Source organism: Streptomyces sp. NBC_00989, from assembly GCF_045162655.1.
Lineage (GTDB): Bacteria > Actinomycetota > Actinomycetes > Streptomycetales > Streptomycetaceae > Streptomyces.
In genome coordinates, this window is sequence record NZ_CP108728.1 from 10,681,864 (window position 1) to 10,736,459 (window position 54,596).

Genomic DNA, 54,596 nt, shown 5'->3' on the forward strand with positions numbered 1-54,596 from the left:
CGTCCAGGCACTGGCCCAGATCATCGCCCTGACGGTCCTGCGCAAACGCCAGCCGGCCCTGCGCCGCCCCTACCGCATGTGGCTCTACCCCGTGCCGAGCATCGTCGCTTTCGTCGGCTGGTGCGTGATCTACGGCTACGCGGACAAGAACTCCCCGGGCCGCCACCCCATCGAGTGGTCCCTCGCCTGGCTGGCCCTGGGCTGCGTCGCGTTCGTCGTCTGGGCCCGCTTCGAGAAGGTGTGGCCCTTCGGCCCCAAGGAGATCACGGAGGAGTACCTCACGGAGACGACCCCGGACCCGGAACCCGCCGGTGCCTAGCGGCAGTTGACCCACCCGGTCGCGGCCAGCACGTCCGCCGCGATGTCGACGACGGAGCGCCCATCGGTCACCACCCGCACGGTGTCCATGGGCGCCCGCTCGTCCAACATCCGTGCTTTCCGGGCGCTGTTGGTCAGCTCGTGCTCCAACTCGCCGCCGATCTCCCGCCCGTTGAGCCGCACGGCCGCGGTCGCGTCGGAGGCGGTCAGCAGCACCCGTACGATCCGCACGTCCGCCCCCATCGCGCGGCGGAACTGCCCGGCCACCTCGTCGAGCACACTCACCGTGTTCGTGTACACGAGCCGCCGATACCCCAGCGCCGCGTAATTCCCCCACACGGCGGTCAAGTTGGCCGCACTGATCGCCGCCCGGTGCGGATCGCCGTCCGGCGCCGGATGCACCTGCCCCATGAAGTCCCCGTCGATCACGGCGTGGGCGACCTCCGCCGCCCGCAGCCGCGCCGACACCTCCCAGCCGACGGTCGTCCTTCCGACCCCGGCGCGTCCCCCGATGAGCAGCGCCTCCGCATGATCCATACGAGCAGCGTGCCAAGCGATACTCGTCCGGTCGAACGATTTCGGAAGGCGGGCCACGTGGAGGAGACAGCGCTCGGTGGAGGCGCGATCAACGCGGTCGTACGGGTGGGGGAGACAGTGCGACGAACTCCGGCCCCACGGGATCAGTCGGCCTTCGTGACGGGACTACTCGCGCTGTTCGAGCGGTGTGGATGGCCAGGGGCACCGCGCTTCCTCGGCACGGACGAACGAGGGCGGGAGGCGTTCCGGTACATCGCGGGCCGGGCGGCCGTCAGCTCCGAGGAACGGTCCGCCGTCCGTACCGACGACAGCCTCGCGCAGGTCGCACGGCTCGTGCGTGCCTTCCACGACCTGACGCACGGCACACCGCAGGCCGGTGACCAGGACGTCGTCTGCCACAACGACCTGGCGCCCAAGAACACCGTCTACGACAGCGCGTGGCACCCACGGGCCTTCGTCGACTGGGATCTCGCCGCTCCCGGCGAGCGCGTCCACGACGTCGCCCACATCTGCTGGCAGTACCTGGACCTCGGCCCGGGGATCACCGACGTACCCGAGACGGCCCGCCGGATCGCGCTGATCCGTGAGGCGTACGGCCTCGATGAACTCGGCGACACCGACCGGCTTCTCGACACGGTCCTGTGGTGGCAGGACCGGTGTTGGCGGGGCATCGAGGCCGGTGCCGAGCGTGGTGAGCGGGGCATGGCCGGCCTGCGGGCGAGCGGGGTCGTGGACGAGATCCGAGACGCGCACGACTGGGTGGCCGCGCACCGCCGCGAGCTGGGCGCGTTCCCGCGCTGAGGCGTCGTAGACCGGAATGAAAGACCCGAGTGAATCGGACGAAGCCGCTCACCTTGACATGCAGGTAACTGCCTGCATAACGTTGAGTGTGCGATCCGAACACGACTCAGGGATGGACGCGGTCTTCAAGGCCCTGGCCGACGAGACCCGCAGGCGCCTGCTGGACCGGCTGCACGAGGAGAACGGGCAGACGCTCGGCGAGTTGTGCGGGCACATCGACATGACCCGCCAGTCGGTGACGCAGCATCTGGCCGTCCTGGAGGCCGCGAACCTGGTCAGTACGGTGCGGCGCGGGCGGGAGAAGCTGCACTACCTCAATCCGGTCCCGCTGCATGAGATGCAGGAGCGCTGGATCGACAAGTTCGAGCGCCCGCGCCTGCGCGCGCTCGGCGCACTGAAGCGACGAGCCGAGGAAGCCATGACCGACAAACCGACATTCGTCTACGTCACCTACATCGCGAGCACCCCCGAGAAGGTCTGGGACGCCCTCACCGACGCCGACCTGACCGCCGCCTACTGGGGTCACAGCAACGTGTCCGACTGGCAGCCGGGCTCCCGCTGGGAACACGTGCGCACGGACGGTTCCGGCGTCGCCGACGTCGTCGGCACGGTGGTGGAGAGCGAGCGCCCGACGCGCCTCGTGACCACGTGGATCTCACCGGAGAACGAGGGTCAGGACGACAAGTACTCCCGCGTCACCTACGACATCCGGCGCCATGAGGACATCGTGCGCCTCACCGTCACCCACGAGGACCTCGCCGACGAGGGCGAGCTGTCCGACGTGTCCGGCGGCTGGCCGGCGGTGCTGTCCAACCTGAAGACCGTCCTCGAAACCGGCAGCCCCCTCTCGCAGGCGCCGTGGATGGTGCCGAAGCACTGAAGGGACACGCGCAAACGCCGGTACCGGTCCGTGGACCGGTACCGGCGTGCCTTCCCTTCGCGGGCTCCTATGGCTTGGGGGTGCTCTTCGCCGCGGTACCGGCACACACCAGGCCCAGCAGTACGGCCAGTCCGCCGATGATGACGTTGTTGAGGATGACGCCCGTGTCGGGGCTGCTGCCGACGATCCACGGCGAGACGATCATCCAGACACCCAGGGCGCTCATCGCCCAGCTGAGGCCGTACATGCGTTCCGGCGCCCTGGTGAACCCGAGGGCCAGCAGGCCGATCGCGATGCCGACGATCAGGTTGTGCGGCACGAGCGCGGGCTGGCTCGTCGTGTAGTGGAGTATCCACGGGGATACGGCGCAGTACAGACCGAGCAGGAACACCGGTCCGTCCACGAGCGCCACATCGCGTCCACCGAGCATGCGGGCGTAGCGTGCCTGCATTTCGGAGACATCGGGGTGGCTCGCTATGTCTCCTCTGGTGTGCGAGACGTTGGCCATGACTCGTCTCCTTTGACTTGCTGGCCTGACCGCGCCTGGTGCGGTATGCGGCAAAAGCCGCTTATCCCTATAGTGCTCTTATTTCTCCTTTATGTGTAGTGGTCAGGGTGTTCGTCGTCCTGGAGACGGCGTCGCAACTGGTGGAGCCCACGTCGTGCGTGGCTCTTGACCGTGCCCAGCGGCCAGCCGGTGCGCCGCGCGATCTGGGTCTGGGTGAGGTCCTCGTAGTACGTCAGCCGCAGCACGCGCTGCTGGGGCGCGGGCAGCCGGGCCAGCTCGTGCAGGACCAGGACGCGGTCGAGAGCCGCGTCGGGCTTGCCGGCGGAGGGCTCGACGAGGGCCGGCGACGAGCCGGCGGCGGCCACGAGGTGCAGGCGACGGGTGCGGGCGGACAGTGCGTCGGCGATCCTGCGCCTGGTGATGCCGACGATCCAGCCGCCGACCGTGCCGCGCTCGGGACGGAAACCCCGCCGCCCGCGCCACACCCCGAGGAACACCTGCTGGGTCACGTCCTCGGCCTCCTTGGCGTCCCCCAGCGAACGCCACGCCAGGCCGTGCACCATAGGCGACCAGCGGTGATACGCGGCGGCCAGGCAGTCCTCGTCGCCCGCCACCAGCCCCCTGGCCAGCTCCTCGTCCGTGAGCGACCCCGCGGCCGGGCTCGGGCGGACGGCGCTGCGCTGCGGGCTCATGGCGACGGCTCCTCACGTCGGACGGCGACAGTTCCGGTCGAAGACCTCGGGCTACGGCGGTCGGGGACGCCTGCTGGGGCCCCGGTGCGGTCATCGTGGGAGCCGGGGATCAAGGTCATCAACTCGCATCGATTGTGCGTCGTATAGTCGCCGGATGAGTGAATTGCCCGCCCACGGGGACGCGCCGGATCCGGTTACGGCCGAAGTGCCCCTGACGACCGGTGCGTTGGCCCGTCGGCTGGGCGTGGCGCCGACCACGCTGCGGTCCTGGGAGCGGCGCTACGGCATCGGGCCCGCGGTCCGCGCCGAGGGACGGCACCGGCGCTGGACCCCACGGGACGTGGCAGTGCTGGAGGAGATGTGCCGGCTGACCTCGTCGGGCGTGCCGCCCGCCGAGGCGGCGAAGGCGGCCATCGACCCAGGCGCGGAGAGCATGCCCGCACGGAACCGGAAGTCGCAGGCCCCCGGCGCGCTGCCCCTCGGGGACGTGCGCCAGGAGTGCCGCGGTCTGGCACGCGCCGCCGTACGGCTCGACGCACCGGCCGTCGAGCGCCAACTGGCCGATGCCGTCGGCCGGTACGGCGTCGTCGTCGCCTGGCAGGAGGTGATGGTGCCGACCCTGCACGCGGTGGGGCGCAAGTGGGCGTCGTCCGGGGACCGTTACGTCGAGGTGGAGCACCTGCTGTCCTGGCACGTGTCCACCGCCCTGCGCCGCCGCACCCCGCCTTCAGGCCGGCGGACGGACGCCTCGCTCGCCGGGCCCGTCGTGCTGGCCTGCGTACCCGGCGAACAACACACCCTCCCCATCGAGGCGCTCAATGCCGCACTGGGTGAACTCGGCCTGCCCACAAGGATGTTCGGCGGCGCCGTACCCGCGGAGGCACTCACTGCGGCGGTGCGTCGGCTGGGCCCGGCGGCCGTCGTCCTGTGGGCACAGGCACGCTCCACGGCGAGCCCGGCGCTGGCCCGGCACCTCGCCGACCTCCACTGGGGAGTGAAAGGCGCCCGGCGACAGCCCTCGGTGGTGCTGGCCGGTCCCGGCTGGTCCGGCACCTCGGCGCGGGGCGCGCTGCGGCCGACCACCCTGGCGGACGCCGTGGGCATCCTGTCCGGGACGTACGGGGAACGGCACTGACAGCGGCCTCACTCACCTGCCCGACCCTGCCTGAACCGCGCCAAGCCGTCCGCGAGTTCGACGATCGGATCCGGGTAGTCGCCGAGCGCGGCACGGTCGAGTCCCCTGAGTTTCCACGGCTCGTGCACCAACGGGCCGTCCAGCTCGGCGAGTTCGGGCACCCAACGGCGGACGTACGCGCCGTCCGCATCGTGCCGCTTGGCCTGCGTGACGGGGTTGAGGACCCGGTTGGGGCGCGAGTCGGTGCCGGTGCCCGCCATCCACTGCCAGTTGAGCTGGTTGTTGGCCACGTCGCCGTCGACCAGCAGGTCCAGGAAGTGCCGGGCGCCCACGCGCCAGTCGACGTAGAGCGTCTTGCAGAGGAAGCTCGCCGTCAGCAGCCGGCCCCGGTTGTGCATCCAGCCCTCGTGGCGCAGTTGGCGCATCGCCGCGTCGATCAGCGGATAGCCGGTACGGCCCTCCTTCCAGGCCGCGATGTCCTCGCGGGCCGTGCGGTCGGACCGCCAACGGTCGTGTTTCGTACGGTAGTCGGCGGCCGCGACCCAAGGCCTGGCCGCCAGCACCTGACGATGGAAGTCCCGCCACGCGAGCTGCCGTACGAACGCCTCGGCGCCCGGGCCGTCCGACTGCCGTGCCCGATGGACCAGTTCGGTGGGGGAGAGGGTGCCGAAGTGGAGATGGGGCGAGAGGCGGGAGGTGGCGTCGGCGGCCAGGGCGTCGTGCAGGTTCTCGTACTCGGCGATGCCGTTGCGCAGCCAGCGGCCCAGCAGCCTGCGGCCCTCGGTCTCCCCGCCGGTCGCCAGGCCCGGCGACAGCCCGACGACGCCGGTACGCGAGGGCAGTTCCTCGGAACCGACACCGTCCGGGACCCGCACGGTGCGCGGTGCGGTCAGCGGGGTGCGCAGGTGCTCCCCGGACCACTGGCGGAAGTACGGTGTGAAGACCGCGAAGTGGTCCGAGGAGGCCGGCGTCACCGCGCCGGGGGCGACGGCCGTGGTCACGGTGTCGTGGACGTGCAGCCGCCGCCCCTCCGCCTCCAGCGCCCGCCGCAGCCGCTGTTCGCGCCGCCGCGCGTAGTCGCTGACGTCGGCCGCCATGTGCACCTCGTCGGCATCCGTCTCGGCGGCCACCTTGCACACCTCGCCGACGACGTCACCGGACCGGACCACCAGCCGGCCGCCCCGCTCCCGCAGCCCCGCGTCGAGATCGCGCAGACAGTCGGCGAGGAACGCCAGCCGGTTGGGCGCGGCGAACCCGGCGTCCGTCACACCCCGGTCGCGCACGAACAGGGGGACCACCGGGCGGGCCTCGGCGGCGGCGCGCAGCGCCGGATGGTCGTGCAGGCGCAGGTCGGCGGTGAACAGGACGACCGAGACGTTCATGGTGCGCGCTCCGGAAGACGGGAAAGGGGGTCGTGCGGTGCTTCCGGTCCGGCGCGCCCGGCGGATGCGGCTGTCACCCGACGGGCGTACGCGCTCCCGGCGCCGTCCCACCGCCGGAGGAACTTGGCATGTCGGCGTCGATCGGGGGCAGGTGAACAGGTACGACGGTCCCCGTGGGGAACCGAGGAACGATGCTGGAGGTGTCTGAGGACATGGGCGCGAAGGTGTTGAAGCGGTTTTCGGCGGGGGCTCCGCGCGGATCATGGCCTGCCGAGGAGTTCGCGGCCCGGCGCCGCGCCGAGGGTCAGCCCGCCAGTGTCGTCATGGACCTGAAGTCCGACGCGTTCCTCGTGGTCGTTCCGATGGGCGACGAGGACTGACCGTACGACCACCGTCCCGGGCGATGCCCACCGGCTCAGGCCCTCAGGCGCGTGCTCCGCTCAGCTCCCGTGCCCGTCGCACGAACGCCTCGTGCAGATCCCCGGCCGCCTGCGGTACGGAATCAGCGCGGCGGCGGCGCAGCATCAGCAGGACGCGGGCCGTGTCGCCGGCGATCGGCCGGTAGGTGATCGCGCCGAGCCGCTCCAGCGGGTCCCCGACCACACTGAAGTCGGGCAGGACCGTCACCCCGAGCCCCTCCGCGACCATGAGCTTGCCCATCTCGGCACCGTCGGTCGAGTACGCGAAGGCGGGACCTCGCCCATCGAGCAGCCGGTGGACATAGCGGTGCATCACATAGCCGGAACGCATACCGATCAGCGGCTCGGTAAGCAGGTCGTCCACAGTGACGGTCGTCCGGGACGCCAGCGGGCTGTCGGGGCGCATACACACCACCGGCAGACCGGACAGCAGCTCGGTGGACTCGAACTCGGCCGGCATGTCGTCGCCGTCCAGGTGATTGACCAGACCGAGATCGAACCCGCCCTCCGTCAGCGCCCGGTGGATGTCCGTCTGCTGCGCACCGACCACCTCGACCTGGGTCAGCGGATGCGAGGCACGGAACTCGCGTACGACGGGAAGCAGCAGCGGCACGGTCGCCGCGTTGACCGTGCCGACACGCACCATGCGACTGATCCGGTGCTGCTCGCCCGCCGCCGCCCGCAGCCGGTCCACCGCGTCCAGCACGTCGACGATCTTCGGCAGCAGCTCCCGGCCTTCCGCGCTCATCGTCGCGCCCGAGCGTTTGCGCTCCAGGAGATCGACGCCGAGTTCGCGTTCGAGGTTCCGTACGGTCTCGCTCAACGCGGGCTGCGACAGGCGCAGTTCCTCGGCGGCGCGGCGCAGGGAGCCGAGCCGGGTGACGGCCGCTATGTATTCCAGCTGTTCCGTCCGCATGCCCGCAGAATGCGGCCTATTCCCCGGGCTGTTCAAGGGTTTCCCTGTCACACGTTCGTGAAATTCAATGGTCCGCGATACGAGACCGGTCGGGTTTTCCTTGACGGTCCGCGCCGACGGCTGCCACGATCGACGGCATGATGATGCGACTGGACCTCACGCGGCGACGCCATGTCGACCTCGCGCGCGTCTCCAGCGCCTCCTGTTGTACCGCGGCCTGATCCCCGTCACCTCCGTCCTGTGATCCGCCGCTTTCTTTTCGCCCTCGCCTGACATTCGCCGGATATCGCTCCGGCCGGATTCGGCGTGCCCGAAAACGCATTCCGCAACAGGAGTTCCGCATGCCCGCAGAGCCCGTGAAATTCGCCTACTGGGTCCCCAACGTCAGCGGGGGACTCGTCACCAGCAAGATCGAGCAACGCACCGACTGGGGCTACGAGTACAACCGCGAACTCGCCGTCCTCGCCGAGAACAACGGCTTCGAGTACGCGCTCAGCCAGGTCCGCTACATGGCCAGCTACGGCGCCGAGTTCCAGCACGAGTCGACCAGCTTCAGCCTCGCCCTCCTCCTCGCCACCCAGCGCCTGAAGGTCATCGCCGCCGTCCACCCCGGCCTGTGGCACCCGGGCGTCCTCGCCAAACTCGGTGCCACCGCCGACCACTTGTCGAACGGCCGCTTCGCCGTCAACGTCGTGTCCGGCTGGTTCAAGGGCGAGTTCACCGCGCTCGGCGAACCCTGGCTGGAGCACGACGAGCGCTACCGCCGCTCCGAGGAGTTCATCCAGGCCCTGCGCCAGATCTGGACCGAGGACCACACCGAACTCGCCGGAGACTTCTACCGGTTGCGCGACTTCTCCCTCAAGCCCAAGCCCCTCAACACCCCCGAACGACCGCACCCGGAGATCTTCCAGGGCGGCAACTCCACCGCCGCCCGCGCGATGGCGGGCCGCGTCTCCGACTGGTACTTCTCCAATGGCAAGGACTTCGACGGCGTCACCGAACAGCTCGCCGACGTACGCCGCTCCGCCGCCCAAGTCGGCCGCACCGCACCGAAGTTCGGCCTCAACGGCTTCCTCATCGCCCGCGACACCGAGGCCGAGGCCCGCGACACCCTCCGCGAGATCGTCGCCAAGGCCGACCGCGAGGCCGTAGAAGGCTTCGGGGCCGCGGTGAAGCAGGCCGGACAGTCCTCGGCCGACGGCAAGGGCATGTGGCAGGACTCCGCGTTCGAAGACCTCGTGCAGTACAACGACGGCTTCCGTACGGGACTCATCGGCACCCCGGAGCAGATCGCCGAACGGATCGTCGCCTACAAGAAGTTGGGCGTCGACCTTCTCCTGCTGGGCTTTCTGCACTACCACGAGGAGGTGGAGTACTTCGGCAAGCGGGTGCTGCCGCTCGTGCGTGAACTGGAAGCCCAACTCCCCGACGGCGAGACCGAGTCCGTCTCCGTGCACGCCTGATCGCACCCCACTGCGAAAGAGGACACCCGCATGAGCACCGTCACGCCCACCGACTGGCAGACCCGCCCGGCCCCGCGGTCCGCCCAGGACTGGATCGCCCGCGCCGCCGAGGTCGCCGCCCTCCTCGACACCGACGCCGCCGCCCGCGACCGGGCCGGCGCCACCCCCAACGCCGAGGTCCGACTCCTCAAGGACTCCGGCCTCGTCACCCTGCTCGGCCCCGCGGAGCACGGCGGCGGAGGCCAGGACTGGCCCACCGCCTACCGCGTCGTCCGCGAGATCGCCAAGGCCGACGGCTCCATCGGCCAACTCCTCGGCTACCACTACCTGTGGAACTGGGCCGCCCGCCTCGTCGGCACCCGCGAACAGTGGGAGCACGTCGAGGCCGAAGCCGCCCGCAACCAGTGGTTCTTCGGCGGCGCCGTCAACCCGCGCGACAAGGACGTCACCGTCACCGAGGACGGCGACGACCTCGTCTTCACCGGCCGCAAGTCCTTCTCCACCGGCAGCAAGGTCTCCGACGTCACCGTCCTCGAAGGCGTCCTGGAAGGCACCGACCAGCACGTCTTCGCGATCGTGCCCTCCGACAGCGAGGGCCTGACCTTCCTCGACGACTGGGACAACATCGGCCAACGTCTCACCGAGAGCGGCGGCGTCATCCTCGACGGCGTGCGCACCCCGTGGTCCTCGGCGGCGGGCTACGTCGACAAGGAATTCCGGCCGCGCACCTACAACACGCTCAACGTCCCCACCATCCAACTGGTCTTCGTGAACTTCTACTTGGGCATCGCCGCCGGCGCCCTGGAGACCGCCGCCACCTACACCCGCACCAAGACCCGCTCCTGGCTGCACGGCGGCTACGAGCGCGCGGTCGACGAGCCCCACGTCATCGACACCTACGGCGACCTCACCGCGAAGCTCTGGGCGGTCGAGGCCCTCGCCGACACCGTCGCCGCCGAGGGACAGACACTGCACGACGACCCCGACGCCGTCACCGAGAAGACGCGCGGCGACTTCGAAGTACGAGTCGCCGCCGTCAAGGCACGTGCCACCGATGTCGCCCTGGAGATCGGCAACCGGATCTTCGAGGTGACCGGCGCCCGCTCCACCGCCACCTCGGAGGGCCTGGACCGGTTCTGGCGCAACGTCCGCACCCACACCCTGCACGACCCCGTCGCCTACAAGCGACGCGAGGTCGGCCGCTGGGTCCTCGAGGGCGAACTGCCCGAACCCACCTGGTACTCCTGACCCGCCAGCCCTGGGGCGTCCGCACATGTGCGGACGCCCCACCTCCCCGAAAGAGGACCCATGGCCACCGTCCTGTCCGTCTCCGGCAGCCCCTCCGTCTCCTCCCGCACCAATCGCCTGCTACGGCACCTGGACCAACGGCTGATCGCCCAGGGCCACGAGGTGATCCCGCTCGACGTCCGCACCATCCCCGCCGAGGCCCTGCTCGGCGCGGACTTCCGCCACCCGGCCATCGTCGAGGCCACCGAACTCTTCGCCCGCGCCGACGGAGTGGTCGTGGGCACCCCCGTCTACAAGGCCTCCTACTCCGGAGTCCTCAAGGCACTGCTCGACCTGCTCCCGCAGTACGCCCTCACCGGCAAGACCGTGCTGCCGCTCGCCACCGGTGGGTCCACCGCACATGTGCTCGCCATCGACTACGCGCTCCGCCCGGTGCTGAACTCCATGGGCGCGGCCCATATAGTCCAGGGCTGGTTCACCCTCGACAAGGACATCACCGCCCACGAGGACGGCTCGCTCACCGTCGCCCCGGCCACCACCGAGGCGCTCACCCAGGTGGTGGACCAGTTCTCGGCGGCCCTCGGCCGCACCCCGCTCCTGGCCGCGGCGAGCTGACCACCATGACCGCTCATGAGCCCGCCCGTGCGACCGCCCACGTGATCGCCGACGACGCCGAGGCCCTCGCCCTCGCGACCGCTCTCGCCGACGAGTTCCGCGCCGGGGCCTCCGCGCGCGACACCGAACGCAGGCTCCCGCGCGCCGAGTTGGACCGGCTCTCGGACTCCGGACTGCTCGCCGTCACCGTGCCCGCCGAGCACGGCGGCGCCGACGTCGGCGCGGAGACCCTCGCCGAGATCTTTCGCCTGCTCGGCTCGGCCGACGGCAGCCTCGCCCAGATCCCGCAGAGCCACTTCGCCTACGTCAACGTGATCCGCCGTCAGGGCACCCCGGACCAGCAGAAGTTCTTCTTCGGCGAACTGCTCGCCGGCCGCCGCTTCGGCAACGCCCAGTCGGAGGCCGGCACCAAACACGTCCAGGACATCCGCACCCGCCTGACAGGGCAGCCCGACGGCTCGTACCGGCTGACCGGCGTCAAGCACTACTCCACCGGCGCCCTCTTCGCCGACTGGATCCCCGTCCTGGCCCGCACCGAGGACGACAACCTCCATGTCGCGTACGTCCCGAGCGACGCCGAGGGCGTTACGGTCGTCGACGACTGGGACGGAATGGGCCAGCGCACGACGGCCAGCGGCACGGTCCGCCTGGAGGCCGTCGCTGTCCCCGCCGACCTGGTCCTGCCGCACCACCTCACCTTCGAAGGACCCCAACTCCACGGCGCCGTCGCACAGTTGCTGCACGCGGCCATCGACGCCGGGATCGCCGGGGGAGCGCTGGCCGAGGCGGCCGAGTTCGTCCGGACGAAGAGCCGCCCCTGGTTCGAGAGCGGGGTCGAGACCGCCGCCGAGGACCCGCTGCTGATCCAGCGGTTCGGTGAACTCGCCATCCAGGTAAGGGCGTCCGAGGCCCTGCTGATCCAGGCGGCCCGGGCCGTGGACGCGGCACGCGCCGACCTGAACGACGAGTCGGCGGCGGAGGCCTCGATCGCGGTGGCGGCGGCCAAGGTGCACGCGGCGCAGACCGCCGTGGAGGTGGCGGGCGCCCTGTTCGAGGTGTCGGGAACGCGTTCGGCCCTCAACTCGCTGAACCTGCACCGGCATTGGCGTGACGCCCGCACCCACACCCTGCACGACCCGGCCCGCTGGAAGATCCAGCACATCGGCCGCTACGTGCTGAACGGCACCAGGCCGCCCCGCCACGGCCTCCTCTAACTCCCCTACAGGACAGACCGGATCGGAGACCCCACGTGTCCCTCACCTTCCACTGGTTCCTCCCCACCAACGGGGACAGCCGCCATGTCGTGGGCGGCGGTCACGGCACCCCCGCCACCGCCTCCGGCCGGGACCGGCCGCCGACGGTCGCCTACCTGAGCCAGATCGCCCGCGCGGCGGAGGACCTCGGCTTCGTGGGCGCCCTCACGCCCACCGGCGCCTGGTGCGAGGACGCGTGGCTCACCACCGCGATGGTCAGCCAGAACACCGAACGCCTGAAGTTCCTGGTCGCCTTCCGGCCCGGCTTCGTCTCACCGACGCTCGCCGCGCAGATGGCGTCCACGTTCCAGCGGCAGACCGGCGGACGGCTGCTCCTCAACGTCGTCACCGGCGGCGAGAGCCACGAGCAGCGGGCCTACGGGGACTTCCTCGACAAGGACGACCGGTACCGTCGTACCGGCGAATTCCTGGAGATCGTACGGCAGTTGTGGGACGGGAAGACCGTCGATGTGGCCGGCGAGCACCTGCGCGTCGAGGACGCGAAGCTGGCGCGGCTGCCCGACCCGGTGCCCGAGGTGTACTTCGGGGGATCGTCGCCGATCGCGGGGGAGATCGCCGCCAAGTACGTGGACGTGTACCTCACTTGGGGCGAGCCGCCTGCCCAGGTCGCCGAGAAGATCGCCTGGATCAGGGGGCTGGCGGCGAAGGAGGGACGGACGCTCCGGTTCGGTATCCGGCTGCACGTGATCACGCGTGACACATCCGCGGAGGCCTGGGCCGAGGCGAACCGGCTGCTCGAAGGGTTCGACTCCGAGACCGTGAAGTCCGTACAGGCCGGGCTGGCGCGGAGCGAGTCCGAGGGGCAGCAGCGGATGCTGGCGCTGCACGGCGGGAGCCGGGACGGGCTGGAGATCCATCCCAACCTGTGGGCCGGGATCGGGCTCGTGCGGGGTGGGGCGGGGACGGCGTTGGTCGGCAGCCACGACGAGGTCGCCGAGCGGATCAAGGAGTACGCGGCGCTGGGGATCGAGGAGTTCGTGCTGTCCGGGTATCCGCACCTGGAGGAGGCCTACTGGTTCGGGGAAGGGGTGCTGCCGAGGCTGGCGGCGGAGGGAGTGTGGCAGCACCCTGCCGGCGAGCAGCGGGCCTCCGCGGCACAGGTGCCGTTCGCCGGGTGATCTGGGTGGGGCCGCGTTGCCTGCTGGCGTGTGGTCAGAACCAGTGCAGGCAGTGCGGGGAGCGGTCGGTGCGGAAGAGGGCGTCGGCGCGGGTGGCCGCGTCCGGGCGGTGGGCCCGGATGTGTCCGGCCCGCACGAGTGTGCTCGGGGAGGTACCGCCGAGGTAGAGCGAGCCCAGGTCGCGCACGTCCAGGGACAGGTCGGGCTCCCGGCCCGTCGGGACGCACTCGGCCTTGCCGTCCCGGACGGTCAGCAGGTAGCGGCCGTGCTCGTCGAGGAACGGGTCGTCGACGGCGAGGACGAGTTCGCCGTCCGTGAACCAGCCGCGCGTGGTCAGCGCACGCGGTACGTCCAGCAGCCGTACCCAGAGCCAGTCGGTGTCGCCGCCCACCTCGCCGGCGCGGAAGTCCGTGAGCTGCCAGCGCAGCGGGTGCTGGGGCGGGACGTGTTTGAACACGACCTGATCGACCAGGTCGTGTTCGAGTGCGAAGCGGGCCAGGGCGGTGAAGACGGCGTCGTCGGTGGCGATGGTCTCGTCGACCGTCAGGGTCTTGCCCTCACCGATCGAGTAGCTGGCGTACCCGTCCGGGACGCCGTCGGCGTTCCGGTGGACGGCCACGTAACGCGGCGCCGGCGAGATCGGGGGCTGACCCGCGCGCAGGGCCCACCATCGGTGCGGCCGGGACAGGGCGCCGGGCTGGGCGCGGCGGTACCCGTCGTAGACCTCTTCCAGGATTTCGCCGCACTCGGCACGGCGCAGCACCTCGACCGAGCCGGTGTCCGGACCGGTCCCCGGTGCGTCGGCCGTTCCGTGCGCCCGGGGAACGGTGAGGGCGCCCTTGTGGCGCGGCACCGTCAGCCGCGCCGTGTAGGTCGCCGGTCCGTAGCCGAACCTGCCGTAGATCGCGGCCTCGGAGGCCAGCAGCACGGAGAGGACCTCCCCGCGAGCCCGCAGCTCGGTGAGCTGATGCCGCATCATCGCGCTGAGCACGCCCCGGCGCCGGTGCGAGGGCAGGACGCCGACGGCGGTCACCCCGGAGGCCGGGACGAGGGTCTCACCGGGCAGGGTCAGTTCGAAGGGGTACGTGGCCGCCGTACCGACGGGCCGCCCGTCCGCCGTCAGGGCGAGCAGGCAGCGGTCCATTTCGAGCGCCGACCACCAGAGCCCGCCGCCCTCGACCGGGGTCTCCGGGAAGAGCCCGAACGCCGCATGGACCGTGTCGACGAAGACGTCATGGTCCTCGTCGGTCGTGGGACGGATCTCCATCGCTGCCGCTGCCTCCCCGATACCGGCACCACCTCCCGTGGTGTCCCGCCACAGTGCAGCGTCGCTCCGTGGCCAGGTCAACCGAATTACGGCCCGACACGACACAGCTCCTGAGGACAGGGCGGCCGACCGCTCGCCCGCCCTACGTGGCGGAGTCGGCCAGTGTCCTCAGGTGGGCCCTTCTCGACTCCGTCGTCTGGCCCTGCACCAGCAGGAACAGGGCCTCCCTCGCGAGGCGTTGGGCCCGGCTCGACAACGACAGCGCCCTGCCGCCGCCGGCCACCACCGCCGCCGTGGTCGCCGTCATCAGCACCTCGTACGCCTGCGTCCTGAGCGCCAGCCGTTCCGCCAAGTGCTCGTGCGGTACCGGGTGGTCGGCCAGGTCGTAGGCCTGCGTGCGCACCTTGTCGAGACGCGTGCGCAGCGGGCCGGACGTGTCGTCGTCCAGCAGGGCGAGGGCCGCCTCCGCGACGCCGAAGACCGCCGGTGACGCGTTCGTCGGCTTCGGGCGGTCGGTCCTCGCCCACTCCGCGTACGGCACGCGCAGGGCTACGGCGTCCTCCGGCAGCCACAGGCCGTCCAGTTCCAGCGACACCGTCCGGGACGCCGTGAGTGCCGCCAGCCGCATCGGGGCGGACGGCCGCAGCCCCTCCTGCTCCCGGGCCTCCGTGAACGCGAACAGTGCCTCGTCCGCGTCCGTCACCCCCGCGAGCAGCATGACGTCGTTGAGGCCCCAGCCCGTGTACCAGGGCACCGTCCCGTCGAAGCGCCAGCCGCCCCGCTCCCGGGTGACGCGTACCGGAGTTCGCGGATACGCCCGCAGGTGCGCGTACGCCACCCCGGACATCAGCTCCCCTCGCGCGAGCGGGCCCAACAGGCCCTCCCGCACGGGGAGTTCACTCTTCTCCAGGGTCATCACCGGCGTGTGGTGCTGCGTCTGCACGAACCATGTCGAGCAGCACGCCCCGGCCAGGATCTCCGCCGTCTCCCGCACCACCGCGGTCGGCGCCGCCGAGCCGCCGTAGGCCACGGGGGCGCTCACGCCCAGCAGACCGGACCGTTTGATCGCCTTGATGTGGTTCGCCGGGACGCCCTCCTGGTCGACCTGTTCGGCGTGCGGGGCGAGGAGGTCGTCCGCGAGTCGGCGGGCGCGGGTGACGAGGGAGTGGGAGGTCATGCGGGAGATTCTGCCGATCGGGCGGGCGGCCACGCGCGACGCTCCGGCCCGTGTCGTGGGACACGGGCCGGAGCGGTGGGAACGCGGGGGTCAGTCCGCCGAGCGGACGGCGGGCATCGCCAGGTCGACCGGGCCCGTGGCGCCGGGTGCACTCTTGCAGGAGTCGTGGCAGTCCTTCTCCAGGCTGCAGCACAGGGAGCAGATCGGGCCGGAGTGGAAGGGGCAGTTCGCCACGTCGGGGCGCTCGAAGTCCGTTGTGCAGACAGTGCAGTTGAGGATGACGGCCGAGGGGAGTCCGTCCGCGTCGAGCAGCGGCTCCGCCAGGTCGTCGAGGCGGGCGATGTAGTACTTGCCCTTGGTGAGGTACGCGAACAGCGGCGAGAGGACCATCGCCAGGAACAGGGCGATGAAGGGGGAGTACGCCTTGCCGTAGTCGCCGAACGCCTCGAAGTACGCGGCGATCGAGACCGCCGACGCGATGAGCATCGAGCCGAAGCCGACCGGGTTGAAGTTGTACAGGTGGGCGCGCTTGAACTCGATGTAGGACGGGCTGAGTTTGAGCGGCTTGTTGATGACCAGGTCGGCGACGACCGCGCCGATCCAGGCGATCGCCACGTTGGAGTAGAAGCCGAGGACCGTGTTGAGGAAGCCGAAGACGCCGCCCTCCATCAGGGCCAGGGCGATGCCGACGTTGAGGAAGATGTAGACCACACGGCCCGGGTGACGGTGTGTCAGGCGGGAGAAGAAGTTCGACCAGGACAGCGAACCGGAGTACGCGTTCGTCGAGTTGATCTTCACCTGGGACAGGATCACGAAGAACGTGGCGAGGCCCAGGGCGACGGGAGCGGCGAAGGTCTTGAAGCCGTGCACGTACTGCTGGATGGGCTCGTTGGCCTTGGCCAGGCCCACGCTGCCGGCGATGTAGAAGGCGAGGAACGCGCCGCCCATCTGCTTGGCCGCGCCGAGGACGACCCAGCCCGGGCCGGCGGAAAGCACGGCGCCCCACCACTTCTTGGCGTTCTCGGGCGTCTTGTCGGGCATGAAGCGCAGGTAGTCGACCTGCTCACCGATCTGCGCGATGAGCGAGAGGGCCACACCGGCACCCGCGCCGACACCGAGCATGCTGATGCTGGAACCGGTGGGGGAGTTGCCCGCGAAGTGCGTGAACTGCGAGAACTTGCCCGGCTCCTGGATCGCGATGGACACGAACGGCGCGACCATCAGCACCAGCCACACCGGCTGGGTCCACACCTGCATCTTGGAGAGCGCGGTCATGCCGTAGATCACCAGCGGCAGGATGATCAGCGAGCAGATCAAGTAGCCGACGGCGAGGGGGATGTGGAGGCCCAGGTCCAGCGCCTGCGCCATGATCGAGCCCTCTAGGGCGAAGAAGATGAAGGTGAAGCTGGCGTAGATGACCGACGTGAGGGTCGAGCCGAGGTAGCCGAAGCCCGCGCCCCGGGTCAACAGGTCCATGTCGATGGAGTACTTGGCCGAGTAGTACGAGATCGGGATGCCGGTGAGGAAGATCGTCACCGCCGCCGCCAGGATCGCCACCATGGCGCTGGAGAAGCCGTTCGAGATCGCGATGGAACCGCCGATGGCGAAGTCGGCGAGGTACGCGATACCGCCCAGGGCGGTGGTGGCCACCACGTAGGGCGTCCAGCGGCGGAAGGACTTCGGCGCGTAGCGCAGCGAGTAGTCCTCCAGCGTGTCGTTCTTCGCCCAGTCGTTGTAGGTCCGTCCGGCTGCCGTTGCCGGCGCCTCTTTGTCGACGATCTCGGTCACGACTCTTCCCTCTTCCACGGGTGTGGGTCATCTCCCGGACGGCCCGGGGGAGTTGGACGGAAGAGTCACGCCGAATTGTTTCCCGACCGTTTCGCCTGCTTTAAATGGACGGGCTTTTAAAACTCTTTTGGCGACGCGCGTAGAATTAATCGATGCTTCCTGTGGAAACTATTTCTGAAGGAAGGTACTCTCGGTCGGAGCAGGTGGGAAGGTCAGAGTTGGGCGACGATGTCGAAGTCGAAGGCGTCCGCCCGGGCCAGGTACAGCCGTTGGCGGAGGTGATTGCCGTGCAGACGCAGTACGCCTCGCGGGCCCTCGTACGAGACCGTGCCGCCCACCGCGCACATGGCGCCCACATCGAGCGACCGCGCCTGCTCGGCCAGTGCCGCGAGCAGCCGTACGCCTTCGAAGCAGGACTCGCCGAGGCTGCCGACGACGGGTGCCTCCACGCCGAAGCGGGCCGCGTAACGCCCGCTGAAATCAAGGCTTTCGGCGGTGGCGAGGGTCTCGAAGTAGCCGGCCGCCGCCCACAGCCCCTCGGTGGCCTCCGCGCCGGTGGACAGCAGGATGTTCTCGTCCATGTGCGTACTCAGCCGCAGACACCGCTGGTGCAACCCCCGCGCGGCGAACGCCCGGTTGAAGCGCGCCGCGTCGTCCCCGACCAGCAGCATCAGGACGGCGTCCGCCTCGCACCGCTCGACGCGCCGCAGCACCGGCCCGAACTCGTACGTCCCCAGCGGCACGAACACCTCGTCCCGCACCCGGCCGCCGCACTCCCGGGCGTAGCGGCGCGCGGCGCGGGCGGTCACACGGGGCCACACGTAGTCGTTGCCCACCGTGCACCAGCGCCGTACGCCGGTCTCCTCCGCCAACAGCCGCATGGCGGGCCGGAGTTGGGCGGCGTCGGTCTCGCCGGTCAGGAAGACGCCCGGCGTGCGCTCACCGCCCTCGTACTGCGCGGTGTACACGTACGGCACCCGGCCCGCGATGCGCGGCACCAGCGCCTTGCGGACCGCCGAGGTGTGCCAGCCGACCACCGCGTCTACCGCGCGCATCGACACCAGGACCTCGACCTCGGCCGCCACCCGCTCCGCGGGCGCGCCGCCGTCCACCACGATGAGACGGACCTCGCGGCCCAACACGCCGCCGGTGGCGTTGAGTTCCTCCACGGCGAGCTGCGCGGCCAGTTCGCACGACGGGCCGAAGACGCCCGCCGGACCCTGCAGAGGTACGACCAGCGCCACGACCAGAGTCCTGACCGGGCCGCTGATCCGCCCGGGCGGCAGGGGATGCACCAGACCACCTCCGTGAGGGCGTGAGGGCACGGAAACCGGGCCCGGCCCCGGCGCCCTCGCAGAGGCTCGTAATCTGAACCGCACAGTAGACCTACCGGAAGGACAGCGGCAATGTCGTCCGTACCGTCGCCGGCCCTCGCCCACCTGCTGAGTCACGCCGAGCGGCGGCTGGGCCTGCGCATGACCGTCGTCCTGGCCGAGGAGAACTGCTCGGTCGAGCAGTGGCGCGTCCTGTCGGTCATCGCCGACGGCAAGGGGCATCCGATGACCGAGATCGCGGACCAGGTGCTGATGCCGGCACCGAGCCTCACCAAACTGGTGGACCGCATGGTCGCCGACAACCTCGTCCACCGCCGCCCCGACCGGGCCGACCGCCGCCGCGTCCTGCTCCACCTCACCCCGCGCGGCCGCGGCCTCCACCAGCGCGCGGCCCACCGCCTGCTCGCCGACCAGACGCGGCTCCTCGACGCGATCGACGACCAGGGCGACCTCGTACGATTGCTTGCCCGGCTCACGGCGGCGCTCGACCAGGAACCCGCGGAGGGGACCGGGGCCGATGTGACGGACGGGCCCGCGGAGAAAATCCTGCCGGTTTCCTGAGGCGAGGTGTCGATCCGGCACCATGGCCTTCGTGTAGGAGGTGAGAGAACCCCCGGAGGGTTCGAGAATCCCTGCGCCATGGAGGACGTCATGCAGCACTACCTGCTCAGCGTGATCACCCCGACCGACGGTCAGATGCCCTCGCCCGAGGAGATGGCGGAGATCGTCCGCAAGCTGGAGATCTTCCACGACGAACTGGAGGCCGCCGGGGCCTGGGTCTTCGCCGGTGGACTGCACGGGCCGGAGACGGCGACCGTGCTGCGTCCCAAGGACGGTGACGTGCTGATCACCGACGGGCCGTACGCCGAGGGCAAGGAGTATCTGGGCGGGCTCTGCCTGATCAAGGCGGCCGACCTGGACGCGGCGCTGGAGTGGGGGAAGCGGGCGACCTGGGCCACCACGCTGCCCGTCGAGGTGCGCCCCTTCATGAACACGGCCGAGGACTGATGCCGTTCGACACCGACATCGAGGCCGTGTTCCGTGCCGAGTACGGGCGAGCGGTCTCGGTCCTGGTGCGCTTCCTCGGCGACATCGACCTCGCCGAGGAAGCGGTCCAGGACGCCTTCACCACGGCCGTGCGGAAGTGGCCGGAGACCGGTGTGCCGCCGAGCCCGGCCGGGTGGATCATCACGACCGCCCGCAACCGCGCGATCGACCGGCTGCGCCGCGAGTCCTCGCGGGAGGCCCGCCACACCGAGGCCGCCCAGCTGTACGCGTCCGACGCGCCCGCCGAGGAGGGACCCGTGCGCGACGACCAACTCCGTCTGATCTTCACCTGCTGCCACCCCGCGCTCGCCACCCAGGCACAGGTCGCGCTCACGCTGCGGCTGCTCGGCGGGCTCACCACCGCCCGGATCGCCCACGCCTTCCTGGTGCCGGAGCCGACGATGGCCCAGCGCCTCGTCCGCGCCAAGGCGAAGATCCGCGACGCGCGGATCCCGTACCGCGTGCCCCGCGACGCCGACCTCCCCGACCGGCTGGAGGGCGTCCTGGCCGTCGTCTACCTCATCTTCAACGAGGGCTACACCGGCTCGCCCGAACTGTGCGCCGAGGCCCTGCGCCTCGGCTGCCTCCTGTCCGAGCTGATGCCGGACGAGCCCGAGGTCGCCGGCCTGCTCGCGCTGATGCTGCTCATCGAGTCGCGCCGGGCCGCCCGGGAGGGCGCGGACGGTGAGCTGGTGCCGCTGCCCGAGCAGGACCGCGACCGGTGGGACGGCGAGCTGATCGCCGACGGCCAGTCACTCGTCCGGCGGTGCCTGCGGCTGAACAACCCAGGGCCGTACCAGATCCAGGCCGCGATCAACGCCGTGCACAGCGACGCACCGACCGCGGACGCGACGGACTGGGGACAGATCCTCCAGCTGTACGACCAGTTGACGGCCGTCGCCCCGAGTCCGGTCGTCGCCCTGAACCGGGCCGTCGCCGTCGCCGAGGTCGACGGTCCGCGCAAGGCCCTCGACCTCGTGGACGCGCTGGACCTGGACGGTTACCACGTGCTGCACGCCGTGCGCGCCGATCTGCTGCGCCGGCTGGGGCGCGACACCGAGGCCGTCCAGGCGTACGAGGCGGCCATCGCCCGCACCGGGAGCGCGGCGGAACGCGGCTACCTTGAACGCCGCCGCCGGGAACTCGTCCGCATGTGACAGCCGCGAGGCGGAAGGTGACCATGGCCGCACCGGAATTTTTCCCGGTGCAAGAATGGTTGCTATATACACCTGACCGTCCAGAACCCCCACGCACCAGCAGCGAGGCACCGTGAACCAGTCCAGCCCCGAGCAGCCCGCCGACATCGTGGCCCGGCTGCGCGCCACCTTCCGCACCGGCCGCACCAAGCCCGTCGAGTGGCGCACCGCCCAACTGCGCCGCCTGCGCGAGATGCTCACGGAGCACGGCGACGACCTCGCCGCCGCCCTCCACGCCGACCTGGGCAAGAGCGCCAACGAGGCCCAGCGCACCGAGATCGGCTTCACGATCCGCGAGATCGACCACACCCTCGATCACCTCGAGGAGTGGCTGCGCCCCGAGTCCGCGCCCGTCCCGGCCCACGTCGGCGCCGACGCGACCGCCTGGACGCAGTACGACCCGCTCGGCGTCGTCCTCGTGATCGCCCCCTGGAACTACCCGGTCCAGCTCCTGCTCACCCCGGTCGTCGGCGCGCTCGCCTCCGGTGACGCGGTGGTCGTCAAGCCCAGCGAGATGGCCCCGGCCACCTCCGCCGCCATCGCCCGGCTGCTGCCCGCCTACCTCGACACCGACGCGGTCGCCGTCGTGGAAGGCGGTGTTCCCGAGACCACGGCCCTGCTCGCCGAGCACTTCGACCACATCTTCTACACCGGCAACGGCGCCGTCGGCCGCATCGTCCTGCGCGCCGCCGCCGAGCACTTGACCCCGGTCGCCCTCGAACTCGGCGGCAAATCCCCGGCGTTCGTCGACCGCGACGCCGATCTCGCCGTCGTCGCCGACCGGTTGGCGCGCGGCAAGTTCCTCAACGCCGGCCAGACCTGTGTCGCCCCCGACTACGTCCTGACCGACCCGGAGACCGCCGCCGCGCTCGAACCCCTGCTGGCGAGCGCCGTCGAGAAGGCCTACGGCGCCGACCCGCAGACCTCCGGCGAGTACGGCCGGATCGTCAACGAGCGGCACTTCGACCGGCTCGCCGGACTGCTCGACTCAGGCCGGGTCGTCGTCGGCGGACGCAGCGACCGCGGTGACAAGTACATCGCGCCGACCGTCCTCGCCGACGTGGACCCGAAGGCACCCGTCATGGCGGAGGAGATCTTCGGCCCGATCCTGCCGATCGTCACCGTCCCCGGCCTCGACGCGGCGATCGACTTCATCAACGACCGTGACAAGCCCCTCGCCCTGTACGTCTTCACGGACTCGGACGACACCCGCGCCCGGATCGCCGCCGAGACCTCCTCCGGTGCCGTCGGCTACGGCCTCCCGCTCGCCCACCTCACCGTCTCCGACCTGCCCTTCGGCGGCGTGGGGGAGAGCGGCATGGGCAACTATCACGGCCGCTACTCCATCGAGACGTTCAGCCACCGCAAGGCGCTGCTGGAGAAGCCGCTGGTCTGAGGTATGTATCACCAGCTGCTTATATAAGTGGCTGGTGATACATTGGTGCTCATGCACGCCTTCGATGTGCTCGGAGACCCCGTGCGCCGCCGCATCCTGGAACTGCTCGCCGAGGGCGAGCAGTCCGCCGGCACGGTCAGCGATGTCGTCCGGCGGGAGTTCGGGATAACGCAGCCCGCGGTCTCCCAGCATCTGAAGGTGCTGCGGGAGAACGGTTTCGCGACGGTACGGCCGGACGGCACCCGGCGCCTGTACGCGGTCGACTCCGAGCCGCTGCGGGACATCGACGCCTGGCTCGACCGGTTCCGCCGCTACTGGACCCCTCATCTGGACGCCCTGGCCACCGAGTTGGCCCGGGGCAGGCGCGAGCGCCGGCTCCGCGAGGCCGACGACGACAGCCCCGACGAGTCGAGGAGCACCCCATGATCGACGTCACCCACCAGGTCAACTCCGTGAGCCGCCGGGTCGGCCGACGCGACTTCAAGGCCGGCGAGGCCCGCGTGGTGACCCTCGCCCGGTCCTACGACTCCCCGCCCGACGACGTCTGGGACGCCTGCACCAACCCCGAGCGCATCCCGCGCTGGTTCCTGCCGGTCACCGGCGAACTGCGGCTGGGCGGGCGATACCAGTTGCAGGGCAACGCGGGCGGCACCGTCGAGCGCTGCGACCCGCCCAAGAGCTTCTTCGCGACCTGGGAGTTCGGCGGCGAAGTGAGCTGGATCGAGCTCCGGTTGACGCCCGAGGGCGACGGCACGCGCTTCGAGTTGGAGCACATCGCCCATGTCGACGACACGAAGTGGGCCGAGTTCGGGCCAGGCGCGGTGGGCGTCGGCTGGGACTCGATCCTGCTCGGGCTCGACGGCGATCTGTCGGGCACCCCTGCCGTGAAGCCCGAGGACGCCATGGCCTGGCTGGCGTCCGAGGAGGGCCGCCGCTTCGTCACGGCGAGCAGCGAGGCGTGGTGCGCGGCGAACGTGGCGAGCGGCGAGGACGCGACGGTGGCCCGCGAGTGCGCCGACCGGACCACCGCCGCCTATACGGGGACGGGGAGTTGAGAGCCGTAGCGACCGAAACGCTGACCCGGGACTGATCACCGTTGTAGCGTGCGCGCTGGATGCCACGGTGATCGGAGCCAGGGATGAGTGTCGGCGGCGAGACGGTGTTGGTGACCGGTGGCAGCGGATTCGTCGGCAGCCATCTGGTCCGGCAGTTGCTGGAGCGCGGCTACCGGGTGCACACCACCGTGCGGTCCCTTAGCAACGAGGCGAAGGTCGCGCCGCTGCGGGCCATGGGGGAGCAATTCCCGGGCGCGCTGGGGCTGTTCGAGGCCGATCTGCTGGCGGAGGGTTCCTTCGACGCGGCGATGGAGGGCTGCCGGGTCGTCTTCCACGTGGCCTCGCCGTTCCTGATGCCGGAGAAGATCAAGGACGGCCAGAAGGACGTCGTCGACCCCGCGCTCACCGGCACCCGGAACGTCCTCGCCGGCATCGAACGCACGCCCACCGTCGAGAAGTTGGTGTTCACCTCGACGGTCGGCGCGATCTTCGGCGACTACGTCGACGTACTCGCGATGAAGGACGAGACCCTCTCCGAGGACTACTTCAACACCACCAGCACCGTCGAGAACAACCCCTACCACTACGCCAAGACGGTCGCCGAACGCGCCGCCTGGGACGCGGAACAGACGCAGACCCGCTGGCGCATGGTCGCCGTCAACCCCGGCCTGATCCTGGGCCCTTCACTCACCCCGGCCTCCGACTCCGGCAGCCTGTTCCTCCTCGACGAGCTGTTCAAGGGCTACTTCTTCTACGGGGCACCCGACTTCAGCTTCACCGTCGCCGACGTGCGGGACGTCGCGGGCGCGCACATCGCGGCGGCGGAGAACCCCGACGCGCACGGCCGTTACATCGTCGCCGCGGACCGGATGGCGTCCTTCCTCGACATGTCACGCGCCCTGCGACAGCGCCTCCCGCGCGACTACCGGCTGCCCCGGCACGGTCTCCCGCACTGGCCGGTGCGTGTCCTCGGCCCGGCGTTCGGGCTCACCCAGGACTACATCCGCAAGCACCTCGGGATCAGGTTCGCCGTCGACAACCGGCGCGGCGTGAAGGAACTCGGCATCGACTACCGGCCGTTGGAGGAGACTCTCCTCGATCACCACCTGGCCTGGCGGCAGTTGAGGAAATCGCGCTGACCGGGTCACGTCCTTTGGCGTTCACTCCGCCGACGGGCCGCCCCTCTTGACTGGTTCAGACCAGAGGCGCTTGGGTGTGGCCCGATCACCTTTCCTGTGTCATGAGCCTGACCACACTCGAACCGAAGGGCACCCATGCGAACCCCCCACGCCCTGCTAGCCGTCGCCGCCGCGCTGTCGGCGGCGATCGTCGCCCCACCGGCCGGAGCCGCCGACGCGGTCCCCGCCCCCGGCATCTACTACGTGCAGAGCGCCACGACCGGGCTCGACGCGGCCGACAAGGGGGGAGCGGTGGAGCAGCGCAACCCCAAGGGCAACGAGGACCACCAGCAGTGGAGCCTCCGGCCGAGCGGATCGTCGTACGTCCTGGAGAGCACCGACACGGCCGGCAGCTGTCTGGGCCGCTCGGGCAGCCAGGCCAGGACCGTCGCCTGCACGAGCGCCGACGCGGCCTGGCAGATCACCCCGCTTGGCGGCGACCAGTACACGCTCAAAGTCCCGGGCGCGGAAAGCTACTTGACCGTGGCCGCCAAGCCCTCCGGCGCCAACTACCCGGCCCAGCTGGCCATCGGCTCCGCCGGCGGACTCGCCTCCTGGTACCTCACGCCGATCACCTCACCCACCAGGCCGATGCCCGCCCAGGACCAACGCACCCTGGACCAGGTCACGTTCCTCACCGCGCACAACGCCTACGCCAACGGGGTCGACGGCGGATTCGCCCCGCCCTTCGTGAACTTCTTCCCGAACCAGTCACGCGGCATCAACCAGCAACTCTCCGACGGCGTACGGGGGTTCATGCTGGACATCCACCAGACCCCCGACGGCGCGATCCTCTGCCACGACAGCTGCACCCTGGTCAGCAGCCCGGTCGCCCTGAACGTCGACCTCCAGCGCATGGTCGACTTCCTCAAGACGCACCCCGACCAGTTCGTCACCGTCTTCCTGGAGGACTACGTCGACCCGGGCGTCCTGCGCAGCGAACTCGCCCGCGTCAACGGCCTGTACGACGTGCTGTACCGCCCCGACCAGACCGGCGTACGGCAGAACGGCTGGCCGAAGATGGCCGACCTCATCGCCGCCAACCACCGCCTGCTGATCTTCACCGACCACAGCCGCGCCTCCGACGAGTCCGCCGGACTGACCCGGGACAGCTTCGGCGTGATGTACCAGCGCGACTGGACCGTCGAGAACTACTGGTCCATGGGCTCCGGCGCGAGCTCCTCCGACTGGTCCTGTTACAGCCGCTGGTACGGCAGCGACCTCAACGTCCCGCTGACCCAGACCTATTCGGGGTTCCGCCCGCTGTTCGTCATGAACCACTTCCGTGACGCCACGATCGCCGGCACGGCACAGACCGACAACACCAAGGTCCTCGACCGGGCCCAGCGGTTCTGCCAGCCGGCCGCCCGCAAGAAGCCCAACTTCCTCGCCGTGGACCGCTATGACCTCGGTGACCCGACCTCCGCGGTCAACTCCCTGAACGGCTACACGTATCCGTAAAGTGCGGTCGGCCCTTCGGCGGACGTGTGCGAAACTCCGCTGATGACCTCTGAGAAGATCACCGCGGCCGCCGCGGGCACCTGGAAACTCGGCGACCTGTCCGTCAACCGCATCGGCTTCGGCGCGATGCGGCTGACGGGCAGCGCCGCCTTCCACCACGGAACGCCGAGCGACCGCGACCGCTCGATCGCCGTGCTGCGCAGGGCGGTCGAGCTGGGTGTGAACCACATCGACACGGCCGCCTTCTACTTCTCGTCCCTGCGGTCCGCCAACGAACTCATCAACACCGCACTCGCCCCCTACGCCGACGACCTCGTGATCGCCACGAAGGTCGGCCCCTTCCGCAACTACTCGGGGGAGTGGGGCACTTCGGCCCGCCCCGACGACCTGCGCGGCCATGTCGAGGAGAACCTGCGGCAGTTGGGGCGCGACCACCTGGACGTGGTCTACCTCCGCCGGATGCGGCAGGACTCGATCGCCGAGCACTTCGGCGCGCTCGCCGAACTCCGCGAGGAGGGACTGGTCCGGCACCTCGCGATCTCCGACGTCGAGCCCAGGCATCTCGCCGAGGCGCAGGAGATCGCCCCGGTGGTGAGTGTGCAGAACCGGTTCGGGCTCGACTCGTCCAGCCCCGAGGCCGACGACATGCTGCGGATCTGCGGGGAACAGGGCATCGCCTTCGTGCCGTTCTTCGCCATCGCGGGCGAGGCCGGCTCGCAGGGCGCCACCACCGCCCACGACGACGAGGTGCTGGCCATCGCGGGTGCCCACGAGGTCAGCCCCGCCCAGATCCGGCTCGCCTGGTCCCTCGCGCAGGGCCCGCACGTCCTCGCCATCCCCGGCACGGGCAACCCCGACCACCTCACCGAGAACGTGGCGACGGGGGCGATCCGGCTGACCGAGGACGAGTTGACCCGGCTCAACGAGCTGCACCGGAAGGCAGGTTGACGGTCGGCCGGGCTCACACCACCCAGGTTCCGTCCCGCATCAGATGGCGCTGGGGCAGCTCGCGCACCTCGTGCCACGCCTGGACGCCGAGCGGCCGCACCCGGAAGAAGGCGTAGGGCGCACGGTCCTCGCGGGGATCCCAGTCGTACTTCGCGTGGAAGGCGTCGGCAGCGGCGGCCGGGACATCCTGGGCGGTGAAGGCCGTCGCCTCGCCGTCGATGAGTACGACGTCCCGGGTGTCGGCGAACGCGAGCCGAGTCCGCCGCCCGGCGCTGAGATTTCGGCCCGTGGGGTTCGTGGCCCGGGTGGACAGCCATACGGCCTGCCCGTCCCAGGCGAACCACAGCGGCACCAGACAGGGCAGCCCGTGTGCGTCCGCCGAGGCCACCCAGATGTCCAACTCCCGTTCCAGCCGGGCCAGTACGTCACGCCTGCGCTCTTCGGGGCCGCGGGGCGGCACGGTGATCGTCATGCCCGGGACGCTACCGGCGCCGCCCGCGCGGCACCTCGGGCCAGGGGCGTAGGACCTTGGCCCGAGGGCGGTCGGGCGTCAGCCCGGCTGCTTGTGCAGGAGTCGTGCGTCAGCCCGGCTGTTGGTGCAGGAACGGCACCGTGCTCGCCCAGGCGCGGGTGGCGGAGTCGGCGTCGTACACCGGGCGGCCGTCGTTGAAGAAGGCGTGGTTCGCCGGGTAGAGGCGCGGGTCCGGGGAAGGTGACGTTCTGGTGGGCCGGGGCTTCGGTCGACTTCGGCAGCTCGGCGGACATGGCGCTCAACTCCCGTACGGAGGTGCTCGGTTGGGGGTGGCGTCGTCGGGGCGGGGCCCGACGTGATCTCCAGCCTGGCACGGGCGGGTCCGGAGGGCGCCCCGGTCCCTCATTCCGTCTGGTCACTCCCTCTGGCGGACACGGATCGGCGCCGGGTTCAGTGCCGGGTCGGTTTCCTGCCCTGTGCGGACCACCCGTCCGGCGGCCACCTTCTGCAGCAGCCCGTACGCCAGCACCGGCAACAGGATGTGCGGGCGGTCGGGCAGGGTCGTCGTGATCAGCACCGCGCTCGCACTGCTGTTGTTCATCCCGCAGGCCAGCGTCACCGATGCACCCGCCCGGGCGTCGAGGCGAAGCGCCCGCGAGGCCACCCGGCCCAGCGTGAAGGACAGCCCGCACACCGTCGCGGCGACACCGAGCGCCGCCAGCAGGAGGACCGGGCGCGGATGGCGCAGGAAGGGGCCGAGCACCCCGCTCGCGTTGACGTACGTCAGCAGCAGCGAACCCGGGAGCGCCGCGGGCACGGCCACGCCGATGAGTCCGTCCCGTGCGCGTCGGGGCAGCACCAGCCGGCACAGGATGCCCGCCGCGCAGGGCAGCACGACCGAGGTGAGGGCGAACGCGTCCCCGGCCGACCGGGCGGCCACGGCGAGTCTGCCCGCGTAGTCGCCCTGGAGCAGCGGGCACAGGACGGCCAGGGTGAGCGGGACGGTGAGCGGGCTGACCAGGGTGGAGGCGAGCACCAGGCCGACGGCCGTGGGCTGGTCGCCGTCCCCCTTCGCGGTCCACACCGTCGCCCCGGCGGCCACCGGCATGGCGACGACGAGGATCATCGCGGTGATCATGCCGCTGCCGCCGTCCTGGTCCGGCGACAGCCGCAGGGCGAGGGCCACCCCGGGGACGATCAGCAGCGGCACCAGGAGGTGCAGCGCGAGGCCCGCGAGCAGGGCGGCGGGGCGCCGTAGAAGCAACCGCAGTTCACGCAGCGGGACCTGGAGACCGGCGCCGAACAGGACCAGGGCGAGGAGCAACTGGGGTGTCCGCAGGGGCAGTTCGGCGATGCCCGTCGCATGCGGGTGCCGGAGCCACAGGCCGGGGCCGGGCAGCACCGCCGCGGCGAGGTACGTCACGGCGACGGCCCGGCCCAGGTGGCGGCGGAGCAGGGCGAGCAGACGGGGTGCGGAGGGAATCCCGGCGGGGATCCTGGATGAGTGGGGACACATCGTGGCGCTCTTCCGTCGTAGGGCCTGGGCGGAGACGGAGCGCCGGTATCGCGTGGAAACCCGTCGACACGCGCGGGGGGACGAGTGTGCGCAGCCCTGCGGTCATCGTCGACGGTCCCTTCCATAATGGGCGGGCGAAAATGGGCACTCGGGCGCGGTGACGAGACGGCACCCGAGTGACTACAATTCTGTAGACGGTCTACCGAACTGTAGACGAAGACGGGGTGAGGATCGTTCCCATGGCCGACGCGAAGGACGAACGCCGACCGGCGGGTGAGCTGGAGGCCACCGTCATGGCCGCGCTCTGGGCCGCCGGCGACCCGCAGACCGCCGGGGAGGTGCAGCTGAGCCTCGACACGGGCCTGGCCCGCACCACGGTGACGACGATCCTGACCCGACTGCACGGCAAGGGCGTCGTGGAGCGGCGGCGGCAGGGTCGGGGGTACGCCTACTTTCCGGTGCAGGACGCGCAGGGGCTCACGGCCCGTCGTATGCACACGGAGCTCGACCGGGACGGCGACCGGCAGACGGTGCTCGCCCGCTTCGTCGCTCAGCTCAGCCCGGACGACGAGCGGGTGCTGCGGGACCTTCTGGAATCCGGGGAGGCGTGAAGGCCGGCGATCGTGAAGACCGGCGGCTGGTGAAGTCCGGTGGGCCGTAGGAGCGGGTGAGCGGTGGAATTCGCTCCGCCGCCCCGTGTGCCCGCCCGGCCGCCCGTGACTCTCGGGGACTTTTCAAAGTCCTGCCCGCCGCGGCCTCGCGGAAGCGGACTGGCGCGCAGGACGTTTTACGTATAACCTCACCCGTCAATCCCATCGACCGGAACCGCACGGAGACCCCCCGATGAGCCGCATCGCCCTGGTCACCCTCGTCGTCGACGACTACGACGAGGCGATCCGCTTCTACACCGAAGCCCTCGGCTTCCGCCTCGTCGAGGACGCGCCCCGTCCGGACGGCTCCCGCTGGGTCGTCGTGACGCCGCCCGGTGTGGACGGTTCCGGGTCCGGGCTGCTGCTCGCCCGTGCCAAGGGTGAGGACCAGGGTGCCCGGGTCGGTGACCAGACGGGCGGGCGGGTCGGCTTCTTCCTGCACACCGACGACTTCGCCCGCGACCACGCCCGCATGCTCGCCGCGGGCGTGACCTTCCTGGAGGAGCCGCGGCACGAGCCGTACGGTTCCGTCGCCGTCTTCCAGGACCTGTACGGAAACCGCTGGGACCTGCTCCAGCCCGCCGCCTGACTCCCGTACCGCCGCCTGTCTCGCCCCGCTCGCCGAACGACCACCGAGGAACGACCGCACATGTCATCTACGCGCATAGACACCGACACCCTCCGCCGGCTCCCCAAGGCCGTGCTGCACGACCACCTCGACGGCGGCCTGCGCCCCGCCACCGTGGTGGAACTCGCGGAGGCGGTCGGGCACACCCTGCCCACCACCGACCCGGACGAGCTGGCCGCCTGGTACTTCGACGCCGCCAACTCCGGTGACCTGGTGCGCTACATCGCCACCTTCGAGCACACCCTCGCCGTGATGCAGAACCGCGAGGGCCTGCTGCGCACCGCCGAGGAGTACGTCCTCGACCTCGCCGCCGACGGCGTCGTCTACGGAGAGGTGCGCTACGCCCCCGAGCTGAACACCAACGGCGAACTCACGCTCGCCGAGGTCGTCGAGACCGTCCAGGAGGGGCTCGCCGCCGGTATGGCCAAGGCCGCCGCGGCCGGAACGCCGGTCCAGGTGCGGACGTTGCTGTGCGGGATGCGGATGTTCGACCGGGTCGGCGAGGCCGCCGACCTCGCGGTGGCCTTCCGGGACGCCGGTGTCGTCGGCTTCGACATCGCCGGCGCCGAGGACGGCTTCCCGCCCGCCGACCACCTCGCCGCCTTCGAGCACCTGCGCCGCGAGAGCGTCCCGTTCACCATCCACGCCGGTGAGGCGCACGGCCTGCCCAGCATCCACCAGGCCCTCCAGGTGTGCGGTGCCCAGCGCATCGGCCACGGCGTCCGCATCACCGAGGACATCGTCGACGGCAAGCTCGGCCGCCTGGCCGGCTGGGTCCGTGACCGTCGTATCGCCCTGGAGATGTGCCCGACCTCCAACCTCCAGACGGGCGCGGCTACTTCGATCGCCGAGCACCCCATCACCGCCCTGAAGGACCTCGGCTTCCGCGTAACCCTGAACACCGACAACCGACTGGTGTCCGGTACGACGATGACGCGCGAGATGTCCCTCCTGGCCGAGGAGGCGGGCTGGACGGTCGAGGACCTGCGCACGGTCACGGTGAACGCCCTGAAGAGCGCGTTCATCCCGTACGACGAGCGCAAGGCCCTCATCGAGGACGTCGTCCTGCCGGGTTACGCCTCCGCGCTCTGAAGCAGCCCCCGCACGTACTGGGCCTGTCCGACGTGCTCCAGATCGTCGGACAGGACGCTGACCAGCCGTACGCCCAACGTGACCGGCGGGTCCCAGCGCTCGTCCACGATCCGCTCGTAGTCCTCCGGGACCAGCCCGCGCAGATACGCGAGCGTCTGGTCGTGGACGGCGTCGTAGTACCCGGTCAGCTGCCCGGCCGACTCGACCCGCACCTTGCCGACCTTCGCGGAGGTGTGACCGTAACCGGTGTCCTTCGCCGGCAGGTCGAGCCCGAAGCGCTTCTCCCAGCCCTGGGTCAGCCACACCTGGTCGATGCCCGCGGCGTCGGCGACGTGGTCGTCCTGGACGCGGGTGAGATGCCAGACCAGCCAGGCGATCGAGTTGGCGTCGGGGCCCAGGCGGGCGTGCAGTTGGTCAGGGGTGAGGCCGTCGAGGGCGGCATGGACTTCTTCCTGGACGCGGCCGTACGCGTCGATGAGGATGTCGTTGGCATGCATACGACCACCATCGCGCATCCCCGTGCGTCATGCGGCCGGAGCACCGGTTTCCAGGAGCGTCATCAGGGCTCGGGCCGCCGGACTGGTGGCCTGCGGGGGCGGGAGCAGGGCCACCGTCTCGTAGACCTCCTCGCCGGGGCCCTTCAGGGGGAGTGCGGTGAGGGCCTCGCGCTTGTGGCGGAAATGCTGGGGGACCACGGCGATACCGAGGTTCTCGTCGACCAGGTCGAGGAGGCTGTGCACGTCGTTGACCTCCAGCGCGACGGTCCGCCGTACGCCCGCGGTGGCGAAGACCGCGTCCGTGGTGCGGCGCGAGGCCCAGTCCGGGTGGAAGTCGACGAAGACCTCGCCGCCGAGGTCGTCCGCGGTGACCGCCGCGCCGGTCTCCGCGAGCCGGTGGCTGGGATGGCACAGCACGGTCATCGGCTCGCTGGTCAGCGATACGGAGCGGAGCTGGTCGGTGTCCGCCTGCGTGCGGTAGGCGAACGCCAGGTCGAGGCGCCCGGCCGCGACCTCCTCCGCCAGCGCGCCCGAACCGGCCTGGCGCAGCCGGATCTCGACATCGGGATGACGGCGCCGGAACGCGGCGAGCAGACCCGCCACATGCACCCCGGCGATGCACTGCTCGGTGCCCAGCGACAGCGTGCCGCGCAGCACGCCCTGCACCGCGGCCACCGCCTCGTGCGCCGAGCGGACCTGTGCCAGGATGCGTTCCGCCTCGCCGAGCAGCGCCCGCCCGGCCTCCGTGAGCGTGACCCGGCGCGTGGTGCGGACGAACAGCGGGGTCTGCAACTCCCGCTCCAGGGCGCGGATCGACGCCGACAGACCCGACTGGGAGACCATCAGCCGCTCGGCCGCGCGGGTGAAGTGGTGGTCCTCGGCTACGGCGATGAAATGCTGGAGATGACGCAGTTCCATGATTGAGAAGCGTAGCCGCTGAATTCCATCGGATTCTTCTGTTGGACCACTGCCCGCAGGTCGGACAGAGTGGACGACGGTTCCCTGGAACCGGTATCCCGTGTGCCAACCCCTCTGGAGTCGCGTTGTACACCGCACACCCCGACCGTTACGCGGACCTGCCCTACCGGCGCACCGGACGCAGCGGTCTGAAACTCCCCGCGATCTCGCTCGGCCTGTGGCACAACTTCGGGCCCGACCGCCCGGTCGACACCCAGCGCGCCATCCTGCGCCGCGCCTTCGACCTCGGCGTCACCCACTTCGACCTGGCGAACAACTACGGCCCGCCGCCCGGCGCCGCCGAGTCCGCCCTCGGCGAGGCGCTGAAGGCGGACTTCGGGCCATACCGCGACGAGCTGGTGATCTCCACCAAGGCCGGCTATCTGATGTGGCCCGGCCCCTACGGCGAGTGGGGTTCGCGCAAGTACGTGCTGTCCTCGCTGGACCAGAGCCTGAGCCGCATGGGCCTGGACTACGTCGACATCTTCTACTCGCACCGCCCCGACCCGGAGACTCCCCTGGAGGAGACGATGGGCGCCCTGCACTCCGCGGTCCAGCAGGGCAAGGCGCTCTACGTCGGCATCTCGAACTACTCGGCGGAGCAGACCCGGGAGGCCGCCCGCATCCTCGGCGAGCTGGGCACCCCGCTCCTCATCCACCAGCCGCGCTACTCGATGCTCGACCGCCGCCCCGAGGAAGAGGGCCTGCTCGACGCCCTCGACGAACTCCAGGTCGGGTCCATCGTCTTCTCCCCGCTGGAGCAGGGGCTGCTCAGCGCCCGCTATCTCGACGGCATCCCGGAGGGTTCGCGGGCGGCGAGCGACAGCCCGTTCCTGAACTCCGACGCCGTCACCGAGGACCTGGTGGGACAGCTGCGCGCGCTCGACGACATCGCCAAGGGGCGCGGTCAGACCCTCGCCCAGCTCGCCCTCGCCTGGGTGCTGCGCGGCGGCCGGGTGACCTCCGCGCTGGTCGGTGCGAGCAGCGCGCAGCAGATCGAGGACAGCGTCGCGGCCACCCGCAACCTGGACTTCGACGCCGACGAGCTGGCCCGCATCGACGCGATCCTCAAGCCGTAGGGCACGGCGTGGCCGTCAGGCCGTGAGCCGTTCGCTGACCTCCCAGAGACGGGCCGCCGCCTCCGGGTCCACGGCGCGGGACAGCACCCCAGGGGTGGTGTCCCCGCCGGCCCAGGCGGCCTCGTTCTCGGGGGCCACCAGCGGGCTGATGTCGACGTTCTCGCAGTAGACCCCGCCGAGACCGTCGAGCTGCGGGCTGGTCGCGCACCAGACGCTGGTGGCCGCGCCCTGCTGCACGGTCTTCATCTGGCGCTCGGGGTCACGGATCGGCTTGCCCTCTCCGTCGAGCGCACCCGCGGCCTGGAGCATCGCCGGGTCGATGTGCTTGACCAGGCCGGTGTCGACGATCAGGCCCGGGTGCACGGCGAACGCCCGGATGCCCTGCGCCTGCCCGCGCCGGTCCACCTCCACGGCGAACAGGGCGTTGGCCGTCTTCGACTGGCCGTAGGCGAGGAACGGCTCGTAGGTCCGGTGCTCGAAGTGCAGGTCGTCGAAGTCGACGCCGGCGAAGCGGATGCCCCGCGACGACAGCACCACGACCCGCGCGCCGTTCGCCGCGACCAGCGCCGGCCACAGCCGGGTGGTCAGCTGGAAGTGCCCGAGGTGGTTGGCGGCGAACTGCGCCTCATAGCCACGCGCGTCCCGCGCCAGCGGGGTCGCCATGATCCCGGCGTTGTTCACCAGAAGGTGCAGCGGACGCCCGGAGGCCAGGAACTTCTCCGCGAAGGCGTCGACGGACGCCGGGTCCAGCAGGTCCATGTGCTCGACCTCGGTCCCGGGGATGTCCTTGACGGCCGCCCGGGCCCGCTCCACGTCCCTCGCCGGTACGACGATCTGCGCGCCGGCGCCGTGCAGCACGCGGGCCGTCTCCAGGCCGATGCCGGAGTAGCCGCCGGTGACGATCGCGACCTTGCCGGTGAGGTCGATGCCCTTGATCACCTCCTCGGCGGTGGACGCGGCGTCGAAGCCGGAATTCAGGGGCTGCTGTGCGGTGCTGGTCATGTCTGCTCTCTCCTCATCAGCCTGTGCTGTTGAGACCACCGTAGGTCGACGGATCCGTACGATGAATACTTGAGAGTCCGCATAACTTGCGTGATAGTTCGAGCATGACCGTGGATCCCCTGTCCGACGCCCTCGCCGTCGCCGACGCCCGCAGCGTGTTCTCCGGCGGGTTCACGGCCGGCGGCGACTGGGCCATCCAGCTGCGCGGACGCGACCGGCTGAAGGTGAACGCCGTGGTGCGGGGCGGCTGTCTGCTGGTCCGGGACGGCGGTGAACCGCTGCCGCTGGCCGAGGGGGACGTCGTGATCTCCGACGGCGGCAAGCCGTACACGCTGTGCAGCCGGCCCGGCGTCGAACCGACCGACTCCGCGGACGTCGTCATGGACCCGGTGACCCGGATGGGCCGGCTCGGGCAGGGCGACGCGGTGGACGTCGCCTGCGTGTCCGGGCACATCGACCTGAGCCGGGACCGCGGCGACCTGCTGCGGCGGGCACTGCCGGAACTCGTGCACGTACGGGCCGACTCGCCCGAGGCCGATGTACTGCGGTGGCTCATCGGGCAGTTGGCGGCCGAGATGCGCACGCGCCGGGCCGGGGTCGAGTTCGTCTCGGCACAGCTCGCGCAGCTGATGTTCGTGCAGGTGCTGCGGGTCTGCCTGACCGACTCGGACGGCCTGCCGCCCGGCTGGCTGCGCGCCCTCGCCGACGAACGGCTCGCCCCCGCGCTGCGCCTGATGCACGGCGACCCGGCCCACCCCTGGCAGCTGGAGGAGCTGGCCCGGGCGGCCGCGATGTCCCGCACCACGTTCGCCGTTCGGTTCAAGGAGGCGGCCGGCGTGCCGCCCCTGACGTACCTGCTCAACTGGCGCATGAGTCTTGCCGCCCGGGCCCTGCGGCAGGACACCGCCCCGGTCGGCGCGCTCGCCCGTTCCGTCGGCTACACCTCCGAGAGCGCCTTCAGCAACGCCTTCAAACGGGCGGTCGGGGTGGCGCCGAGGCGATACCGCGAAGAGGCCCTGACTAGGAGCTGAGTCGTTCTTCGAGCCGCACGGTGACCTGGTCGCCCTCGCCTTTGCCGATGGCCTTTCGAAGATCGGCGTTCACGGGGAGTTTGTGGGTGCCGTCGCCGAGGGCCATGAAGGAACTGCGGAAAGGGCGTCCGTCGATAGTGCCGCGGACCTTCACCAGGCCGCGGGTGCCGAAGAATGCGACGGACCCGGGCCAGACGAGATAGGTCCAGCCGCCGTCGTTCGGGCTTTTGATCAATTCGGCGGTGAATTCCTCGTTCAACGGGGTGCCGGTGCTCATGATGCGTCCTCCGCTCGGGGTGGCCTGCCGTAGAAGAGACCATCCCGAGCGGGAGAACTCATCGCGGACGCCGGCCCTCAGGCCCCGGCGGGCACCCGGTCGAGGAAACCGAGCACGGAGCGGATACGACCGTCCCCGTCCAGCGTGATCACGTCGAACCCGGCGACGGGCGCCGAGCCGTCGGCCTCGCTCACCAACTCCCAAGCGAAACGCGCGGTGTTGTGATGTCCGTCGACGGCGCCCAGCGGACGGAAGGCGAACCCCGGGAACTGCTCGTGCGCCCCGGCGATCAGCCCCGCGATCTCCGTGTGTCCGGTGACTGCCGCCAGCGGGTCGGTGTACGTACCCTCGACGGACCAGGCGGCGGCGACGGCCTTCGCCAGCGCCTCCGGATCGCCCGCGTTCCAGGCCTCGAAGTAACGGGCGACGGCACTCTCGTATCGGTCGGTGTTCACGGACATGGTGAATCAGCCTCCAGCGAGGTCGTTCGTACTGGTCAGGGACCGGATCCCGATGTCTGCCGACCCGGTGACTCCACCCTGCCGGAGCGTGCGGGAAGCGTCGATTACCCCTCGGGTAATGACGGCGGGAGAACACCGCACAACGGGCTCCGATGTTTTTCGGCCAACGGAGGCTGTGAATATGCCAAGAGAGTGGCTAAAAAGTCGTGGTGACAGTGTTTCGGGAGTGAACATACTCGTCTGCTAGGGCATAACTTCACAACTGCCAGGGCATAACCGCACGAGGCAAATCCGCCGTCGTGCGCACCTTCTGAGCCACCCGAGCCGCCATCAGAGCCGCATGGAAAGCGAGGCCCGACCGGCAATCGAGACACGCGACGGGGGAGTGATCGTGCACGACGAATTCCTGTGCCATGTCACCGCGTACGGTACCTGCGACGGACAGCGCGTCGGGGTGCCTCTGGGAACCTACCGTGCGCCGACCCTGGCACTCGCCTTGTGGTGGTTACGGGACCGCGCGGTGTGGATGGCCGACCGGCTCGACCCGCAACCGGAGAACCCGCGCTTCCCCCGGGGTGCCCTGGTACCGGTTTCCGACACGGCCCCCGACGTACCCCGGGCGTTACGCACCTGGTCGCGTGACGTCGGCCAACAGGAGCAGGTCGCCTACGAGTTGGCGGCCGGGCGACTGGTGCAGATCGCCGTCAGCGACGAGACGACCGAGTACGAGCTGCTCGCCGAATCGGTCGACGCCCTCCGGATGCAGCGGACCGTTCCGGCACTGGTCGTCCCCGTCGCCTGACTCGTGTCGGCCATCGCGTGCCCCTGACCGCTGGCCGGGCGCACAGGTGAACGAATCGGTAGAATTCGGGTTATGTCAGAGCGGCCGAACGCGCCGACCGCGCCCGAACTCCTCCTGGAGACGGAATCGGGCTCCACGGTCATGACCCCGGGCCGCGACTACCACGTGGGCCGCGATCCGCTGAGCGACATCGTCATCGACGACGCCCGGGTCTCCTGGCACCACGCGGTCCTGCGGCCCGACGCCGGCCACTGGACGCTGGAGGACGAGCACAGCACGAACGGCACCTTCGCCGACGGCCGCCGCGTCCAGGCCCGGGACGTCGGCCCCGGCAGCGTGATCCGCTTCGGCAATCCGGCCGACGGCCCCCGCGTCGTCCTCGCCGACCGTCCCGCCCCGGCCCCGGAACGCCCCTCGGCCGTGTCCATGCCCGCCCTCACCGGCACCTTCCGGCAGCCCACCACCGTACGGCCGCTGCCCAGCCGTACCGTCCGCATCGGCCGGGCCGGCGACAACGACCTCGTCGTCGACGACCTGATCGTCTCCCGCCGCCACGCCGAACTGCGCGCCATGCCGGACGGGACGTACGAGATCGTCGACCTCGGCAGCCACAACGGCACCTACCTCAACGGCCAGCCCGTCGCCCGCGCCCCGATCGGGCCGGGGGACATCGTCGGCATCGGGCACTCCGCGTTCTGTCTCGTCGGCGACCAGTTGCAGGAGTACGTCGACACGGGCGAGGTCTCGCTCGACGTACAGGACCTCACCGTCGCTGTCGACCGGGGCCGCAAGGTGCTTCTCGACCAGGTGTCGTTCCCGGTCGGCGAGAAATGTCTGCTCGCCGTCGTCGGACCCAGCGGCGCGGGCAAGTCCACCCTGCTCAACGCGCTCACCGGCCAGCGCCCCGCCGACCGCGGCACCGTCCTCTACGACGGCCGCGACCTCTACCGCGACTACGCCGAACTGCGCCAGCGCATCGGCCTGGTCCCGCAGGACGACATCCTGCATGCCCAACTGACCGTGCACAGCGCCCTGTCCTACGCGGCCGAACTCCGCTTCCCCCAGGACACCGCCAAGGCCGAGCGGCGGGCCAGGGTCGACGAGGTCATCCGCGAACTCGGCCTCGAACAGCGCGCGGCGCAGCCCGTGCACAGCCTCTCCGGCGGCCAGCGCAAGCGTGTCAGCGTGGCCCTGGAACTGCTGACCAAGCCCTCGCTGCTCTTCCTCGACGAGCCGACCTCAGGACTCGACCCGGGCATGGACCGCTCGGTGATGCACATGCTGCGCGGCCTCGCCGACGACGGCCGTACCGTCATCGTCGTCACCCACAGCGTCCTCAGCCTCGACGTCTGCGACCGGCTCCTGGTGCTCGCGCCCGGCGGCAAGGTCGCCTACTACGGGCCGCCCGACGACGCCCTCACCTTCTTCGGCTTCGAGCACTGGCCGGAGGCCTTCGAGGCGTTCGAACGGGATCAAGACCGGGACTGGGCAGGGGAGTTCAGGGGCTCGCCCTTCCAACGCCAGTACATCGCCAACTCGACCGCGCAGCCCCACCTGCTCGGCTCCGCCCCGGTCGCCGTGGCACCACCACCCCGGCCCCGCAGCCGTAGCGCACAACTCGGCACCCTGGTCCGCCGTTACACCGCGGCCCTCGCCGCCGACCGGACCTTCCTCGTCATCATGATCGCGTTGCCGTTCGTCATGGGCGCGATGGCCCGCGCCCTCGCCGGGAGCGAACTGACCCGGGAGACGGCGATGAACGCGCTGCTCATCCTGTGTGTCGGCGGTGTGCTCACCGGCGCGGCCAACGCCGTGCGCGAACTCGTCAAGGAACGCGCGATCTACCGGCGCGAGAGAGCCGTCGGCCTGTCCAGATCGGCGTATCTGCTCTCCAAGGTCGTCGTCCTGGGCGCGATCACCGTGGCGCAGGCCGTGGTGCTCACGCTGGTCGGACTGTTCGGCGTCGACCTCAACGCGCCCGGAGGCAAAGGGGTGTTGATGCCGCCCCTGATCGAAATCACGGTGGCCGTCGCCCTGTTGGCCTTCACCGCGATGATGCTCGGGCTGCTGGTCTCCGCGACGGTGCGCAAGGAGGAGGTGACGATGCCGCTGCTCGTGCTGCTCGCCATCGTCCAAGTGGTGTTCTGCGGCGCCCTGTTGAAGCTGAACGGCGTACCCGGCCTGGAACAGCTGTCCTGGCTCGTTCCCTCCCGGTGGGCGCTCGGCGGGATGGCCGGCACCATCGGGCTGGCCCGGATCGTGCCGGGCGAGCTGACCGGCGATCCGATGTTCCGGCACTCGGCCGGGGTGTGGCTGCTCAACATGGGCATGCTGGTCGTGCTGTCGGTGCTCTTCGGCTTCCTCGTGTCCCGGCTGCTGCGGCGGCACGAACCCGCCGTGATGCGGAAGTAGGGGCCGCCGAGATGACGACCCCGAGCCCCGGCTTCCGGCCCACGCATGTCGTCCCCGAGCACGGGATGCCCGCCTGGGAGGCCCCGGACCCCGCCCGCCCCACCGTCCCGCTCGACGCGCTGCTCCCGGTCCAGCTCCTCGAACGCCGCGGCGACTGGGCCCACGCCCTGTGCTCCAACGGCTGGTCCGCGTGGGTCGACGGCCGCCACCTGATCTCCGTCTCCCAGGACCCGCCGGCGGCCGGCGGCCCCCTCACCCGCACCGCCGACCCACGCCCCCTGCTCGCCCGCGCCGAACAGGCACTCGCCCGCTACCGCAGCGCCGTCGAGGACCTCGCGGGCGGCGGCCTCGACGGCGCCACGTTCCAGGCCCGCACCAAGGGCCTGCGGATCGGCGTGGTCGTCGACGGCGAATCCGTCTGGCTCTACGACTCCGACCACGAACGCTGGGTCTACGGCGACGGCACCCGCCTCAGCACCTACGCCTCGGACGACGGACCCCACGCCGAACCGGCCGACCCCGGGCACGCCCCCACCCAGGTCGTGAGCCCCGATGGCCCGTGACGCGAGCCTCTTCTCCGGCCGCCCCTCCGAACTGATCGGGCAGCAGATCGCCGGCTACCGCATCGAGGACGAGATCGGCCGCGGCGGCATGGCCGTCGTCTACCGCGCCCACGACCTACGCCTCGACCGCACGGTCGCCCTCAAGCTCCTCGCCCCCGAACTCGCCCGCAACGACACCTTCCGCAAACGCTTCACCCACGAGTCCCGGGTCGCCGCCGCGATCGACCACCCGCACATCGTCCCCGTCTTCGAGGCGGGCGAGACGGACGGCGTCCTGTACATCGCGATGCGCTACGTCTCCGGCAGCGACCTGCGCCATCTCCTGGACCGGGAAGGCCCGTTGGCGCTCCCGACGGCGGCGCGCATCGCCACGCAGGTCGCGTCCGCGCTGGACGCGGCCCACGAACACGGGCTCGTCCACCGGGATGTGAAGCCCGGGAACATCCTCGTGGCCCGCGGGACCGACAGCGACCATCCCGAGCACGTGTACCTCACGGACTTCGGTCTGACGAAGAAGTCGCTGTCACTCACCGGGTTCACGACCGTGGGGCAGTTCGTCGGCACGCTCGACTATGTGGCTCCCGAGCAGATCTCGGGGCGGCCGGTCGATGGGCGGTGCGATGTGTACGGGCTGGCGTGCGTCGTCTACGAGACCCTTGCGGGGCGGCCGCCGTTTCGGCGGGACGACGACATGGCTCTGTTGTGGGCGCACCAGTACGACCTGCCTCCGGCGATCAGCGAGGTTCGGTCCGATCTGCCGGGGCATGTCGACGGGGTCTTCGCGAAGGCGTTGGCGAAGAATCCTGATGATCGGTACGAGTCCTGCCTCGCGTTTGTCACGGAGTTGCGCGGTGGTGAGTCCGGGCACGCGTCCACCGAAGTGGACCGGCGGGTGGCCCGGGGCAGCGACGAGCGGCCTCCTGCGCCGCCGGGGTGGGCGGAGCCGGTGTTCAGGGGGCGTGGCTGATGTGTTGTGGCTGCGGGTTCGTCGTGGCTGGTCGCGCCCACGCGGCAGAGCCGCAAATCGACACAGCCCCGCGCCCCTTCAGGGCGCGCTGTGGTTGGCGGCATCAGGTCTGACCCGCGCCGTTCAAAGGCACCCGCCGCGCCTCCAGCCTCCGTCGCGAGATCCGCCAGCCCGCCTCCACTCGCACCACCGTGTCCACATAGGTCACCGATCCGCACGAGCCGTCCGCCCTGATGCCCAGCGCCTTCGAGCGGGCCCGGATCTGCCCGTCCGGCAGTTCCTCCACCACCACGTTGGTGACGTGATGGGCGACAGGGTTCGCGGCGCCCAACGCGAGGGACGCTTCTGTGAGTTGGGTGAGGCCCGTGAGTGTGCCCTGGTCGAGGTCGGTGAGGTCGTACTCGACGTCCGGGGTGAACACTTCGGCGGTGCGGTCGAGTTGGCCCTCGTCGACCAGGTGGCCGTGCAGTTCGATCAACTCCCTGATGGCCAGGCGGTCTTCGAGAGGCAATGCCATGGGTGTCCTTCCCTCGGGTGGGCGCACCCTCTCATGGCCGGTGCTGGGGCTGCTTGGGAATTTCGACCTCGCCCCGTCGGTGGACCCGCCTTGCGAGGAGGGCGCCGAGGAAACCCGCGACCAGACCCCACAGCGCGGCCAGACCCACCGCCGACCACAACTCCGGCTTCAGGAACAGGTCTCCGGACAGGCCGCCGCCCACGTCTCCGATGCCCAGGAGGGAGAGGCCGTAGTGGGCGGAGACGCGTCCGACGAGGCAGATCATGAGGACCGCGACGGCGAAGGCGATCGCCAGGTGGACGGCGTGCTGCCGGGCGCGTACGCGGGCCGGGGAGCGGGCGGCCATCAGGAACGCGGCGGACAGGAGCAGGACCGCGTTCACGGCCAGGAGCCACCACACGCCGCTGTCGTGGGCGGCCAGTGAGCGCAGGTTCAGGGTGGAGACGTCCGGGGTGCGCAGGACGTCGTTCAGGAGGCGGGGGACGGGGAGGCCGAAGGGACCGTCCACCCGGCCGTTCCAGGTGGCGCCCAGGCCGATCGTGAGGGCCAGCCAGACCAGGTTCGGCATGCCCAGGAGGATCAGGGCGAAGGTCTGGGCGGCGTAGCCGCGTGTCGCCGCCACGACGAGAGCCAGGACGACGCCGAGTGCCACGTAGACGAGGAGCAGGGCCACCACGGCGAACGCGGCCGGGCGTACCGACGCGTGGAAGCGGAGGAGGCGGGCGGGGAGCGGGGCGCCGGGGGAGACCAGGAGAGCCAGCAGCAGTACCCCTGCCAGCCACAGCAGGCCGAACAGGACCGTCTGCGGCAGGTCCGCCTCGAAGCCGACCTCGGGGGACGCGCCGAGCAGGTCGCCGATGTCGCCGAGGGTTCCGGTGCCCAGGGAGACCGAGAACTTCTGGCGCGCGCCCAGGGCCAGTCCGATCAGGGCGAGCAGCCACAGGACGGCGATGCGGGCGGCCCAGCCGGCCAGTTCCGTCCCCGAGGCGACCGCGCGGTGCCGCAGGGGCCGTAGGAAACCCGCCGCGGTCATCAGGGCGCCGGTCAGGGTGACCGAGAGGGGGATGACGGTCAGGCCTGCCTTGGTGTCGGCCAGGTCGCCCGCGTTGCTGGTGAGTTTGACGGTGCCGCCCACGGCCGTCACCACCGTGGCCGTGACGACCCGGGGGAACGCGCCGTCCGGGAGGTCTGTCGCGCCCGCCGCCCACAGGCCCAGCGCGGACACCAGGCCCATGCCGAGCAGTCCGGCCAGCACCGTGCCGAGCGCCTGGATCCAGCCGTGGCGGGCTACTGCCTGGTCAGAGGGGGTTCGGGGGATCACACGGCCACGCTAAGCAGCGGCCGGGGAGCGCGCCCGCCGGGAGGGCCGTCCGCGTCGGCTTGCGAGGGGACCGGGACCGGAGCACACAATGGGTTCGTTGTGGATGAAGCGGCATGAATCATCTGAAATGCCGCCTGAGCCGCGTCGGGAAGAAGAGCTCGTGAGCGTCGAACCTCCGTCTTCAGGCCGCCCCACCGGACCGCCCTCCGGCCCGCTGTCGGGACCCTCCCAGCCGCCTTCGGGCCCGCCCTCGCAGCCCACGGGCGGCGGCGGTGCGGGAGCGCCGGAGCCGCACCGTCCCTGGTGGAAGTCGGTGCCGCGCGTCGCGATCCTCACGGCTGTCGTGGTGGCCGCCGTGGTTCTGGGCCTCGTCTTCACCCGCTCCGACGGCGGTTCGGGCAACACCGCGAGCAAGGGCGAGGTCTTTCTCCAGTCCGCGGCCAAGACCGGCCCGGACCCGTTCACGGAGTCCACCGCGACCGAGAGCTCCGCCCCGCCCGTCTCCGCCTCACCCACCGCCTCGGAACCGGTGAACGCGGTACGCGGCGTCGACGGCGGCGCCCCCGGCCTCTACGGCGGCACCCAGAACGTCTCCAGCTGTGACGTGGAGAAGCAGATCAAGGCCCTCCATGCGGCCCCCGCCAAGAACGCGGCGTTCGCGTCCGTCGTCGGCGTCCAGCCCGCCGGAGTCCCCGCCTACCTGCGCTCGCTCACCCCCGTACAACTGCGCATGGACACCCGTGTCACCAACCACGGCTACCGCGACGGCGCCGCCACCAGCTACCAGGCCGTCCTCCAGGCCGGCACCGCCGTCCTCGTCGACGGCCACGGCGTGCCCCGCGTCCGCTGCGCCTGCGGCAACCCGCTGTCGCCGCCCGTCGCCCAGCAGACCACCCCGAAGCGCACCGGCGACACCTGGTCCTCGTACCGCCCGCAGAACGTCGTCGTGGTCACCCCCGCACCCCAGATCATCAACATCTTCGTGATCTACGACCCCGACAACCACCACTGGTTCGGCCGCCACCACGGCGACACGGGCAAGCACGACCACAAGACCCCGGCTCCGGTGAACCCGGCCAGCCCCTCGGTGACCGTGTCCCCGCCGACCTCGCCGTCCTCCGACTCCCCGTCGCCGTGCGCCTCCGCGTCCTCCGGTACGCCGGGAACCCCGGGAACGCCCGGCACGTCCACCAGCCCGTGCCCGCCGACGTCGAGCGCGCCGTCCTCGCCGTCCTCCTCGTCGCCGAGCTCGGAGTCCCCGTCGAGTCCGGACTCCCCGTCCTCCGAGCCGCCGTCGACGGAGTCGTCGGCCGCCTCCTCCGCCTCCTCGGCCTCGTCCTCCCCACCCGAATCGCTGGCCTCCGACACGACCACGACCTCGTCGTCGAGCTTCAGCGCGCCGGTTTCGCCGGGGTCGATTTCATCGTCACTCTGATCGGGGGGACTGCCGGGCGTGGGGCTGGGTACGAGCACTGGTACGACAGCGACCGGCAGTGCCGCCTTCCGAGAGAGACACGCATGATCGACCACCGGGACGGGGTAGTGATACCGACTCGTTTCGACGTGCCCGTGGAACCGCTGCGGCGGGCGGCGCACTACACCGGCGAACCGGGCTGCATCTCCGCCGCCCGCCATTTCACCCACCAGTTCCTCGAACAGCTGAGAACCGAGTGGTGCGCCACGATCGACGACCAGTCCGACGGCGAACTGCTCCTGGTCGTCAGCGAGTTGGTCACCAACGCGGACCGGCACAGCAACGGCCCGTACATCCTGGAGCTGGAGGGCACGGACACCTCGGTGACGGTGTCCGTCTGCGACAGCAGTGTCGCCCTGCCCCGGCTGTTCGCCCGGGACCCCGAGCGCATCGGCCGCCACGGCCTGGAGATAGTCCACGCCCTGGCCGCGCAGGTGAGCGTCGAACGGGTACCGGTCGGCAAGCGGGTGCGCGCCGTGGTGTACCTGAGCGGCGAGGACCGCTAGGAGATCACGCCCCGGTCCGGGTGGCCGTGATCAGCTCGTGCAGGTACCGCTTGGTGACCCGGCCGCCGTGCCGCGTCTCCAGCAGCTCCCGCAGACAGGCCAGCAGGCCCTGGCTCGCGGGCTCGTCCATCGCCAGATGGCCCGAGTACGTGAGTACGACGTCGAGGTACTCGTCCGTCGTGTACGTGATCTCCTGCGCGCCGCGCCACACCGTGACGTCCTCGAAGTGCGCGGAGCCCGCGAACTCCCCGGTGTCCGTCGCCGTTTCGTCCTCGGTGGGACTCCGGAAGCCGGGCGGAGTGGCCGGGTCCCAGCGTTCGTAGCAGCGCTGCATCCGGTCGAAGAAGTCCTGGGTGCCGCCCGCCACATGGTGCGTGGTGACGACCGCGAGCTGTCCGCCGGGGCGCAGCGCGGACGCCGCCTTCGCGAGGAACCTCCCGGGATCGAACCAGTGGTACGCCGTCGCGATCGCCACCAGGTCGAACGGCTCGTCCGGCACCTCCCACACCTCGAAGTCCGCGACCTGCACGTCCACACGCGGGAACGCGCCCAGATTGCGCCGGGCCACCGCCGCGAGCGACGGCCCCAGTTCCACGGCGGTCAGCCGGCAGCCGAACTCGGCGAGCGGGACGGTGAGTTGACCGGTACCCGAGGCGATCTCCAGGACCCGGCTGTCCGGGCCGAGGTTCGCCGTGCGGGCCAGTTCGTCGACCAGGGGGCGGGGATACCGGGGGCGGGCCCGGTCGTAGCGCTCGGCCACCAAGTCGAACGTGTCGCGCAGCACCGTTCCGGCACCCTTTCGTATCGGCGATTCCCCCCAGGGCAGAATGCTGATCCCTTGCCCTCACGTCCAAGGCTTTTAGTCTGAGGGGGTGAGCAACCAAGCGCCGTACCAAGCCCGCGTGATTCCGCTGCGCCCGCACGAGCCGGCCCCTCACCTGCCGGAGCCACAGGTTCCCGCGCCCAAGGAACCCCTGTGGCGCGACCTGGTCGGTGACGTCCTGCGACGCGAACGCCTCGCCCAGGAGCGCACGTTGAAGGACGTGTCCGACGCCGCCCGGATCTCCATGCCGTATCTCTCGGAGGTGGAGCGGGGCCGCAAGGAGGCCTCCTCGGAGGTCCTCGCGGCCGCCGCCCACGCCCTCGGTCTCGACCTCGGCGACCTGCTGTCGCTGGCCCAGGACGAACTCGGCCAGCATCGCAACAGGCGTCAGGGCAGGGTCACTTCGCCGTACAACGGGCAGCTCAGTCTGGTCGCCGCCTGACTGCGCCGCTCAGAGCGGGCCAAGGCGTCGGCTGACCACCTCGTCGGCCAGGCCGTACGCCACGGCCTCGTGCGCGGTGAACACCTTGTCGCGGTCCATGTCGGCGCGCAGCGTGGCGATGTCGTGGTGGGTGTGCCTGGACAGCACCTCCTCCACCTGGGAGCGGATCCGCACCATCTCCTTCGCCTGGAGGGCGAGATCGGAGACCATGCCACGCTGACCGCCGGTCGCCGGCTGGCCGAGCAGCACGCGCGCGTGCTCCAGGACGAACCGCCGTCCGGGATCCCCGCCGGCCAGCAGCACGGCCGCCGTCGACGCGGCCTGACCGACGCAGAACGTCGAGATCGGGGCCTGCACGTACGTCATCGTGTCGTAGATCGCCATCAGTGAAGTGAACGATCCGCCGGGCGAGTTGATGTAGATCGCGATCTCGCTCTCCGGCGACGACGACTCCAGATGGAGGAGTTGCGCGATGACGACGTTGGCGACGCCGTCGTCGATGTCGGTGCCGAGGAAGATGATCCGCTCGGACAGCAGCCGGCTGAACACGTCGTAGGAACGCTCGCCGTTCGGGGTCCGCTCGACGACGTTCGGAATCGTGTACGTCCCCATGTCAGAGCCCCATCCGTCGCTTGGAGGCGGCCGGGCGTACGTCGTCCAGCGATGCGACGACCCGGTCCACCATGCCGTACTCCTTGGCCTGTTCGGCCGTGAACCAGCGGTCGCGGTCGCCGTCGCGGCGGATGGTCTCCTCGCTCTGGCCGGTGTGCTGGGCTGTGAGGTGTTCGATGGTCCGCTTCGTGTGGTCCAGGTTCTCCGCCTGGATCTCGATGTCGGCCGTGGTGCCGCCGATGCCCGCCGACGGCTGGTGCATCATGACCCGCGCGTGGGGGAGCGCGTAGCGCTTGCCGTGGGTGCCGACGCTGAGCAGGAACTGGCCCATGCTCGCCGCGAAGCCCATCGTCAGCGTCGAGACGTCGTTCGGGATCAGCTGCATCGTGTCGTAGATCGCGAGTCCCGCCGTCACCGAGCCGCCCGGGCTGTTGATGTACAGGCTGATGTCCGTGCGCGGGTCCTCCGCGGACAGGAGCAGCAACTGGGCGCAGACCCGGTTCGCGGAGACCTCGTCGACCTGCGTGCCGAGGAAGACGATCCGCTGCCCGAGGAGCTGGGCGGCGAGGTGGTCGTCGAAGCGGGAGGACGGGGTGTCGCCCTCCTCGGCGCGTGGCATGAGGGCCGGCGCGAATCCGGCCGTGAGTGGAGACATGGGCACTCCTTGTCGAGGGTGTCGAAGGTGTCGTGACCTGTCTCCACTGTTGACCGGCGACGCCCCGGCCTGGGGATTTCTAGGCCCTCAGCAGATTCGCCGTGAGCAGACCGATCAGCTGACGCCCGTCTCGCGCAGCTGCCGGAAGAAGTCCCGTACGTCCGCGGCCAGCAGGTCCGGTTCCTCCATGGCTGCGAAGTGGCCGCCCCGGTCGAACCTGGTCCAGCGGACGATGTTCTCGGTGCGCTCGGCCTTGTGCCGGAGCGGGAGTTGGATCTCGGCCGGGAAGACGGCGAGCGCGGTGGGGGTGGTGGACGGAAGGGTGGGCGCGGAGGCCCGCGCGCCGGAGGCGTGGGCCCACTCGTAGTAGATCCGGGCGGCCGAACCCGCGGTCCCCGTCAGCCAGTACAGCATCACGTTGGTGAGCAGCCGGTCCCGGTCGACGGCCTCCTCGGGCAGCTCCTCCGAGTCGGTCCACTCCCTGAACTTCTCCACGATCCAGGCGAGTTGGCCGACGGGCGAGTCCGTGAGGGCGTACGCCAGGGTCTGCGGGCGGGTGGCGTGGAGGACGGCGTATCCGGTGCCCTCGCGCGACCACGCGGCCCAGCGGCGCCAGGACTCCTGGGTGTCCTCCCGCTCCTCGGGGCTGAGCGCGGCCAGCTCCTCGGCGGTGGGCTCGGTGTGTGCCTGCGCGCCCAGCAACAGGTTCAGGTGGACTCCGATGACACGGTCGGGGTGGGCGCGGCCCAGCGCGCGGGAGATGGCCGAGCCCCAGTCGCCGCCCTGCGCGCCGAACCGTTCGTAGCCGAGCCGCCGCATCAACTCGGCCCAGGCGTCGGCGATCCTGCCCACCTCCCAGCCGGTGTCGGCCGGCGGCCCGGACAGCCCGAAGCCCGGGACGCTGGGCACGACCACGTGGAAGGCGTCGGCGGGGTCGCCGCCGTGGGCCGCCGGATCGGTCAACAGGCCTACGACGTCCACGAATTCGACGATCGAACCCGGCCAGCCGTGCGTGAGGACCAGCGGGGTGGCGTCCGGCTCGGGGGAGCGGATGTGCGCGAAGTGGACGTTCGACCCGTCGATGGTGGTGGTGAACTGCGGCCACACGTTCAGCTCGGCCTCGGCCGCACGCCAGTCGTACGTGTGCCGCCAGTACCGGACCAGCTCCCGCAGATACCCGGCCGGTACGCCGTACGCCCAGCCGGTGCCGGGCAGCTCGTCGGGCCAGCGGGTGCGGTCGAGGCGGGCGTGCAGGTCGTCGAGGTCGGCCTGCGGGATGTCGATGCGGAACGGCTCGATACGGGCCGGCTGGACGCGGTCTGCCTGCGAGGACGTCATGGAATCCGAGACTAGTTCCGGGCGGGGTAGCGGCCACCCGGATTATTCGGCCGTCCGACCGATGAGTTTCGCGGCTCGTCCCAGTCGATACAGATGACCGTGTTCGATGCCCCCTGGAGCCCATGGAGGAGCTCATGACCACCGACGCACGCACCGACGGATTCACCACGTGCCTCTGGTTCGACGGCCAGGCCGAGGAAGCCGCCCACCACTACGTGTCGATCTTCAAGAACTCCAGCATCGGCCGCGTCAGCCACTACGGCGAGGGCGCCCCGCAACCGGCGGGCTCCGTGCTCACCGTGGAGTTCACGGCCTTCGGCCAGAAGTTCGTCGGGCTGAACGGCGGCCCGGAGTTCAAGTTCACCGAGGCGGTCTCCTTCCAGATCCCGTGCGAGAACCAGGAGGACATCGACTACTACTGGACCAAGCTCACCGACGGCGGCGAGCCCGGCCCCTGCGGCTGGCTCAAGGACAGGTTCGGCGTGTCCTGGCAGGTCGTGCCCACCCGGCTGATCGACATGATCACCGACCCGGACCCCGCGAAGGTCGCCCGGGCGACCGAGGCCTTCATGAAGATGGGCAAGTTCGACCTCGCGGCGCTGGAGAAGGCCTTCGCGGGGGAGTGACGGCCGCCCTCCGGTCACGTCGACGGTGCCTGCGCCAGCGTCGCCACCTCGGTGACGCTCAGCGCCCTGCCGTGCACCCGGAAGTCGTCGACCGTGCCCTTCAGGTACGGGTCGGCGTACTGCGACCTGCCGATGTATCCGGCGCGGATGTGGTTGCCGAAGCGACGCGGCTCCACGGTGACGGCCGCGTTCCGGCCGGCTTCGGCGCCGTCGACGTACAGGACGGCGGTCCCGGCGCCGTACGTCACCGCCACGTGCACCCAGCGGTCGGTGGGCAGCGGGTCGGCGTCGATGCGCTGCTCGGCGCCCGCCCCGCCCGCGGTGATCGCGTACCGCAGGGTGCCGTCGCCGCTGAGCGGGGTCAGGAACATGTTGGCGGTGACGCCGGTGCCGAGGTCGAAGATCCGGCTCCAGGTGCCCGGCCGGCCGTCCAGCCGGACCCAGGCGGCGAGCGAGTACGCGGAGGCGCCCGCCAACAGGTCCTCGGCGAGGGCGACATGACCGTCGACCCCGTCCAGCGCGACCGCGCCACCCAGGCGGCCCACCGTCAACCACGAGGCACCGCCGACCAGTTGCGCCGTACGGCCGTTGCCCGTCGCGTCGGACGCCGCCGTGCCCGAGGTCTCGTCGAAGCGGTGCCAGGCGGCGAACTCCGGGGGAGGGGGCGGCGGTTCGCCGGTCAGCCAGTACACCGAGTAATGCTGGTGGTGGACGCGGGCGATCGGCAGCAGGGTCACGTCCGCGTCGTCGGCGCGGGCGGTGAAGCGCAGGGGGTCCGACGACTCCTGCCGTACGGAGTCGACGTCCAGGCGTGACAGCCAGGGATCGGCTTGGTCGCCGAACGCCCCCGCCAGCACCACCGGGCCGTGCAGTACCGCCTGTACGTCGGGGTCGTCGGGGGTCGGTTCCACGACGGTACGCATCGGCAGGGAGACCTCGACCCGGTCGCCGGTACGCCACGCCCGCTCCAGAGTCAGCCAGCTCCCGGGCTTCGGACGGTCGGGCAGCGTACGGCCGTTGAGGGTCGCGCGGGCGTCGGCGGCCCAGGCCGGGACGCGGACGCGCAGTCGATGCGTGACCCGGCCGGCGGTGACCCTCAGGGTGGTGCCGGAGCGGTCGGGGAAGCCGGTGGTCTGCCGCCAGGTGATGCCCCGCTCGTGCCAGACGACCTGCGAGGGGATGAACAGGTTGACCAGCAGGGCGTGTTCGTCGTGCGTGTAGATCGTGTCGGCGAACTTGGCGTGCGTCTCCATGCCGGTGCCGTGGTCGCAGGAGAAGTTGTCGTAGTCCGTGGAGTAGGCGTTCGGATCCGTGCCCATGAAGGACGGCTGGCGCTTGAACGAGCCCGGCGCCAGACCGGTGTAGTAGATGTTGAAACCGTGCTCGGAGTCCGGGTCCTGCTCGCCCAACATCTGGTTGAACAGGGCCCGTTCGTAGAAGTCGAGCAACTCGACGCGCTCCGGCGTGTGGAGGTGCAGCAGCCGGGTCAGCTTGAGCATGTTGTAGCTGTTGCAGTTCTCGCAGGTGTTGTCCGACAACTGCCCCGCCACGACGTCCGGTTCGTGGAAGGCCTCGCCGTTGCTGTTGCCGCCGATGACGTACGAGTGGTGGCCGGTGACGATCCGCCAGAAGTTCGCGGCGATCGTGCGGTACCGCTCGGGCAGCCCCTCCTCCCACAGCCGCAGCGAGCCGACCATCTTCGGGATCTGCGTGTTGGCGTGCAGTCCGGCGAGCCGGTCCTCGTTGCGCGCCAGCGGGTCGAAGACCCGGGCGTGGGTGAAGCGTTCGGCGACATCGAGCCAGACGCGGTCACCGGTGAGGGCGTGCAGATCGGCGAGCACGTCGTTCATCCCGCCGAACTCGGTCTCCAGCACCCGCTGCATCTGCTCGTACGACAGCTTCGCGGTCCGCGCGTCGACCCAGCGGGCCTGCTGGAGCACGACGTCGAGGGCCTGGTCGTTCCCGGTCATCCGGTACTGCTCGACCAGCCCCGCCATGATCTTGTGGATCGTGTAGTACGGCGCCCACACCCCGGTCCCGGCCTCCAGCCGGTCGAAGAAGCTCTCCGGGAACGCGGACAGATACCCCGTGCCGAAACCGGCGGCGGGGGAGGCCGCCTGACACTTCGCCAGCTCGGCGACGAGGGTCCGGCCCTTGTCGCGCAGGCTCGCGTCACCGGTGTTGGCGTACGCGAGGGCGAGTCCGGAGAGGAGATGGCCGGTGGAGTGGCCGCGCAGTTCCACGTCCGGCCCCTCCCAGCCGCCGCACGGCAGGGCGCTGCTGGGCAGTCCGACGTTGGTGCGGAAGGTGTGCAGCAGCCGGTCGGTGTCGACGAAGCGCAGATAGGCCGAGTTGCGGCGCTGGTTGTCCCGGAAGGGACCCTCCAGCAGGGTCACGGCGGTGAGCGGGAAGGGGCGGGCCGGAGGAAGTGTCGGTGCGGCTCCGGTGGCGGCGTGCGCCGTGCCGCCACCGCCGGTGAGGGCCAGGGCCGCCGAGGTGGCACCTGCGGCCGCGAGCAACTGACGTCTGCCCAGGGGTGGGGTCATCACCAATGTCCTTCGCATGTCGAGGAGTTGGGAGGGGAGCGGCGGTGTCCCTCCGCCACTCCCCTCCTGTTCGAGATCCCGGATGTTGTGCGACATGCTGTGCGCAGGACACGCTATGCGCCTGTTGTGCGATGTCAACAGGGCCTGACGGGACGGCAGTTGACCGTAAGGCGACCGCGGGTAGGGGGATCAGCTCTCGCTGTCCAGCAGCAGCGCATGCAACTCGGCGGCTCGCCGGGCCAGTTGCTCGGCCTCGTCGGCCTTGGCTCGGGTGCGCGGCCTGGGCAGGGTGATGTCGAGGACGGTACGGATCCGGCCGGGCCGGGGCGTGAGCACGACCACTCGATCGGCGAGCAGCACCGCCTCGTCCACGGAGTGCGTGACGAGGACGACGGTGGACGGATGCTCACGATGCGTGCGCTGCAACTCGGCGCACAACTCGTCCCGGGTGAGCGCGTCGAGCGCGGAGAACGGCTCGTCCATCAGCAGTACCCGGGGCCGCTGCATGAGCGACCGGCACAGCGCGACCCGCTGCTGCATCCCGCCGGACAGCTCGTGCGGCAGGCGGCGCTGGAAGCCGTCGAGGCCCATCGTCCCGATCAGTCCCAGCGCCAGTTCGCGCGCGCCGTTCTTCCGGTCGCCCGAAATCTCCGCAGGCAGGAGCACGTTGTCCAGCACCGACCGCCACGGCAGCAGCGCCGGACGCTGGAAGAGGACGGCGCAGTCGCGGCGCGGCCCGGTGACGGCCCGGCCGCCCATCAGGATCTCGCCCCGCGTCGGCGGCACCAGCCCGGCGATCAGCCGCAGCAACGTGGACTTCCCGCAGCCGGACCGCCCGACGACCGCCACGAACTCACCGTCGGCCGCCGCCAGATCGATGCCGTGAAGCGCTTCGACGGAGCCGCGCCGATGCGCGAACTCCTTGGACACACCCCGTAGTCGGATCACGCGTCGACTCCCGTCGGCCGCCGTGCGCGGAGTACCGAAAATCGCTCTGCTGGATTGTGACACGCACGCGTACGATTTTCCGGATCGCGACCCCGGCGATAAAGCCCCACCGATTGCCGCCGTCCCCCCACCCATTCCCCCCTCAGGGGAGGTCGCATGATCCGCTCCTACCACACAGCGACGGTGTTCTGTACGGCGGCCACGCTACTGGCCGCCGCTGCCTGTGACTCCAACTCCCCTTCCAAGAGCACGGGTTCGGCCGAGGACCACCTCACCTACGTCACCGCCTTCGGTGCGGCGGGACGGGACGCCTTCGCCTGGGTGGCCGAGCAGAAGGGCTATTTCCGGGAGGCGGGAATCGACGTACGGATCGAACTCGGAAAAGCCACCGGCGAGAACCTCAAGGTCCTCGCCTCCGGAAAAGCACAGTTCACGAGCCTCGATCTGACGGGCGCGATGATTTCCGCGGGCGCCAAGAACTCCACGGCCTATCGGGACTTCCGTGCCGTGCTCGCCATCCACCAGCGCACCCTCGTCTCCATCATGGCGATGCGGGGCTCGGGCATCAGCACCCCGAAGGACCTCAAGGGCAAGCGGATCGCGGCCGCCACCAACTCCGTGAACCAGCTGCTCTTCCCCGGTTACGCCAAGCTCGCCGGCATCGACACCGCCGGAATCCACTGGATCGCGGTCCAGCCCGTCCAGTTGGGCCCGGCCCTCGCGAGCGGCAAGGCCGACGCGCTCAGCACGTTCCTGATCGGCCGGCCCACCATCGAGAAGGCCACCGTGCAGGCCAGGTCGAAGCATGTCGTCGTGTTCCCCTACAGCACCTACCTGCCCGACCTGTACGGCAACGCGACCGTCACCACGGCCTCCATCGCCGCGAAGAAGCCGGACCTGGTCAAGCGCTTCCGCACCGCCCTGCTCAAGGGACTGAAGTACACGATCCAACACCCCGACGAGGCAGGGAAGTTGCTGCACGCCGAGCACCCGGAGACGGACGCCGCGGCCGCTACCGCGGAGATCAAGCTGATGGCACCGTCCGTGACGGCCGAGGGCGAGTCGTCCATCGGGCTCATCACCGAGGCGCGGATGCGACGGGCCATCACCAGTCTCCGGAACGCCGGTGTCATCCAGCCCGGGCTGACACCGCAGGACGTCGTCGACTTCGCCGCCATGAAGGCGAGTTGACGGCCGTGGAGGCCCCGCCCTCGTACGTCTTCGACAAC

General features: G+C 70.6%; 58 protein-coding genes and 2 pseudogenes (2 of these 60 only partly in view). 35 read left to right on the forward strand and 25 right to left on the reverse strand.

Annotated elements, in window-relative coordinates; translation table 11 throughout:
* A protein-coding gene (locus OG714_RS48100) for an APC family permease (RefSeq protein WP_406130808.1) crosses the window boundary here: on the forward strand, nt 1–319 show its final stretch. 1,151 nt of this gene lie to the left of the window's left edge; the window shows 319 of its 1,470 coding nt (coding positions 1,152–1,470); its start codon lies beyond the left edge, outside the window; it ends in the stop codon at nt 317–319.
* On the opposite strand, the gene OG714_RS48105 is transcribed toward OG714_RS48100, so the two are convergent.
* A complete protein-coding gene (locus OG714_RS48105) occupies nt 316–855 on the reverse strand; it encodes a hypothetical protein (protein ID WP_406130809.1) in 540 nt (179 codons plus the stop codon). The two genes, OG714_RS48100 and OG714_RS48105, sit on opposite strands and share 4 nt — an antisense overlap.
* A gap of 57 nt (nt 856–912) precedes the next feature.
* Between OG714_RS48105 and OG714_RS48110 the strand changes: the two genes are divergently transcribed.
* Both OG714_RS48110 and OG714_RS48115 read left to right on the forward strand, forming a co-directional pair.
* Entirely contained in the window at nt 913–1,656 is a 744-nt protein-coding gene (locus tag OG714_RS48110; RefSeq protein ID WP_406130810.1) for a phosphotransferase, read from the forward strand.
* A 112-nt stretch (nt 1,657–1,768) separates the two neighbouring features.
* On the forward strand, nt 1,769–2,536 hold the full coding sequence (locus tag OG714_RS48115; RefSeq protein ID WP_406130811.1) for an ArsR/SmtB family transcription factor: 768 nt from the start codon (nt 1,769–1,771) through the stop codon (nt 2,534–2,536).
* A gap of 67 nt (nt 2,537–2,603) precedes the next feature.
* On the opposite strand, the gene OG714_RS48120 is transcribed toward OG714_RS48115, so the two are convergent.
* Together OG714_RS48120 and OG714_RS48125 are read right to left on the reverse strand one after the other, a co-directional pair.
* Complete coding sequence (locus OG714_RS48120; RefSeq protein WP_406130812.1) at nt 2,604–3,044, reverse strand: SPW repeat protein; 441 nt, start codon at nt 3,042–3,044, stop codon at nt 2,604–2,606.
* A gap of 89 nt (nt 3,045–3,133) precedes the next feature.
* Nucleotides 3,134–3,736 (reverse strand): sigma-70 family RNA polymerase sigma factor, encoded by a 603-nt coding sequence (locus OG714_RS48125; RefSeq protein WP_406130813.1) that lies wholly within the window; start codon nt 3,734–3,736, stop codon nt 3,134–3,136.
* A 154-nt stretch (nt 3,737–3,890) separates the two neighbouring features.
* On the opposite strand from OG714_RS48125, the gene OG714_RS48130 reads away from it, so the two are divergent.
* Nucleotides 3,891–4,871, forward strand: a complete 981-nt coding sequence (locus OG714_RS48130) for a MerR family transcriptional regulator (protein ID WP_406130814.1) — start codon at nt 3,891–3,893, stop codon at nt 4,869–4,871.
* An 8-nt stretch (nt 4,872–4,879) separates the two neighbouring features.
* On the opposite strand, the gene OG714_RS48135 is transcribed toward OG714_RS48130, so the two are convergent.
* The gene (locus OG714_RS48135; RefSeq protein WP_406130815.1) at nt 4,880–6,253 is read right to left on the reverse strand and encodes a cryptochrome/photolyase family protein; all 1,374 of its coding nucleotides are present in this window, start codon (nt 6,251–6,253) and stop codon (nt 4,880–4,882) included.
* A gap of 191 nt (nt 6,254–6,444) precedes the next feature.
* Here OG714_RS48135 and OG714_RS48140 point away from each other — a divergent pair, with 191 nt between their 5' ends.
* Nucleotides 6,445–6,633, forward strand: coding sequence for a hypothetical protein (locus OG714_RS48140; RefSeq protein ID WP_406130816.1), 189 nt, complete (start codon nt 6,445–6,447; stop codon nt 6,631–6,633).
* Nucleotides 6,634–6,676: 43 nt separating this feature from the next.
* Here OG714_RS48140 and OG714_RS48145 read toward each other — a convergent pair whose 3' ends face one another.
* A complete protein-coding gene (locus OG714_RS48145; protein ID WP_406130817.1) occupies nt 6,677–7,588 on the reverse strand; it encodes a LysR family transcriptional regulator in 912 nt (303 codons plus the stop codon).
* 143 nt (nt 7,589–7,731) lie between these two features.
* Here OG714_RS48145 and OG714_RS48150 point away from each other — a divergent pair, with 143 nt between their 5' ends.
* The 6 genes from OG714_RS48150 to OG714_RS48175 all read left to right on the forward strand — a co-directional run bounded on the left by OG714_RS48150 (nt 7,732) and on the right by OG714_RS48175 (nt 13,306).
* A complete protein-coding gene (locus OG714_RS48150) occupies nt 7,732–7,809 on the forward strand; it encodes a putative leader peptide (RefSeq protein WP_351520955.1) in 78 nt (25 codons plus the stop codon).
* A 120-nt stretch (nt 7,810–7,929) separates the two neighbouring features.
* Nucleotides 7,930–9,051, forward strand: coding sequence for a dimethylsulfone monooxygenase SfnG (gene sfnG, locus OG714_RS48155; RefSeq protein ID WP_406130818.1), 1,122 nt, complete (start codon nt 7,930–7,932; stop codon nt 9,049–9,051).
* 30 nt (nt 9,052–9,081) lie between these two features.
* On the forward strand, nt 9,082–10,299 hold the full coding sequence (locus tag OG714_RS48160; protein ID WP_406130819.1) for an acyl-CoA dehydrogenase family protein: 1,218 nt from the start codon (nt 9,082–9,084) through the stop codon (nt 10,297–10,299).
* Between the two features lie 60 nt (nt 10,300–10,359).
* Nucleotides 10,360–10,914 (forward strand): NADPH-dependent FMN reductase, encoded by a 555-nt coding sequence (gene ssuE / locus OG714_RS48165; RefSeq protein ID WP_406130820.1) that lies wholly within the window; start codon nt 10,360–10,362, stop codon nt 10,912–10,914.
* A 5-nt stretch (nt 10,915–10,919) separates the two neighbouring features.
* Nucleotides 10,920–12,128 carry an SfnB family sulfur acquisition oxidoreductase gene (locus OG714_RS48170; protein ID WP_406130821.1) on the forward strand — a complete coding sequence of 403 codons (1,209 nt, stop codon included), beginning with the start codon at nt 10,920–10,922 and terminating at the stop codon, nt 12,126–12,128.
* A gap of 35 nt (nt 12,129–12,163) precedes the next feature.
* Nucleotides 12,164–13,306, forward strand: coding sequence for an LLM class flavin-dependent oxidoreductase (locus OG714_RS48175; protein WP_406130822.1), 1,143 nt, complete (start codon nt 12,164–12,166; stop codon nt 13,304–13,306).
* A gap of 34 nt (nt 13,307–13,340) precedes the next feature.
* Here OG714_RS48175 and OG714_RS48180 read toward each other — a convergent pair whose 3' ends face one another.
* The 4 genes from OG714_RS48180 to OG714_RS48195 form a co-directional block, all read right to left on the reverse strand.
* Nucleotides 13,341–14,573 (reverse strand): GNAT family N-acetyltransferase, encoded by a 1,233-nt coding sequence (locus tag OG714_RS48180; protein WP_406130823.1) that lies wholly within the window; start codon nt 14,571–14,573, stop codon nt 13,341–13,343.
* A 142-nt stretch (nt 14,574–14,715) separates the two neighbouring features.
* On the reverse strand, nt 14,716–15,750 hold the full coding sequence (locus OG714_RS48185; RefSeq protein WP_406130824.1) for an acyl-CoA dehydrogenase family protein: 1,035 nt from the start codon (nt 15,748–15,750) through the stop codon (nt 14,716–14,718).
* Between the two features lie 90 nt (nt 15,751–15,840).
* Nucleotides 15,841–17,538 carry a purine-cytosine permease family protein gene (locus tag OG714_RS48190; RefSeq protein ID WP_406130825.1) on the reverse strand — a complete coding sequence of 566 codons (1,698 nt, stop codon included), beginning with the start codon at nt 17,536–17,538 and terminating at the stop codon, nt 15,841–15,843.
* Nucleotides 17,539–17,750: 212 nt separating this feature from the next.
* On the reverse strand, nt 17,751–18,833 hold the full coding sequence (locus OG714_RS48195; RefSeq protein ID WP_406130826.1) for a substrate-binding domain-containing protein: 1,083 nt from the start codon (nt 18,831–18,833) through the stop codon (nt 17,751–17,753).
* A 111-nt stretch (nt 18,834–18,944) separates the two neighbouring features.
* On the opposite strand from OG714_RS48195, the gene OG714_RS48200 reads away from it, so the two are divergent.
* The 9 genes and pseudogenes from OG714_RS48200 to OG714_RS48240 all read left to right on the forward strand — a co-directional run bounded on the left by OG714_RS48200 (nt 18,945) and on the right by OG714_RS48240 (nt 27,153).
* Nucleotides 18,945–19,433 (forward strand): MarR family winged helix-turn-helix transcriptional regulator, encoded by a 489-nt coding sequence (locus OG714_RS48200; RefSeq protein WP_406130827.1) that lies wholly within the window; start codon nt 18,945–18,947, stop codon nt 19,431–19,433.
* Between the two features lie 90 nt (nt 19,434–19,523).
* Nucleotides 19,524–19,880: a YciI family protein gene (locus tag OG714_RS48205; protein ID WP_406130828.1), complete on the forward strand. Its 357-nt coding sequence runs from the start codon at nt 19,524–19,526 to the stop codon at nt 19,878–19,880.
* On the forward strand, nt 19,880–21,076 hold the full coding sequence (locus tag OG714_RS48210; protein ID WP_406130829.1) for an RNA polymerase sigma factor: 1,197 nt from the start codon (nt 19,880–19,882) through the stop codon (nt 21,074–21,076). Before OG714_RS48205 ends, OG714_RS48210 begins: the two co-directional genes overlap by 1 nt.
* Nucleotides 21,077–21,179: 103 nt before the next feature.
* Nucleotides 21,180–22,511 (forward strand): annotated as a pseudogene (locus OG714_RS48215) (aldehyde dehydrogenase family protein); the annotation flags it as partial.
* Nucleotides 22,512–22,562: 51 nt separating this feature from the next.
* Nucleotides 22,563–22,937, forward strand: a complete 375-nt coding sequence (locus OG714_RS48220) for an ArsR/SmtB family transcription factor (protein ID WP_406130830.1) — start codon at nt 22,563–22,565, stop codon at nt 22,935–22,937.
* On the forward strand, nt 22,934–23,566 hold the full coding sequence (locus OG714_RS48225) for an SRPBCC family protein (protein ID WP_406130831.1): 633 nt from the start codon (nt 22,934–22,936) through the stop codon (nt 23,564–23,566). The genes OG714_RS48220 and OG714_RS48225 overlap by 4 nt, the downstream gene beginning before the upstream one ends.
* 83 nt (nt 23,567–23,649) lie before the next feature.
* Nucleotides 23,650–24,705 carry an NAD-dependent epimerase/dehydratase family protein gene (locus OG714_RS48230; protein ID WP_406130832.1) on the forward strand — a complete coding sequence of 352 codons (1,056 nt, stop codon included), beginning with the start codon at nt 23,650–23,652 and terminating at the stop codon, nt 24,703–24,705.
* A gap of 135 nt (nt 24,706–24,840) precedes the next feature.
* Nucleotides 24,841–26,205 carry a phospholipase gene (locus tag OG714_RS48235; RefSeq protein ID WP_406130833.1) on the forward strand — a complete coding sequence of 455 codons (1,365 nt, stop codon included), beginning with the start codon at nt 24,841–24,843 and terminating at the stop codon, nt 26,203–26,205.
* A gap of 42 nt (nt 26,206–26,247) precedes the next feature.
* Nucleotides 26,248–27,153: an aldo/keto reductase gene (locus OG714_RS48240; RefSeq protein ID WP_406130834.1), complete on the forward strand. Its 906-nt coding sequence runs from the start codon at nt 26,248–26,250 to the stop codon at nt 27,151–27,153.
* A 13-nt stretch (nt 27,154–27,166) separates the two neighbouring features.
* Here OG714_RS48240 and OG714_RS48245 read toward each other — a convergent pair whose 3' ends face one another.
* From OG714_RS48245 to OG714_RS48255, 3 genes and pseudogenes are all read right to left on the reverse strand, one after another.
* Nucleotides 27,167–27,625, reverse strand: a complete 459-nt coding sequence (locus OG714_RS48245; RefSeq protein WP_406130835.1) for a pyridoxamine 5'-phosphate oxidase family protein — start codon at nt 27,623–27,625, stop codon at nt 27,167–27,169.
* A gap of 109 nt (nt 27,626–27,734) precedes the next feature.
* Nucleotides 27,735–27,863 (reverse strand): annotated as a pseudogene (locus OG714_RS48250) (dienelactone hydrolase family protein); the annotation flags it as partial.
* A gap of 177 nt (nt 27,864–28,040) precedes the next feature.
* Nucleotides 28,041–29,141, reverse strand: coding sequence for a sodium-dependent transporter (locus OG714_RS48255; RefSeq protein ID WP_406130836.1), 1,101 nt, complete (start codon nt 29,139–29,141; stop codon nt 28,041–28,043).
* 239 nt (nt 29,142–29,380) lie between these two features.
* Between OG714_RS48255 and OG714_RS48260 the strand changes: the two genes are divergently transcribed.
* The 3 genes from OG714_RS48260 (at nt 29,381) to OG714_RS48270 (ending at nt 31,511) form a co-directional block, all read left to right on the forward strand.
* Nucleotides 29,381–29,752, forward strand: a complete 372-nt coding sequence (locus OG714_RS48260) for a BlaI/MecI/CopY family transcriptional regulator (protein ID WP_406130837.1) — start codon at nt 29,381–29,383, stop codon at nt 29,750–29,752.
* Between the two features lie 232 nt (nt 29,753–29,984).
* Nucleotides 29,985–30,380, forward strand: a complete 396-nt coding sequence (locus OG714_RS48265) for a VOC family protein (protein ID WP_406130838.1) — start codon at nt 29,985–29,987, stop codon at nt 30,378–30,380.
* Nucleotides 30,381–30,440: 60 nt separating this feature from the next.
* Entirely contained in the window at nt 30,441–31,511 is a 1,071-nt protein-coding gene (locus OG714_RS48270) for an adenosine deaminase (RefSeq protein ID WP_406130839.1), read from the forward strand.
* Here OG714_RS48270 and OG714_RS48275 read toward each other — a convergent pair.
* Together OG714_RS48275 and OG714_RS48280 are read right to left on the reverse strand one after the other, a co-directional pair.
* Entirely contained in the window at nt 31,493–32,008 is a 516-nt protein-coding gene (locus OG714_RS48275; RefSeq protein ID WP_406130840.1) for a DUF664 domain-containing protein, read from the reverse strand. The two genes, OG714_RS48270 and OG714_RS48275, sit on opposite strands and share 19 nt — an antisense overlap.
* Nucleotides 32,009–32,035: 27 nt before the next feature.
* Nucleotides 32,036–32,926, reverse strand: a complete 891-nt coding sequence (locus OG714_RS48280) for a LysR family transcriptional regulator (protein ID WP_406130841.1) — start codon at nt 32,924–32,926, stop codon at nt 32,036–32,038.
* A 125-nt stretch (nt 32,927–33,051) separates the two neighbouring features.
* Here OG714_RS48280 and mgrA point away from each other — a divergent pair, with 125 nt between their 5' ends.
* Nucleotides 33,052–34,044: an L-glyceraldehyde 3-phosphate reductase gene (mgrA, locus tag OG714_RS48285; protein ID WP_406130842.1), complete on the forward strand. Its 993-nt coding sequence runs from the start codon at nt 33,052–33,054 to the stop codon at nt 34,042–34,044.
* A gap of 15 nt (nt 34,045–34,059) precedes the next feature.
* Here the strand turns inward: mgrA and OG714_RS48290 are convergent, their stop codons facing one another.
* Complete coding sequence (locus tag OG714_RS48290) at nt 34,060–35,046, reverse strand: oxidoreductase (RefSeq protein WP_406130843.1); 987 nt, start codon at nt 35,044–35,046, stop codon at nt 34,060–34,062.
* Between the two features lie 104 nt (nt 35,047–35,150).
* Here OG714_RS48290 and OG714_RS48295 point away from each other — a divergent pair, with 104 nt between their 5' ends.
* Nucleotides 35,151–36,077, forward strand: a complete 927-nt coding sequence (locus tag OG714_RS48295; protein WP_406130844.1) for an AraC family transcriptional regulator — start codon at nt 35,151–35,153, stop codon at nt 36,075–36,077.
* On the opposite strand, the gene OG714_RS48300 is transcribed toward OG714_RS48295, so the two are convergent.
* Complete coding sequence (locus OG714_RS48300) at nt 36,067–36,354, reverse strand: DUF1905 domain-containing protein (RefSeq protein ID WP_406130845.1); 288 nt, start codon at nt 36,352–36,354, stop codon at nt 36,067–36,069. The genes OG714_RS48295 and OG714_RS48300 overlap by 11 nt on opposite strands.
* Nucleotides 36,355–36,431: 77 nt before the next feature.
* On the reverse strand, nt 36,432–36,815 hold the full coding sequence (locus OG714_RS48305; RefSeq protein ID WP_406130846.1) for a nuclear transport factor 2 family protein: 384 nt from the start codon (nt 36,813–36,815) through the stop codon (nt 36,432–36,434).
* A 391-nt stretch (nt 36,816–37,206) separates the two neighbouring features.
* Between OG714_RS48305 and OG714_RS48310 the strand changes: the two genes are divergently transcribed.
* The 4 genes from OG714_RS48310 to OG714_RS48325 all read left to right on the forward strand — a co-directional run bounded on the left by OG714_RS48310 (nt 37,207) and on the right by OG714_RS48325 (nt 41,559).
* On the forward strand, nt 37,207–37,617 hold the full coding sequence (locus tag OG714_RS48310) for a hypothetical protein (RefSeq protein ID WP_406130847.1): 411 nt from the start codon (nt 37,207–37,209) through the stop codon (nt 37,615–37,617).
* Nucleotides 37,618–37,689: 72 nt separating this feature from the next.
* Nucleotides 37,690–40,029, forward strand: a complete 2,340-nt coding sequence (locus OG714_RS48315; RefSeq protein ID WP_406130848.1) for an FHA domain-containing protein — start codon at nt 37,690–37,692, stop codon at nt 40,027–40,029.
* Between the two features lie 11 nt (nt 40,030–40,040).
* A complete protein-coding gene (locus tag OG714_RS48320; RefSeq protein ID WP_406130849.1) occupies nt 40,041–40,592 on the forward strand; it encodes a hypothetical protein in 552 nt (183 codons plus the stop codon).
* A complete protein-coding gene (locus tag OG714_RS48325) occupies nt 40,582–41,559 on the forward strand; it encodes a serine/threonine-protein kinase (RefSeq protein WP_406130850.1) in 978 nt (325 codons plus the stop codon). The genes OG714_RS48320 and OG714_RS48325 overlap by 11 nt, the downstream gene beginning before the upstream one ends.
* Nucleotides 41,560–41,662: 103 nt before the next feature.
* On the opposite strand, the gene OG714_RS48330 is transcribed toward OG714_RS48325, so the two are convergent.
* Together OG714_RS48330 and OG714_RS48335 are read right to left on the reverse strand one after the other, a co-directional pair.
* On the reverse strand, nt 41,663–42,076 hold the full coding sequence (locus OG714_RS48330; RefSeq protein ID WP_406130851.1) for a nuclear transport factor 2 family protein: 414 nt from the start codon (nt 42,074–42,076) through the stop codon (nt 41,663–41,665).
* 31 nt (nt 42,077–42,107) lie between these two features.
* The gene (locus OG714_RS48335) at nt 42,108–43,397 is read right to left on the reverse strand and encodes a streptophobe family protein (protein WP_406130852.1); all 1,290 of its coding nucleotides are present in this window, start codon (nt 43,395–43,397) and stop codon (nt 42,108–42,110) included.
* 160 nt (nt 43,398–43,557) lie between these two features.
* On the opposite strand from OG714_RS48335, the gene OG714_RS48340 reads away from it, so the two are divergent.
* Complete coding sequence (locus tag OG714_RS48340) at nt 43,558–44,832, forward strand: DUF6777 domain-containing protein (protein ID WP_406130853.1); 1,275 nt, start codon at nt 43,558–43,560, stop codon at nt 44,830–44,832.
* A gap of 83 nt (nt 44,833–44,915) precedes the next feature.
* The gene (locus OG714_RS48345) at nt 44,916–45,377 is read left to right on the forward strand and encodes an ATP-binding protein (RefSeq protein ID WP_033280762.1); all 462 of its coding nucleotides are present in this window, start codon (nt 44,916–44,918) and stop codon (nt 45,375–45,377) included.
* Nucleotides 45,378–45,381: 4 nt separating this feature from the next.
* Here OG714_RS48345 and OG714_RS48350 read toward each other — a convergent pair whose 3' ends face one another.
* A complete protein-coding gene (locus tag OG714_RS48350; protein WP_406130854.1) occupies nt 45,382–46,161 on the reverse strand; it encodes a class I SAM-dependent methyltransferase in 780 nt (259 codons plus the stop codon).
* Between the two features lie 88 nt (nt 46,162–46,249).
* Between OG714_RS48350 and OG714_RS48355 the strand changes: the two genes are divergently transcribed.
* Complete coding sequence (locus OG714_RS48355) at nt 46,250–46,642, forward strand: helix-turn-helix domain-containing protein (protein WP_406130855.1); 393 nt, start codon at nt 46,250–46,252, stop codon at nt 46,640–46,642.
* Nucleotides 46,643–46,651: 9 nt separating this feature from the next.
* Here the strand turns inward: OG714_RS48355 and OG714_RS48360 are convergent, their stop codons facing one another.
* From OG714_RS48360 to OG714_RS48370, 3 genes are all read right to left on the reverse strand, one after another.
* Nucleotides 46,652–47,254 (reverse strand): ClpP family protease, encoded by a 603-nt coding sequence (locus tag OG714_RS48360; RefSeq protein WP_406130856.1) that lies wholly within the window; start codon nt 47,252–47,254, stop codon nt 46,652–46,654.
* 1 nt (nt 47,255) lies between these two features.
* On the reverse strand, nt 47,256–47,909 hold the full coding sequence (locus tag OG714_RS48365; RefSeq protein ID WP_406130857.1) for a ClpP family protease: 654 nt from the start codon (nt 47,907–47,909) through the stop codon (nt 47,256–47,258).
* Nucleotides 47,910–48,023: 114 nt separating this feature from the next.
* On the reverse strand, nt 48,024–49,247 hold the full coding sequence (locus OG714_RS48370) for an epoxide hydrolase family protein (RefSeq protein ID WP_406130858.1): 1,224 nt from the start codon (nt 49,245–49,247) through the stop codon (nt 48,024–48,026).
* 122 nt (nt 49,248–49,369) lie between these two features.
* On the opposite strand from OG714_RS48370, the gene OG714_RS48375 reads away from it, so the two are divergent.
* Nucleotides 49,370–49,873: a VOC family protein gene (locus tag OG714_RS48375; RefSeq protein WP_406130859.1), complete on the forward strand. Its 504-nt coding sequence runs from the start codon at nt 49,370–49,372 to the stop codon at nt 49,871–49,873.
* Nucleotides 49,874–49,887: 14 nt separating this feature from the next.
* On the opposite strand, the gene OG714_RS48380 is transcribed toward OG714_RS48375, so the two are convergent.
* Together OG714_RS48380 and OG714_RS48385 are read right to left on the reverse strand one after the other, a co-directional pair.
* On the reverse strand, nt 49,888–52,419 hold the full coding sequence (locus tag OG714_RS48380) for a beta-L-arabinofuranosidase domain-containing protein (RefSeq protein ID WP_406130860.1): 2,532 nt from the start codon (nt 52,417–52,419) through the stop codon (nt 49,888–49,890).
* Nucleotides 52,420–52,608: 189 nt separating this feature from the next.
* Nucleotides 52,609–53,367 (reverse strand): ABC transporter ATP-binding protein, encoded by a 759-nt coding sequence (locus tag OG714_RS48385; protein ID WP_406130861.1) that lies wholly within the window; start codon nt 53,365–53,367, stop codon nt 52,609–52,611.
* Nucleotides 53,368–53,523: 156 nt separating this feature from the next.
* On the opposite strand from OG714_RS48385, the gene OG714_RS48390 reads away from it, so the two are divergent.
* Nucleotides 53,524–54,558, forward strand: coding sequence for an ABC transporter substrate-binding protein (locus tag OG714_RS48390; protein WP_406130862.1), 1,035 nt, complete (start codon nt 53,524–53,526; stop codon nt 54,556–54,558).
* 5 nt (nt 54,559–54,563) lie between these two features.
* Nucleotides 54,564–54,596, forward strand: the start of a protein-coding gene (locus tag OG714_RS48395; RefSeq protein ID WP_406132194.1) for a class I SAM-dependent methyltransferase. It continues 768 nt past the right edge of the window; only the first 33 of its 801 coding nucleotides appear in the window; it begins with the start codon at nt 54,564–54,566; its stop codon lies off the right edge, out of view.

Excerpts from the sequence above, each read along its gene's own strand:
- OG714_RS48150 (WP_351520955.1), top strand. The coding sequence starts at position 7,732 with ATGCGACTGGACCTCACGCGGCGACGCCATGTCGACCTCGCGCGCGTC.
- OG714_RS48105 (WP_406130809.1), bottom strand. The coding sequence starts at position 855 with ATGGATCATGCGGAGGCGCTGCTCATCGGGGGACGCGCCGGGGTCGGA.
- OG714_RS48140 (WP_406130816.1), top strand. The coding sequence starts at position 6,445 with ATGCTGGAGGTGTCTGAGGACATGGGCGCGAAGGTGTTGAAGCGGTTT.
- OG714_RS48120 (WP_406130812.1), bottom strand. The coding sequence starts at position 3,044 with ATGGCCAACGTCTCGCACACCAGAGGAGACATAGCGAGCCACCCCGAT.
- OG714_RS48205 (WP_406130828.1), top strand. The coding sequence starts at position 19,524 with ATGCAGCACTACCTGCTCAGCGTGATCACCCCGACCGACGGTCAGATG.
- OG714_RS48315 (WP_406130848.1), top strand. The coding sequence starts at position 37,690 with ATGTCAGAGCGGCCGAACGCGCCGACCGCGCCCGAACTCCTCCTGGAG.
- OG714_RS48240 (WP_406130834.1), top strand. The coding sequence starts at position 26,248 with ATGACCTCTGAGAAGATCACCGCGGCCGCCGCGGGCACCTGGAAACTC.
- OG714_RS48330 (WP_406130851.1), bottom strand. The coding sequence starts at position 42,076 with ATGGCATTGCCTCTCGAAGACCGCCTGGCCATCAGGGAGTTGATCGAA.
- OG714_RS48265 (WP_406130838.1), top strand. The coding sequence starts at position 29,985 with ATGAGCCGCATCGCCCTGGTCACCCTCGTCGTCGACGACTACGACGAG.
- OG714_RS48260 (WP_406130837.1), top strand. The coding sequence starts at position 29,381 with ATGGCCGACGCGAAGGACGAACGCCGACCGGCGGGTGAGCTGGAGGCC.
- OG714_RS48325 (WP_406130850.1), top strand. The coding sequence starts at position 40,582 with ATGGCCCGTGACGCGAGCCTCTTCTCCGGCCGCCCCTCCGAACTGATC.
- OG714_RS48210 (WP_406130829.1), top strand. The coding sequence starts at position 19,880 with ATGCCGTTCGACACCGACATCGAGGCCGTGTTCCGTGCCGAGTACGGG.
- OG714_RS48170 (WP_406130821.1), top strand. The coding sequence starts at position 10,920 with ATGACCGCTCATGAGCCCGCCCGTGCGACCGCCCACGTGATCGCCGAC.
- OG714_RS48180 (WP_406130823.1), bottom strand. The coding sequence starts at position 14,573 with ATGGAGATCCGTCCCACGACCGACGAGGACCATGACGTCTTCGTCGAC.
- OG714_RS48135 (WP_406130815.1), bottom strand. The coding sequence starts at position 6,253 with ATGAACGTCTCGGTCGTCCTGTTCACCGCCGACCTGCGCCTGCACGAC.
- OG714_RS48365 (WP_406130857.1), bottom strand. The coding sequence starts at position 47,909 with ATGTCTCCACTCACGGCCGGATTCGCGCCGGCCCTCATGCCACGCGCC.
- OG714_RS48220 (WP_406130830.1), top strand. The coding sequence starts at position 22,563 with ATGCACGCCTTCGATGTGCTCGGAGACCCCGTGCGCCGCCGCATCCTG.
- OG714_RS48295 (WP_406130844.1), top strand. The coding sequence starts at position 35,151 with ATGACCGTGGATCCCCTGTCCGACGCCCTCGCCGTCGCCGACGCCCGC.
- OG714_RS48200 (WP_406130827.1), top strand. The coding sequence starts at position 18,945 with ATGTCGTCCGTACCGTCGCCGGCCCTCGCCCACCTGCTGAGTCACGCC.
- OG714_RS48360 (WP_406130856.1), bottom strand. The coding sequence starts at position 47,254 with ATGGGGACGTACACGATTCCGAACGTCGTCGAGCGGACCCCGAACGGC.
- OG714_RS48160 (WP_406130819.1), top strand. The coding sequence starts at position 9,082 with ATGAGCACCGTCACGCCCACCGACTGGCAGACCCGCCCGGCCCCGCGG.
- OG714_RS48230 (WP_406130832.1), top strand. The coding sequence starts at position 23,650 with ATGAGTGTCGGCGGCGAGACGGTGTTGGTGACCGGTGGCAGCGGATTC.
- OG714_RS48125 (WP_406130813.1), bottom strand. The coding sequence starts at position 3,736 with ATGAGCCCGCAGCGCAGCGCCGTCCGCCCGAGCCCGGCCGCGGGGTCG.
- OG714_RS48280 (WP_406130841.1), bottom strand. The coding sequence starts at position 32,926 with ATGGAACTGCGTCATCTCCAGCATTTCATCGCCGTAGCCGAGGACCAC.
- OG714_RS48115 (WP_406130811.1), top strand. The coding sequence starts at position 1,769 with ATGGACGCGGTCTTCAAGGCCCTGGCCGACGAGACCCGCAGGCGCCTG.
- OG714_RS48370 (WP_406130858.1), bottom strand. The coding sequence starts at position 49,247 with ATGACGTCCTCGCAGGCAGACCGCGTCCAGCCGGCCCGTATCGAGCCG.
- sfnG (WP_406130818.1), top strand. The coding sequence starts at position 7,930 with ATGCCCGCAGAGCCCGTGAAATTCGCCTACTGGGTCCCCAACGTCAGC.
- OG714_RS48275 (WP_406130840.1), bottom strand. The coding sequence starts at position 32,008 with ATGCATGCCAACGACATCCTCATCGACGCGTACGGCCGCGTCCAGGAA.
- OG714_RS48290 (WP_406130843.1), bottom strand. The coding sequence starts at position 35,046 with ATGACCAGCACCGCACAGCAGCCCCTGAATTCCGGCTTCGACGCCGCG.
- OG714_RS48305 (WP_406130846.1), bottom strand. The coding sequence starts at position 36,815 with ATGTCCGTGAACACCGACCGATACGAGAGTGCCGTCGCCCGTTACTTC.
- OG714_RS48255 (WP_406130836.1), bottom strand. The coding sequence starts at position 29,141 with ATGTGTCCCCACTCATCCAGGATCCCCGCCGGGATTCCCTCCGCACCC.
- OG714_RS48320 (WP_406130849.1), top strand. The coding sequence starts at position 40,041 with ATGACGACCCCGAGCCCCGGCTTCCGGCCCACGCATGTCGTCCCCGAG.
- OG714_RS48375 (WP_406130859.1), top strand. The coding sequence starts at position 49,370 with ATGGAGGAGCTCATGACCACCGACGCACGCACCGACGGATTCACCACG.
- OG714_RS48130 (WP_406130814.1), top strand. The coding sequence starts at position 3,891 with ATGAGTGAATTGCCCGCCCACGGGGACGCGCCGGATCCGGTTACGGCC.
- OG714_RS48390 (WP_406130862.1), top strand. The coding sequence starts at position 53,524 with ATGATCCGCTCCTACCACACAGCGACGGTGTTCTGTACGGCGGCCACG.
- ssuE (WP_406130820.1), top strand. The coding sequence starts at position 10,360 with ATGGCCACCGTCCTGTCCGTCTCCGGCAGCCCCTCCGTCTCCTCCCGC.
- OG714_RS48185 (WP_406130824.1), bottom strand. The coding sequence starts at position 15,750 with ATGACCTCCCACTCCCTCGTCACCCGCGCCCGCCGACTCGCGGACGAC.
- OG714_RS48300 (WP_406130845.1), bottom strand. The coding sequence starts at position 36,354 with ATGAGCACCGGCACCCCGTTGAACGAGGAATTCACCGCCGAATTGATC.
- OG714_RS48270 (WP_406130839.1), top strand. The coding sequence starts at position 30,441 with ATGTCATCTACGCGCATAGACACCGACACCCTCCGCCGGCTCCCCAAG.
- OG714_RS48145 (WP_406130817.1), bottom strand. The coding sequence starts at position 7,588 with ATGCGGACGGAACAGCTGGAATACATAGCGGCCGTCACCCGGCTCGGC.
- OG714_RS48225 (WP_406130831.1), top strand. The coding sequence starts at position 22,934 with ATGATCGACGTCACCCACCAGGTCAACTCCGTGAGCCGCCGGGTCGGC.
- OG714_RS48235 (WP_406130833.1), top strand. The coding sequence starts at position 24,841 with ATGCGAACCCCCCACGCCCTGCTAGCCGTCGCCGCCGCGCTGTCGGCG.
- OG714_RS48380 (WP_406130860.1), bottom strand. The coding sequence starts at position 52,419 with ATGACCCCACCCCTGGGCAGACGTCAGTTGCTCGCGGCCGCAGGTGCC.
- OG714_RS48345 (WP_033280762.1), top strand. The coding sequence starts at position 44,916 with ATGATCGACCACCGGGACGGGGTAGTGATACCGACTCGTTTCGACGTG.
- OG714_RS48245 (WP_406130835.1), bottom strand. The coding sequence starts at position 27,625 with ATGACGATCACCGTGCCGCCCCGCGGCCCCGAAGAGCGCAGGCGTGAC.